Genomic DNA, 55,966 nt, shown 5'->3' on the forward strand with positions numbered 1-55,966 from the left:
GGACTACCGATATCGGTGGGTCAGCGCTCGAGGATCGCCGTGACGCCCTGGCCGCCGGCGGCGCAGATGGAGATCACGCCGCGGCCGGAGCCCTTCTCGGCGAGCAACTTCGCCAGCGTCGCCACGATCCGGCCCCCGGTGGCGGCGAACGGGTGCCCGGCGGCCAGCGACGAGCCGACCACGTTGAGCTTGGACCGGTCGATCGGACCCAGGGGCTGGTCGAGCCCGAGGCGCTCCTTGCAGAACACCGGGTCCTCCCACACCTTGAGCGTGGCCAGCACCTGCGAGGCGAACGCCTCGTGGATCTCGTAGAAGTCGAAGTCCTGCAGGCCGAGCCCGGCCCGCTCCAGCATCCGCGGCATCGCGTACGCCGGGGCCATCAGCAGTCCCTCGCCGCCGTGCACGTAGTCGACCGCGGCGGTCTCGTAGAAGGTGAGGAACGCCAGCGGCTCCCAGTCCCTGGCCGCGGCGTACTCCTCCGAGCACAGCAGCACCACGGACGCACCGTCGGTGAGCGGGGTGGAGTTCGCGGCGGTCATCGTCGCCGCCTCGCCCCGGCCGAAGACCGGCTTGAGCTTCGCCAGCTTCTCGACCGAGGAGTCCGGGCGCAGGTTCTGGTCGCGCTCGAGACCCTGGAACGGCGTGACCAGGTCGTCGAGGAAGCCGCGGTCGTACGCCGCGGCGAGGTGGTGGTGCGAGGCGACGGCGAGCTCGTCCTGCTCCTCGCGACCGATGTTCCACTCCAGCGCGGTCAGCGCGGCGGACTCCCCCATCGACAGACCGGTGCGGGGCTCGCTGTTCTGCGGGATCGACGGCGCCAGGTGACCCGGCCGCACCTTCGTCAGCGCGGCGAGCCGGCCCTGCAGCGTCTTGGCCCGGTTGGCCTCCAGCAGGATCTTGCGGAGCTTCTCGTTGACCGCGATCGGGGCGTCCGAGGTGGTGTCGGCGCCGCCCGCGATGCCGACGTCGATGACGCCGAGGGCGATCTTGTTGGCGACCTGGATGGCGGCCTGGATGCCGGTGTCGCACGCCTGCTGGATGTCGTACGCCGGAGTCTCCGGCGCCAGCCGGCTGCCGAGGACCGCCTCGCGGGTGAGGTTGAAGTCGCGGCTGTGCTTGAGGACGGCGCCCGCCACCACCTCGCCGACCCGCTCGCCCTGCAGGCCGAACCGGGCCACGAGCCCGTCGATCGCGGCCGTCAGCATGTCCTGGTTGGACGCGTGCGCGTAGGCGGTGTTGGAGCGGGCGAACGGGATCCGGTTGCCGCCGACGACGGCGACGCGACGGGTGCTGCTCTGCATCTCGGGCTCCTCCACGGTGCTGGACCACCGGCCTGTCTACATTGTGGCCGTCCGGTCCATACTGGCTGGTAACTGCGGGCAGTGGAACCCAGTGAGGGCCACGTCACGAAGTGTGGACTCCGAGTTGAACCGCCGGTTACAACTGAGCGTCCACGCACAACCCAGGAGGAACGCGTCCGATGAGCGACAGGTACCAGTCCCTGATCCACACCCCGGTCGGTCAGCTGCTGGCCAAGCACCTCGGGCTGCCCAACCCGGTGCGCCTCGAGCGCTACTCCGCGGGCGCACCGCTGGTCGACGGCACCGTCGCGCTCGGAGGCGACGGCCGCCTCGAGAAGTCGCTGGTCACCGCGCTCGACTCGCTCGGCGTCGCGCACGTCCGGGACGCAGCCCCGGTCGCGGAGGGCGAGCCGAGGTACAAGGGCCTCGTCTTCGACGCCACCGGCATCACCAGCAGCGAGGGCCTGGTCGAGCTGCAGCGGTTCTTCACGCCCCTGATGCGCAGCCTCGGCAGCTGCTCGCGCGTGGTCGTCCTCGGCACCCCGCCCGAGTCCGTGCACGGCGCCGAACGGGTCGCGCAGCGGGCACTCGAGGGCTTCACCCGCTCGCTCGGCAAGGAGATCGGCCGCGGCGGCACCGCCCAGCTGGTCTACGTCGCCCCGGAGTCCCAGGAGAAGCCCGCCGCGCTCGCGTCGACGCTCGGGTTCCTGCTCTCCCCCAAGTCCGCCTACGTCTCCGGCCAGGTGGTCCGCATCGGCCGCCACGGCGCGAGCGACGCCGCCGAGGAGGTCACCGACTGGACCCGCCCGCTCGACGGCAAGGTCGCCATCGTCACCGGTGCCAGCCGCGGCATCGGCGAGCAGATCGCCCGCGTGCTGCACCGCGACGGCGCAACTGTGCTTGGCATCGACGTACCGCAGGCCGCCAGCGAGCTGCACGCGGTGACCAACGAACTGGACGGCGACCACCTCACCCTCGACATCACCGGCAAGGACGCGCCGCAGCGGATCGCCCAGCACGTCAAGGAGAAGTTCGGCGGGGTGGACATCGTGGTGCACAACGCCGGCATCACCCGCGACAAGAAGCTCGCCAACATGAAGGCCGACGGGTTCGCCTCCACGATCGCGGTGAACCTGACCGCGCCGGAGCGGATCACCACGGAGCTGCTGAAGCAGAAGCTGGTCCGTCCCAACGGCCGGATCGTCGGCGTCGCCTCGATCGCGGGCATCGCCGGCAACCTCGGCCAGACCAACTACGCCGCGTCCAAGGCGGGTGTGATCGGGTTCGTCGACAGCCTCGCCGACGACCTCGACGACGGCATCACCGTGAACGCGGTGGCCCCCGGCTTCATCGAGACCAAGATGACGGCCGCGGTGCCGTTCGCCACCCGGGAGGTGGGCCGCCGGCTCAACTCCCTGTCCCAGGGCGGGCTCCCGGTCGACGTGGCGGAGACGATCGCCTGGTACGCCAACCCCGCCTCGACCGCCGTCAACGGCAACGTGGTCCGGGTCTGCGGCCAGATGATGCTGGGGGCCTGAGCCGGTGAGCGCGCCGCACCCCGAGCCCCGCGTCCTCGACAAGCCGCCGGCGACCCTGCCGATGATGCTGCGCGCCGCGCTGCCGGCCGTGCCGGTGCTGAACCAGGTGCCCGGCGTGCGGAGGTCGGGCTCGGAGCTGCCGGACCTGGTGCTGACCCGCCACGACGTGCCGGTCGACCGGTCCCACGTCGCGGCGTACGCCGAGGTGTGCGGCTTCCCGCTGAAGGAGACACTGCCGGTCACCTACCCGCACGTGCTGGCGTTCCCCCTGCATATGGCGATCATGACCGACCGGTCGTTCCCGTTCCCGGCGATCGGCATCGTGCACCTCGAGAACGCCATCACCCAACACCGGCCGATCTCCCCCGACGAGTCGCTGCAGATCACCGCGCGACCGGCCGGCCTGCGACCCCACGCGAAGGGCAGGGTCTTCGACATCACCGTCGACGTGCACAGCGGCGGTGAGCTGGTCTGGCAGTCCACGTCCACCCTGCTGCGGCTCGGGGGCGGCGACCGTGCCGCGGCCGCCGCGGACAGGACCTTCGAGGAGGTCCCGGCGGGCGGCGCCCAGTGGCGGCTGCCCGGCGACCTCGGCCGCCGGTACGCCTCTGTGTCGGGCGACCACAACCCGATCCACCTCTACGGTCTGACCGCGAAGGCGTTCGGGTTCCCGCGGCAGATCGCCCACGGAATGTGGAGCAAGGCCCGCTGTCTCGCCGCGCTCGACGGCCGGCTGCCGGACGCCGTGACGGTCGAGGCGGCGTTCAAGAAGCCGATCCTACTGCCCGGCACCGTCGCCCTCGGTACGACGAGGGTGGGCGACGGCTATGCGTTCTCGCTGACCAACCCGAAGAACGGCGCACCCCACCTGCTGGGCCGCGCCGCACCCGCGCGCTAACGAACCCGGGGGCGGCCGAACTTCGTCGCTGTCACCGTCGCGGTGCGCGCGGCCGCGGGTGTGGCACGCAGCTCGTAGGTCGCGGTGGACGGGCGCCAGATGCCGACGTCGGTGATGCCGTTGCCGTCCCAGTCCCCGGTCACCGGCAGGTCCGTGGACAGCCCGAAGAGCACCGGCGTCAGCACCGGGACGCCGTCCGGGCCCACGGTCCGCAGCGTGAAGGTCGCCGTGCCGGGGTCGAAGACGCCGAGGTCCGTGACCCGGTCGCCGTTCCAGTCGCCTGTCACCGGGAGGTCGTCGACGCTGCCGAGGACCACCTTCGACTTGCTGCCGTCGGCGTGCCTGAGCACGAACTTCGCGGCGGCCGGTTTCCACACCCCGAGCTCGGTGGTGCCGTTGCCGTCCCAGTCACCGGTCAGGGCCTGGTCGGGGCGGGAGCCGAACCGGACCACCTGCGTGGAGCCGTCGGCCATCCGCAGCCAGAACCGGTTGCCCTTCTGGCGTCGTACACCGACGTCGGAGACGCCGTTGCCGTCCCAGTCCCCGACCACGGGCTGGTCGGTGCCCAGGCCGAAGCCGACGACCACGGGCTCCTGGCCGGTCTGCGCGAGGCGGAACTTCGACGTCTTGGCGCGCCGGAAGACCGCGACCTCGTCGACGCCGTTGCCGTCCCAGTCACCGACGACCGGGGCGTCCGCGCAGTTGCGGGAGGCCTCCGTCCTCGGCATCACGAACTCCGCCTGGTGGAAGAACGGCCGCTGCACCCGGTTGCTCAGCCGCTCCTCGAAGTGCAGGTGCGGGCCTGACGAGCCACCCGACGTGCCGACGAGCCCGAGGACCGCGCCCTGGTCGACGCGCTGGCCGGGCTGCACCCAGGTGGCGTCCATGTGCGCGTAGAGCGTGGTGTCGCCGTTGCCGTGGTCGACGATGACGTACCTGCCGTAGCTGCGGCTGCCCAGGTCCTCGACCCGGCTCACCACGCCGGCGGCCGCGGCCAGCGCGGGCTCACCGAAGTCCGGCACCCGGTTGAAGTCGGCGGAGTAGACGCTGGGGCTGTGGCTCGCGCGGGTGCTGCCCTCCCAGACCTGCCCGCACGCGAACGGCATCTCGTAGTCGGGGACCGGGGCGGCGTACGACGGCGCCGCGGCCGTCACGACGACGCCGAACCCGCCGAGCACCGCTCCGGCCCAGCGTGCTGCGCGTGCTCCGGCACGGTTGGACGTGCGCATCCGGTCTCCTCCCAGGACGATCGGCCTGCGGGCCTGCCAGAGCGACGCCTCTTCCCAGGCGTCCCACTGCTTCCCCAGAACCACAGGAACGCTCAGATGTAACCACATTCTCGGCGTGTCAGTACCGCGAAGTTCGCGGATTCTGTGTTACACGCTTGTGGTTCAGGCGTGGGGCGACCAGAAACTTTCCCGTCAGCCGCGCGGCCGGATCAGACCTTCCTGGGCGACGCTGGCCACCAGCCGGCCGTCCTCGGTGAAGACACGGCCGATCCCGAGGCCCCGGGCGCCCGACGCGGAGGGCGAGACCTGGTCGTAGAGCAGCCACTCGTCGGCACGGAACGGCCGGTGGAACCAGATCGTGTGGTCCAGGGAGGCGGACTGGATCGTCGGGTGCCCGACATGGATCCCGTGCGGCACCAGGGTCGCCCCGAGGATGGTCAGGTCGCTGGCGTACGCGAACGCAGCCTGGTGGGTGACCGGGTCGTCGTCGAGGGTTCCGCGGACCCGGATCCACTGTCGCGACTGCGCCGGCCGTTCGTCCGCAGGCAGGTTGCCACCTCGCGGACCGGAGTCGCCGACGTAGCGCAGCTCGAGTGCCGACCACTCCTTGAGCCACTCGTCGGCTCCGTCGTGGGAGCGTGCCGCGAGCAGCTTCCCGAGGTCGGGAAGTTCGTCCGGCGGCGGCACGTCGGGCATGGCGTCCTGGTGCTCGAGGCCGTCCTCCGGCACCTGCAGCGACAGCGTCATGAAGAAGATCGGCCTGCCGTGCTGCCGTGCGACGACCCGGCGGGTCGAGAACGACTTCCCGTCCCGGATCCGCTCGACGTCGTACACGATCGGGACGGCGGGGTCGCCCGGCCGCAGGAAGTAGCTGTGCAGGGAGTGCACCGACCGCGTCGGCTCGACGGTGCGCACCCCGGCCACCAGCGCCTGCGCGGCGACCTGGCCGCCGAACACCCGCTGCAAGATGGTGTCGGGCTGGGTGCCGCGGAAGAGGTTGACGTCGATGGTCTCGAGGTCGAGCAGCTCGACGAGCTGCTCGGCGGAACTGGGCACGGGGGCGGGCTCCCTTGAGTCGGGTGTCTGTCAGTCGTCGTCGCGACGGTCGAGACCGGCGAGGAAGCGCTCGAACTCGGCGCCGAGCTCCTCGCCGGTGGGCAGGTTCCGCTCCTCGGCGAGCGGCAGCGCGGTGTCCTCGGACCCGGGGCCGGCCGGCCGGTGGAAGGCGTCGTACTGCTGCTCGAGCCCGCTGACCACGTCGAGCACCTCGGCGGAGTCCTCGATCTGCGCGGCGATCTCGGCCATCCGGGCCTCGCCCGCCGACTCCAGCGGGCTGAGGTCCCACTCGAGTCCGGTGACCACCTCGACCGACTCGAGCATCGTGGCGGCGGCGCTGGGGTAGTCGAACTGGGCGACGTAGTGCGGGATGTGCGCCACGAACCCCATCGCGGGGTGGCCCCACTCCCCCAGTCGCAGCTCGAGAAGTGACTGCGCGCTCGCCGGGATCCGGATCTGACCACGCCAGACGTTCTCCTGCACCAGCAGGTCGCGTGACGTGCCGTGGTTGGTCAGCATCACCGGACGGGTGTGCGGCACCGCCATCGGCACCGATCCGAGGGAGACGGTCAGCCGCACCCCGAAGTGCTCGACGACCTCGCGGACACCGGCGGCGAAGCCCTCCCAACGCGTGTCGGGCTCGGGCCCGTGCAGCAGGAGGTACGGCGTGCCGAGGGCGTCACGCATGACGCGGACGACCAGCCGCGGCGGGTCGTAGTCCTCGTAGTGGTCCTCGACGAACGTCATCGGCGGCCGGCGGGCGCGGTAGTCGAAGAACGAGTCGACGTCGAAGCTGGCGACCACCCGGCCGGGCTCGGTGGTCAGCAGGTGCTGCGCCGCGAGTGAGCCCGCGTTGCCGGCGTCGAGGAACCCGTCGAGCGTGTGCAGCAGCACCGGGCCGACTCCCGCCACGCGCAGCTCGGCCAGCTCGGGCACGTCGTCGACGATGTGCACCGTGCGCGCTCCGGACCTCTCCGCCATGCCACCTCCCTGGTCTCTGCCCGCCCCGTCGTCACCTCCAACGCACGTACGGTGCTCACTATGCCCGATCTGGTGGACGACCTCCGACGCAGGATCGCCGAGGCGGGCGACCCTTCCCGGGCGCCGCAGATGCAGGCGTACATGAAGTCCGCGTTGCCCTTCCGGGGCGTCCCGTCCGTCCCGCTGCGAGGGATCACCAGGCAGGTCGTCCCCGCCCACCCGTTGCCGGACCGGGACGCCTGGGAGCGGGCCGTCCGGCGGCTGTGGGACGAGGCGGAGTACCGCGAGGAGTGGTACGCCGCGCTGGCCGTGGCCGGTCATCGGCTCTACCGCGGCCACCAGGACGTCGAGACCCTCGACCTCTACCGGCACCTGGTCGTCACGGGCGCCTGGTGGGACGTCGTCGACCATGTCGCGAGTCGGCTCGTCGGCGACATCCTCGCCGCGGACCGGGCGCGGGTCACGCCCCGGATGCGGGCCTGGGCGGTCGACGACGACCTGTGGCTTCGACGTACGGCGGTGCTCTGCCAGCTCAACCACAAGGACCGCACCGACACCGACCTGCTCCGGCACGCGCTCACCGAGAACCTCGAGGGCTCACTCCACGGCCGGGAGTTCTTCATCCGCAAGGCCGTGGGCTGGGCGCTGCGCCAGCACGCGCGGACGGACCCCGGCTGGGTGCGGACCTTCGTGACCGACCACGACGCCAGGCTGTCGGGCCTCTCGAAGCGTGAGGCGCTCAAGCACCTCAAGGCCTAGCCGCCCGGGTCTATGCTGCCGGGCAATGAGACCCTCCCGAGAGCGTCGAGAGGCCGCATGAGCAGACCGACCATCCTCACGGTCGACGACGACCCGCAGGTCTCGGCGGCCATCACCCGGGACCTGCTCGCTCGCTACGGCACGGACTACCGCGTCGTGCGGACGACGAGCGGCGCGGAGGCACTCGGCGTGCTCGGGGAGCTGGCCCTGCGCGACGATCCCGTCGCGCTGATCGTCACCGACCAGCGGATGCCGCAGATGACGGGCACGGAGCTGCTCGAGCAGGCGCGGCCGCACGCACCGGACGCGAAGCAGCTTCTGCTCACCGCCTACGCCGACACCGAGGTGGCCATCACCGCCATCAACGCGATCGGCCTGGACTACTACCTGCTCAAGCCCTGGGACCCACCCGAGCAGCGCCTGTACCCCGTGGTCGACGAGCTCCTGGACGACTGGCGGCAGGGACACCCCGACCACACCTCCGACGTTCGGGTCGTCGGGCATCGCTGGTCCGAGCGCAGCCACGAGCTGAAGCTGTTCCTGGCCCGCAACCATGTGCCCTATCACTGGTACGAGGTCGAGCGCGACGCCGAGGGTGAACGGCTGCGCCGACTCGCGGGCGCGCAGCCCGGCGACCTCCCGCTGGTCCTGTTGCCGACGGGTGACGCGCTCCGCGCGCCCACCACCCTGAGCCTCGCCGGCTCGCTCGGCCTGAACACGGCTGCCCGCCAGCCGCTCTACGACGTGTGCATCGTCGGCGGCGGGCCGGCGGGGCTCGCCGCGGCGGTGTACGCCGCGTCCGAGGGGCTCAGCACCCTCGTCGTCGAGCGCGAGGGCCCGGGCGGGCAGGCCGGTCAGAGCGCCTCGATCGAGAACTACCTGGGGTTCCCGCGCGGCCTGAGCGGCTCCGACCTGGCCCAGCGCGCCCTCACCCAGGCCCGCCGGTTCGGGGCGGAGCTGGTGCTGGCCCGTGACGTGGTCGGCCTGGAGCAGCGCGGTCCGGTGCGGGCGGTGGAGCTCGCCGGCGGCGACGCGGTCGAGGCTCGGTCGGTGGTGGTGGCCACGGGCGTGTCCTACCGACGACTCGAGGCGGACGGGTTGGCCGAGCTGACCGGACGCGGCGTCTACTACGGCGCCGGTGCGTCCGAGGCGGCGCAGTGCGACGGCGAGGACGTGTACGTCGTGGGCGCCGCCAACTCCGCCGGGCAGGCGGTGCTGAACCTGGCGACGTACGCCAAGCGCGTCGTCCTGCTGGCTCGCGGTGACACCCTCGAGGCCACCATGTCCCGCTACCTCGTAGCGCGCATCGAGGCGGCCGCGAACGTCGAGGTCCGGCTGCGCACCGAGGTGACGGCCTGCCGTGGTGACGGGCACCTGCAGGGGCTGCTGCTCCGCGACCGGCGCTCGGGCGACAGCGAGGAGGTGGATGCGGACTGGCTGTTCGTCTTCATCGGCGCGGCCCCCAGGACCGACTGGATGGGTGCAGACGTCGCCCGCGACGCCCACGGGTTCGTGGTGACCGGACCGGACCTGCGGCCCGCCGCCGGCCTGGACCGATGGCCGCTGGCTCGCGCGCCCTTCGCCCTGGAGACGAGCCTGCCGGGCGTGTTCGCCGCCGGCGACGTCCGGCTCGACTCCATGAAGCGGGTGGCCTCGGCCGTCGGCGAGGGAGCGATGGCCGTGCACCTGGTGCACCGATACCTGACCACGATGTGATGGACCTCGTGGACCTGCGGCGGTTGCCGCTCTTCGAGAAGCTGGCCGACGACCAGCTCCGCGAGCTTCTCGCGGAGGGCGACCTCGTCGACATCACGCCGGGGGTCGATCTCTTCGTCGAGGGCGAGCCGGCCGCGCACTGGTGGGTCCTGGTCGACGGCGCCGTCGACCTCCTGCGACGGACCGGACCGCGGGAGGAGGTCGTCGCACAGATGAACGTCCCGGGCCGCTGGGCGGGCGGTTTCGTGGCCTGGGACGAGCACGGCGTCTACCTCGCGACGGGCCGCGGTGTCGCCCCCGGGCGCGCGCTTCGAATCCCCGCCGACCGGCTGCGCGCGCTGACCGACAGCTGGTTCCCCCTCGGGGGCCACCTCATCGCCGGCCTGTTCCACACCGCCCGCTCGATCGAGTCGACCGCCCGCCAGCACGGCTCACTGCTGACCCTGGGCACGCTCGCGGCCGGGCTCGCCCACGAGATCAACAACCCCGCCTCGGCCGCGAGCCGGTCCGTCGACGCGGTCCAGGACGCCGGCGCAGCAGTGCTCGCCTCGTTGCGCGCCCTGGCCGCCTCCGGCCTCGCCGCCGACCGGTTCGTCGCCCTCGACGAGCTGCGCGCCGAGCTCCACGCGCCGTCCGTCCCGCCGAGCCCCCTGGTGCAGGCCGACCGCGAGCAGGACGTCTCGTCCTGGCTCACCCAGCACGCCGTCCCCGACGCCTGGGTCCTCGCCGCCAAGCTCGTCGCGGCCGGGGCCGACGTCGTCTGGTGCGAGCGGGTGGCCGCCGAGGTGCCGGTGGCGGCGCTGGCTCCGGGGCTGGCCTGGGTCGCGCACACCCAGGAGGTCGGGTCCCTGCTGGCGGAGACGAAGGAGTCGGTGCACCGGATCTCCGAGCTGGTCGCCGCCGTGCGCTCCTACTCGCAGGTCGACCGTGCCACCACCCGCGACGTCGACGTTGAGGAAGGCATCGAGAGCACCCTCGTGGTCCTCGGCCACAAGCTGCGCGACGGGGTCACCGTGACCCGGGACTACGGGACGGCCGGGCAGCTCATCGAGGCCTATCCCGGAGAGCTCAACCAGGTGTGGACCAACCTGATCGACAACGCGGTGGACGCGATGGCGGGCTCGGGAGAGCTGCATATCGGCACCCGGGTCGAGGGCGACGACGTGGTGGTCGAGGTCGTCGACACCGGTCCGGGAATGTCAGAGGAGGTCCAGGCCCGCGCCTTCGAGGCGTTCTTCACGACCAAGGACGTCGGACAGGGCGCCGGGCTGGGCCTGGACATCGCCCGTCGGGTTGTCGTCGAGCGGCACGCCGGGTCGATCCAGGTCGACTCGGAGCCGGGCCGCACGGTCATGCGGGTGCGGCTCCCGATCCGTCGACCCGCCTCCTGAGGACCGACTCCACTAAGGTGCAGGCGAGTCGGACGACGACCGAAACCTGGACAGGAGCTCGATGGGCAAGAGGGACGCCAGCGCCTTCGCGGAGTTCGTCGCGGCACGGTCCGCGGCGCTGCACCGCACGGCGTACCTCATGGTCGGCGAGCACGCCCTCGCCCAGGACCTCCTCCAGGAGGCGCTGACCAAGACGTACCTCGCCTGGCCGCGGCTGCGCCAGGTCGCCAACGCCGAGGCCTACACGCGGCGGGCGATCACCACGACGGCGATCTCGTGGCGCCGACGCCGGTCCTGGCACGAGCAGCCGCAGGACGACCTCCCCGACCGCCCGCGCCCGGGTGCCACCGGCGAGGACGACGACGTGGCCCTCCGCGACTGGGTGTGGACCGCGCTCCAGCAGCTCCCCCCGCGACAGCGTGCCGCCGTCGTGCTTCGCTACTACGAGGACCTCACGGAGGCGCAGACGGCGGCCGCCATGGGTTGCGCCGTTGGCACCGTGAAGAGCCAGGTCGCCCAGGCGATCAAGAAGCTCCGGCAGGAGCTGGGTCGCGACGCCGACCTGCTCCCCCTCGAGGCGCTGGTGGTGACCAGATGACCGGCCTGCTCACCAGGGTGATGCACGACCACGCCGACGCGGCGGCCGCTGAGGTCGACGTCGACGAGATCATCAGCGAGGGCGACCGACGGGTGCGCAGGCAGCGCGTCCGCCACGGCCTGGTGGCCGCCGTGCTGGCCGGCGCCGTCGTCGCCGGCGCGTCGAGCGTGCCGCTGCTGGTCGGCGGCAGCCACGACCCGACGGCCGGGGGACTCTCCTTCCGGCACCGGGCCGCGACCTACGCGGTCGGATCGAGCGTCCACGTGGGTGGCCACACCTTCGACGTGGGTCGTCCGGTGGCTTCCCTGGTGCAGACCGACGGCGGCATCGTCTACACGACCCGCGACGGGCGGGTCTGGCACTACGACGGCGTCACCACCGTCGAGATCGGTCGCGCCGAGGGGCACCGGCTCCGCGCGGACGACCAGGGGTCCCTGGTCGCCTGGGTGGAGACGGCCGAGGACGGCCACCCGCAGTACGTCGTGCACAGCACGATGCGGCGCGCAGAGCTGGCCCGCCTCGACGACGACGCGGCGGGGCCCGCCCGCGCGGCCGGGGACCTGGGCACGGAAGTGTTCGCCGTCGACGACGGGTCGGTCTATCTGCGCCGAGACGGCGACCTGGTCCGCTACGACGTGCCCTCCGACACGGAGGCCGCGCTCGCCGGCGCGGAGCCCGGCACCGCGGCCGAGATCGTCGACGTGGCGTACGGCGCCCTCGCCTACACCGTCGACGGGACCCGCCCGGGCAACCGGCGTCCGGGCATCGCCGTCGGTCAGCGTCCCGACCCCGAGGGTGTCGCGCTGGCCGCCGCCGGCACCGGCGCCCTCTCGCCGGACGGCAGGCTGCTCGCCGCCGACGAGCACGGCACGATGGCGATTTACGCGGCGGACGACGGGCTGGACGTAACCCCCACCGTCGACGGCTACCGCGACGTGGTCGCCTATGACTGGGTGGGCGACGACATGGCGACGGTGCTCGCGGTGAGCGACCGCCGCGGCGCGCGCGTGACCGGCGACGTGCTGACCTGCGACGTGAGCGACGACGCCTGCTCGGTCGTCTCGTCGTTCCGGGACGTCGCAGCGACGGACATCGTGACCGCCGGCGGCGACCCGGCGCACTGACCCAGAGGGGGCCCTCAGGCCTTTGTCTCAGCCCGCTCCTTCCCGAGCCGGCTGTTGCGGTAGCCGTACGCGAAGTAGATGACCAGCCCGATTGCCATCCACACCACGAACCGGATCCACGTCTCGAGCGCCAGGTTGAGCATCAGGTAGAAGCAGATCAACGCGGCCACGATCGGCAGCACGGGCACGAACGGCACCCGGAACGCCCTGGGCAGGTCGGGTCGGCTCCGGCGCAGGAACACCACCCCGAGGCTGACCAGGATGAACGCGAACAGCGTGCCCACGTTGACCAGCTCGGCCAGCACGTCGATCGAGGTGAAGCTGGCCAGCACGGCCACCACAACACCGACCGTGATCGTGATGACGTGGGGGGTGCGGTACGTCGGGTGCACCTTCGCGAACACGCGGGGCAGCAACCCGTCGCGGGCCATCGCGAACGCGACGCGACTCTGCCCCAGCAGCAGGATCATGACCACGACGACGATGCCGATCGCGGCCCCGATCGCGATCACGTCGGCGATGCCGTCCTGGCCCACGTTGGTGAACGCGGTGGAGAGCGGGGCGGCGTCGTCGGGGCTGATGTCCCGGAAGTTCTGCATCCCGGTGAGCACCACGGAGACCGCGAAGTAGAGCAGGGTGCAGATCGCGAGTGAGCCGAAGATGCCGACCGGCACGTTCTTGGCCGGGTCGACGGTCTCCTCAGCGGTGGTCGCCACCACGTCGAAGCCGATGAACGCGAAGAACACGACGGCGGCGCCCGTGATGATGCCGCCCCAGCCGTAGGTGAGCGGCTCCAGGCCGAAGAGGATCTCGACGAGCGGCTGATTGAGGCCGCTGGTCCCGGCACCGGAGGGCTCGCTGGGCGGGATGAACGGCGAGAGGTTCGAGGCCTTGACGAAGAACAGGCCGGCCACGATGAACAGCAGGGAGACACCGACCTTGATCGCGACGGCCACCTGGTTGACCCGGCTGGAGAGCTTGATCCCCAGCACCAGCACCGCGGTGAGCGCGAGCACCAGCAGACCGGCCGGCAGGTTGATCACCCCGTCGGAGGCGCTGGCCAGCGAGGCCGGGATCTCCAGTGGGGTTCCCTCCAGGATGTTGGCGAGGTAGCCGGACCAGCCGCCGGCCACCGCCGCCGCGCCGACGATGAACTCGAGCATCAGGTCCCAGCCGATGATCCACGCCAGCAGCTCGCCCACGGTGGCGTAGGAGAACGTGTAGGCGCTTCCGGCCACCGGCACCGTCGAGGCGAACTCGGCGTAGCAGAGCGCAGCCAGTCCACAGGCCACCGCGGCGATCACGAACGAGATCGAGATCGCCGGTCCCGCGAACTGGTTGGCGGCCGTGCCGGTGAGCACGAACAGACCGCCGCCGATCGTGACACCCACACCGAAGACCACGAGGTCCAGGGATCCGAGGTTCTTCTTCAGCCGGTGCTCCGGCTCGTCGGTGTCGGCGATGGACTGCTCGACGGACTTCGTGCGGAACAGGTTCATGCTCGGCACCTTAGGGCCCCGGGGTGCGTTGGCAAACCCCCTCAGGAGTCGACGGACCGAGGGGTGTCCTCGCGCTCGACATCGCCGGGAAGGGCGTGCGCGCCGCTGCCCTCGGCGACCTCCTCGATGATCGTGCGGGCCAGGGACTGCGCGTCGAGGCCGATGCGCTCGAGGATGACGCCGCGCTTGGCGTGGTCGAGGAACTCCTGCGGGATGCCGTGCAGCCGCACCGGGGTCTGCACCCGGGCGGCGTTGAGCGTCTGGAGCAGCACCGACCCACAGCCGCCGACGATGCCGTTGTCCTCGACGCTGACGACCAGCCGGTGTTCGCGGGCGAGCTCGACGAGTGCGGGGTCGACCGGCTTGACCCAGCGCGGGTCGACGACGGTCACGCCGATGCCCTGCGCTGCGAGCCGCCCGGCCACGTCGACGGAGACCGACGCCATCGACCCGATGCCGACGATCAGCACGTCCTTCGCACCGTTGCGCACCAGCACGTCGCAACCGCCGGCCTTGCCGAGCGCGGGCACGTCGTCGTTGGGAGGACCCTTGGGGAACCGTACGACGGTCGGCGCGTCGTCGACCTGCACCGCCTCGCGGAGCAGCTCGCGCAGGGTCGCCGCGTCGCGCGGGGCGGCGATCCGGAGCCCAGGCACCACCTGCAGCACCGACATGTCCCACATGCCGTTGTGGCTGGCCCCGTCGTCGCCGGTGACGCCGGCCCGGTCAAGCACGAAGGTGACGCCGCACCTGTGCAGCGCCACGTCCATCAGCACCTGGTCGAAGGCCCGGTTGAGGAAGGTGGCGTAGACCGCGACGACCGGGTGCAGGCCGCCCATGGCGAGCCCGGCCGCGGACGTGGCGGCGTGCTGCTCCGCGATGCCGACGTCGAAGGTGCGCTCGGGGTACTTCGCCGCGAACAGGTGCAGGCCGACGGGGTGCAGCATCGCCGCGGTGATACCGACCAGGTCCTGGCGCTCGCCACCGAGGGACACCATCTCGTCGGCGAAGACATCGGTCCAGATCCGGCCCCTCGGGTTCTCCTCGCCGGTCTCCACGTTGAACGGACCGGGCGAGTGGAACTGGTCGGCCTCGTGTCGCTCGGCCGCGTCGTAGCCGAAGCCCTTGCGGGTCATGGCGTGCACGATCACCGGACCCTCGAACCGCTTCGCCTGGGCGAGAGCCTGCTCGACGGCGAGCCGGTCGTGGCCGTCGATGGGACCGACGTACTTCAGCCCGAGGTCCTCGAAGAGGCCCTGCGGCGCGAGTGCGTCCTTCATGCCCTTCTTGATGGCGTGCAGCGCGTCGTAAACGGCGGGGCCCACGCCGCGGACACCGTTGAGGCGCTTCTTGACCAGGTCGAGGACCTGCTCGTAGCGCGGGTTGGTGCGCAGCGCGGCGAGGTGCGTGGCCAGCCCCCCGACCGTCGGGGTGTAGGAGCGGCCGTTGTCGTTGACGACGATGACCAGCTTGCGGTCCTGACCCGCGGCGATGTTGTTGAGCGCCTCCCAGGCCATCCCGCCGGTAAGGGCGCCGTCGCCGATGAGGGCGACGACGAAGCGGTTGTCGCCGCGGATGGCATAGGCCTTGGCGAGCCCGTCGGCGTAGGACAGCGCGGTGGACGCGTGGGAGTTCTCGACGATGTCGTGCGACGACTCGGACTGGCTCGGGTAGCCGGAGAGACCGCCCTCCTGGCGGAGCGAGTCGAAGTCGCCCGCGCGCCCGGTGAGCATCTTGTGGACGTAGGCCTGGTGGCCGGTGTCGAAGATCACCCGGTCGTGCGGGGAGTCGAAGACCCGGTGGACGGCGATGGTGAGCTCGACCACCCCGAGGTTGGGTCCGAGGTGACCGCCCCGCGGGGAGCAGGTGGTGACGAGCCGGTCACGGATCTCGACCGCGAGCCCCTCCAGCTCCTCGTCGGCGAGGTCGCGCAGGTCGCGCGGGCCGGTGATCCGGTCCAGCAGTCCCATCCATGTCCTCCTGGTCTGGCCCCGTGCTGGGTCAGCGTTCGAGTCTACGGGTCCTTCGTGGCTCGTCACCCCCTCGGCGTACCCGTCACCGTCCGGGGCGTGCTGGAAGACACGTCCGCAAGATGGGCGAATCGCGCCCGAACCGACGCGCGACCCTTTACCTTGGCGGGGTGTGTCTTGCGACGCCCGGTCGATGGGCGTCCCGGTTCCTCGGGGTGGGTGGACTTGTTCAGAAAGCTGTTGGTCGTCGTCCTGGCGACGGTGGTGCTGCTCGGCGGCGGCACGGTCTCGGCCCAGGCCTGGGAGCCGGACACCGGACCCATGTTCAACAACCCGATGGGCAGCCGCGCGTCACAGGACCGCACGATGGTGCACGTCCGACGCGCGATCAACCACGCGCCGAGGCACTCGCTGATCCGGATCGCGACGTACTCGCTCGACCGCGAGGACGTCACCAAGGCCCTGCTGAAGGCCTGCAACCGCAAGGTCGCGATCCAGCTGGTGCTCAACGACAACTGGACGTCGGGCCAGACGCGCACCATGCGCAGCAAGTTCGGCACCAACATCGACCCGCACTTCGACGACGGTTGCCATCCGCGCGACCCGAAGAAGTTCGCGCAGCCGTGGCCCTACCCCAGCTTCGTGAAGATCTGCGGCGGCGCCTGTCGGCTCAACCGGCCGCTCGGCAACCAGCACATGAAGTTCTTCCTGTTCTCGCAGACCGGGACCGCCCGCGACGTCGTCATGGTCGGGTCGACGAACCTGACCGGGTACGCCGCGCGCACGCACTGGAACGACCTGTTCACGATGAACAACCGGCCGATCTCCTACCAGGCCTACAGCAACATCTTCCGTGAGCTGGCGTTGGACGTGCCGGTGGTCGAGCCGCACGTGCTCGTCGTCGACGGCGACATCACCTCGGAGTTCGGTGCGATCGTCCCGCGGATCAACAAGGAGAACGACCCGGTCTGGCTCCGGCTCAACCAGGTCGACTGCCGCGCGCCGGCCGGCTACGGCCAGCACGGACGCACCGTCATCCGGGTGATGATGTACGCCTGGGTGGGCGACCGCGGCCAGTACCTCGCCCAGAAGTCCGCGCAGCTCGACCGCGCCGGCTGTGTGGTCCGGGTGATCCTGAGCGGCGCGGGCTCCCGGGTGAAGAAGATCCTCCGCCGGGGCGGGGTGCAGATGCGCAGCGCCGACCTTGACACCGACCACAACAAGGAGACCGGCTTCGACGAGACGCCCTGGGAGCACTTCACCCACGAGAAGTGGATGTCGCTGAACGGGACGTACGCCGGCGCGCCGCTGCGGGTCGTCTGGACCGGCTCGGAGAACTGGTCCGACAAGTCCGAGGTCAACGACGAGGTGACCGTCACGATCCCGCGGCGGGGCGCGCACAAGGTCTACGCCAACCACTTCGAGAGGCTCTGGAAGCGGAACACCCGCCGCCTGTGAGCAAGGCCGCGGTGGTCAGGAATCGGCCCTTGGGGTGTGCGTGGGTTATCGTCTTGCGGTCCGTTTTGTACGACGTGGCTCCGGACCCGGGGCCGCACCAACACCCCCCGGGGGATCCATCTCGTGAGCAAGAAGACCGGCCTTGCGCTGCTCAGCCTGCTGATCATCTTCACCGGACTGGGGGCGGGCGCTGCCTACGCCTACACGCCCAACAGCGGGGCCCGGTTCAACGACCCGGCGGGCGACCGTGCCGCGGAGAACACGTCAATGATCCACATCCGGAAGTCGATCGAGAGCGCCAAGAAGGGCTCGGTCATCCGGATCGCGACGTACTCCCACAGCCGCAAGGACATCACCAACGCGCTCATCAAGGCCTGCAAGCAGCGCAACGTGTCCGTCCAGATGGTCATCAACGACAACTTCATCTCCCGGACGACCAAGCGGCTGCGCAACGTGCTGGGCTCCAACATCGAGCCGCACTTCAAGGACGCCTGCAACCCGCGCGACAAGGCCAAGGGCGAGACCAAGCACCCGGAGCCGAGCTATCTCAAGGTCTGCTTCCAGTCGTGTCGCAAGGGCGCCGGCAACCAGCACATGAAGTTCTACCTGTTCTCCGAGACCGGTGAGACGAAGAACGTCACCATGGTGGGCTCCACGAACATCTCGCGGTACGCCGCCCGGACGCACTTCAACGACCTGTTCACCCAGGCGGACCGGTCCGGGATGTTCCGTGACTACTCCTTCATCCACCACCAGCTCGCACAGGACCGGCGGGTCAAGAAGGTCTACCGCAAGTACAAGCACGGCGACCTGGTCTCCGAGTTCGGCGCGGTCGTGGCGCGCGGTGCGAAGGACCCCGTCGCCAGGAGGCTGCGCCAGGTGTCGTGTGCCGGCGGGACGCAGATCCGCGTGATCATGTACGCCTGGGTCGGCGACCGCGGCCTCTTCCTGGCCCGGCGGGTGGCCGACCTGCAGCGCAAGGGCTGCAACATCAAGGCCATCCTCAGCGGGGCCAGCCGCGACGTGAAGCAGGCCCTGAAGAGCGGGGGCGTGGCGATCCGCAGCGCCGACATCGACCTCGACAACAACCCGGCTACGGGGTTCGGCGACACCGCCTGGGACCGCTTCACCCACGAGAAGTGGATGTCGCTCAACGGCAAGTGGGCCGGGAAGCAGCAGAAGGTCGTGTGGACCGGGTCCGACAACTGGTCCGGGCTGTCTTTCCTCAACGACGAGGTCACCATCAAGATCCCGCGCGCGTCGGTGTGGGCGCAGTACAACTCGCACTTCGACTTCGTCTGGAACCACCGCAGCCGGGCGTTCTGACCGGCTGACACGTCGCCGGGCTACCCGGCGACGTACCAGTCGGACAGGGTGCGCACCAGCCGGGCCACCGCGTCCTCGTTGGGCGCGAACGGACCGGGCCGGAAGTGCGGGCTCGCCAGCCCGCGCTGCACCGACTCGCAGGCCGCCCAGTCCTGGCGGTTGGTGAGGTCCCAGAAGTCCACGGCGTACGCCGGGTCGGGGACGCTGCCGTCCGGGCCGGACTGGAACGACCACGTGCACTCCACCCAGGTGCGGCCCGGGGCGAGGGGCACGAGCCGGTGCGTCATGACGTAGTCGGGGTGGGCCGACCGTGGTAGCACTCGTGGTAGTTCTCGGCGACCACCTTCCAGTTGGCGGCGATCTCGTAGGTGTGCCGCGCCGCCGGGGCCAGCCGTTCCGGCTGGTACGGCTCGACCACGGCGCGGAGCCCACCGAGGTGCTCGTCGAACGACGGCACGCGAGCGTCGCCCAGCGGGTGTTTCCCGTGCCCGAAGACCCAGCCGGCCCAGACCTCGACCGGCAGCTCCACGAGGGCGTGGTCGGCCGGCTCGAAGCCGTCGACCTTCCCGAAGCCCGGTGCCGCCAGCAACGAGCCGTCCAGCCGGTAGGACCGGGCGTGGTAGGGGCAGACGACCGAGCGGTGCCCACTGGTCGCACCGGCGCCCGGGACGTCCCCGTCCACAGGCAGCAGCTCGTCCAGCCGGCCCAGGCAGGTCCAGGTGCCGGCGAACACGTGCCGCAGCTCCCAGCCGAGCACCTCCGGCGACGTGTACGCGAGCGCCGGCAGCATCGCCGGCGTGTCGGCCGTCCGCTCGGCCAGCGCGCCACGCAGAGCCTCGACGTCACCCACTTTGTTCCTCCGGCGACAGCCGGAACCACGCCAGTGCCGGCTCCTCGAGGCTGCCCACCCAGACGGTGCCGTGGTGCTCGCGGACCCCGGTGACCATGTGGAACCGGTCGGCGTCATGGCTGAGGTCGTGGACGACGGCACCGGTGTCGTCAAGCGCCATCACCCGGGCGGTACGCCGAACCGCCGGACGCAGCCGCTCCGGCAGCCGGGTGGCCGCGCGGCGGACCGGCATCGGCGAGCGCATCACCAGCTCCACGACCGGGTCCCTGGGTGACGCCACGGCCATCCAGATCAGCCCGTCGGTCCCGCGGGAGAGGTTGTCCGGGTAGCCGTCGAGGCCCCACACCAGGTGGTCGACCTGTCCGACGCGCGGTCCGGTCAGCCAGAAGCGCACCACCGAGCGGCCGGCCGACTCGGCGACCGCGGCGTAGGACTCGTCGGCGGCGAGCACGACACCGTTGGCGAACCGGAGACCGTCGACGAGGACGTCGAGGGTGCCGTCCGGGTCGCGCCGCAGCAGCCGGCCGGTCGCGGTGTTCTCCGCGATGTCGGCCTCCCACGAGTCGATGCCGTGCACGCGGGAGGAGTCCGAGAAGTAGATGCTGCCGTCGCTGTGCACGGCCGCGTTGTTGACGCAACGCATGCGCTGACCGTGCACGAAGGCGGCGAGCTCCTCGAACCGGCCGGTGCCGGTGTCGAGCGCGAGCAGGCCCCGGTCGGCGTCACAGACGAGCAGCCGTCCGTCGGCAAGCAGCTCGAGACCCATCGGCCGGCCGCCGGTCCGGGCCAGGCAGTCGATGCGCGCGCCTCCGGGTGCGACCCGGAACACCGAGCCGTCCGACGTACCGGTGTAGGCGGCGCCGTCCGCGTCGAGGACCACGTCCTCGGCCCCGTGGCCCGGGACCGGGACCAGGGTGAGTGCGCGCGCACGCGTGAGGGTCACGCCGTAGACGCTACCGGCGAGCGTTCAGAGCCGGGCCACGAACCGCTTGCCGCGCAGCGCCTCCTCGACCAGACCCACGGCACGGCGCTCGGCGAGCAGTCGCGCCGACTCCGCGTGCCAGGTCTCGACCGCGCGCTCCACCGTGTCGCGGTCGGCGACGTCGCGGAGCACCCCGCGCGCCTCGCTCAACCCGCGCTGCACGGCGGCCTGGCAGGCCTCGATGTGCAGCACCGCGAACCGGGCCAGCACGACGTCGTGGCGCCGCAGCACCGGGTAGCCCCGGAACTCGGGCGGACAGATGTCGAGCAGCCACGCGACCGCGGACCGCTCCCAGCCGGGCGCCCCGGGCGGGCGCACCCGGCGCGGCCAGCCCGGGGGCGCGACCAGTTCGACCATGCGACCAGGATACATCGTCATTCGAACATCTGTTCGAGAATGCCGAAAGAATGAATCCAGCGTGAGCTGTTGACCTCAAGTCCACTTGAAGTCGGATGCTCGAGGCATAGCACTCTGCAACGAAGGAGCAGCATCATGCCTCTCGCCGTCATCACCGGCGCGTCCCGCGGACTCGGGGCCGCCCTCGCCCACGCCCTCGACGTGCGGGGGTGGGACCTGGTCGTGGACGCCAGGGACGCCGTCGCGCTCGAGGCGGCCGTGGGCGACCGCACACTGGCCGTCCCGGGCGACGTCACCGACCCGGCACACCGGAGCTGGCTGGTCGCGACGGCCGCGGAGCACGGCGGCGCCGCGCTGCTCGTGAACAACGCCAGCACCCTCGGCGCCAGCCCGCAGCCCGGCCTCGCCGACCTCGACGACGCCGTGCTCGCCGACGTCCTCACGACCAACGTGCTGGCCGCGCACGCGCTGACCCGCGACCTCCTCCCCCAGCTGCTCACCAACAACGGCTGCGTAATCAACATCAGCTCCGACGCCGCCCTGGAGCCCTATGCCGGCTGGGGTGCGTACGGCGCCTCGAAGGCGGCGCTCGACCACCTCACGCGGGTGCTCGCCACCGAGCAGCCGACCCTGCGCGTGTACGCCGTCGACCCTGGGGACATGCGCACGCAGATGCAGCAGGACGCCTTCCCGGACGAGGACATCTCCGACCGGCCGGAGCCGGCGGCCGTGGTCCCCAGACTGCTGTCCCTCCTCGACGGCTCGCTGCCCAGCGGCCGTTACCGGGCGACGGACCTCAGCACGGACCGCCTCGAGGGGAGCCGGGTGTGACCGCCCAGCCGCTGACCGCCTTCGCCCTTCCACCGGACGCCGAGGCACGCGTCCCGCCCGAGGAGCGTGGCCTGGCCCGCGACCAGGTGCGGATGCTGGTGGCACGCCCCGACCGGGTCGAGCACCTCCGCGTCCGGAGCCTGCCGGAAACGCTGCATCCGGGCGACCTCCTCGTCGTGAACACCTCTGCCACGGTGCCGGCCGCGGTGCCGCTGCTCGGCGAGCGGTACGGCGAGACCGTGCACGTGTCCACCCAGCTCGACAGCGGAGAGTGGGTCGTGGAGGTCAGGGTGCGCGGAAACACCGGCCCCGCCCGGACCGGTCCCGGCGACGTGCTCGCGCTGCCCGGCGGCCTCCACCTCACCGTCGTCGACGCGCACCCGGCCGGCCAGACGAGGCTATGGCGCGCCGTGCCCGACGTGCCGACCGGGACCGTGCGCTACCTCTCCCGGCACGGCCGACCGGTCGGCTACCGCTACCTCGACCACCCGGTCCCGCTGTCGGCGCTGCAGACCGTCTACGCGCGCGAGCCCGGCAGCGCCGAGATGCCGAGCGCGGGTCGGCCGCTGTCCCTCCGGGTGCTGGTGGACCTGGTGTCGCGGGGCGTGGTCGTCGCCCCCGTGGTCCTGCACGCCGGTGTGTCGAGCCAGGAGAAGCTCGAGCCGCCGCAGCCCGAGCTGTTCACCGTGCCGGCGGTCACGGCCCGTCTGGTCGGGTCGACGCGGTCGGCCGGCCGGCGGGTGGTCGCGGTGGGCACCACCGTCGTACGCGCCCTCGAGTCCGCGGCCGGCCGGGACGGATCCGTCCACCCGACGACCGGCTGGACCGACCTCGTGCTCGGGCCGGGGCGCCCGGCGCGGGCCGTGGACGGGATCCTCACCGGTCTCCACGAGCCGCGGGCCAGCCACCTGCGTCTGCTCGAGGCGGTGGCCGGTCAGTCGCTGGTGCAGCGAGCCTACGACGCGGCGACCGCTGACCGGGTCGGCTACCTGTGGCACGAGCTCGGGGACACCATGCTGCTGCTGCCGCGTTGACCCGCGACGGCTTAGCCCGCGACGAAGGAGAGCCGGACCTCGCGGTCGGGGTTGTCCACGTTGAGGTCGACCAGGCAGATGCTCTGCCACGTGCCGAGGGCCAGCCGCCCGCCGATGACCGGGACGGTCGCGTACGGCGGCACCAGGGCCGGCATCACGTGGGAGCGGCCGTGCCCCGCGGTGCCGTGCCGGTGCCGCCACCGGTCGTCGGCCGGCAGCAGGTCGTCGAGGGCGGCCAGCAGGTCGTCGTCGCTGCCCGCCCCGGTCTCCAGGATCGCGATGCCGGCCGTCGCGTGCGGGACGAAGACGTGCAGCAGCCCGTCGCCGCCCTCGTCGGCCACGAACGCCGCGCAGTCGCGGGTCAGGTCGAGCACGACGTCGCTGTCACCGGTCCGGTAGCTCCTGGTCTCGCTGCGCATCCGACCAGCCTGCCAGGTGGACTCGAGAGGTCACAGCAGGCTGCGGACCAGCAACAAGACGGCGGACGCCGCGCACACGCCGAGGACCGCGAACCGGACCCGATCGCGCGGCAGCGCCCCGTGCAGCAGCCGTCCCAGCGCCAGCCCGAGGACCAGGCAGGGCGAGAGCAGCAGGGCCAGCAGCAGCGGCTGCACCTCCAGCCGACCGGCCAGCAGCAACCCGACCAGGCTGAAGGCCGCCCCGAGCAGGAAGTAGACCGCCAACGTGGTGCGGATCTGCCGAGGTGAGCGGTGCTGCAGGAGGATCGCCAGCGGCGGACCCCCGATCGACGTGGCCGTGCCGGTGATCCCGGAGGCGAACCCGGCCGCCAGCAGGGTCCCCCGGTTGACCGGGATGACGACGGCATGGGCGGTGAGCGCGACGCTGACCAGGACCATGAGCCCCACGGCGATGCCGAGCGCGCGCGTGGAGAACACCGCGACGAGGGCCACCCCGACCGCGGTCCCCGGCGCGCGTGCCCCCAGCGCCCAGCCGAGCCCACGCCAGTCGATGTCCTGGTGCTCCCGGGCCAGCGTCGCCATCGGCAGCAGCATCGCCAGCCAGAGCATCAGGTCCGGCATCAGGCTCGGCTCGAGCAGCATCGTCACCGGTGCGGCGACGAGACCGAGTCCGAGACCCACCAGTCCCTGCACGGCCGCACCGACGACGAGGGTGGCGGCCAGGACGGCCACCACCCTCGGGTCCACGTCGCCGAGCACGACCGGTGGTCGAGCCCCCTAGACCTTCAGTAGGTTGCGCAGCACGAACTGCATGATGCCGCCGTGCCGGTAGTAGTCGGCCTCGCCGGGGGTGTCGATCCGGACCACGGCGTCGAACTCGATGTCGTCGGCCTTCACCTTGACGGTGCGCGGCGTGGAGCCGTCGTTGAGCTCGGTGACGCCGGTGACGGAGAACGTCTCCTCTCCGGTGAGCCCGAGCGACTCGGCGGTCTCCCCCTCGGGGAACTGCAGCGGCAGCACGCCCATGCCGATCAGGTTGGACCGGTGGATCCGCTCGTAGGACTCCGCGACCACGGCCTTCACGCCGAGCAGCGCGGTGCCCTTGGCGGCCCAGTCGCGCGACGAGCCGGAGCCGTACTCCTTGCCGGCGAGCACCACGAGCGGCGTACCGGCCTCGATGTAGTGCTCCGAGGCCTCGAACACCGAGGTGACCTCGCCACCGTTGGTGAAGTCGCGGGTGACACCGCCCTCGGTGCCGGGCGCCAGCTGGTTGCGCAGCCGGATGTTGGCGAACGTGCCCCGGATCATCACCTCGTGGTTGCCGCGGCGCGAGCCGTAGGAGTTGAAGTCGCGCTGCTCGACGCCGTGCTCGGCGAGGTACCGGCCCGCGGGCGAGTCCTTCTTGATCGCACCGGCTGGAGAGATGTGGTCGGTGGTCACGGAGTCACCCAGCTTCAGCAGCACCCGGGCACCCTCGATGTCCTCGACAGGCGCGGGCGACTCGGGCATGCCGTCGAAGTACGGCGGCCGGCGAACGTAAGTCGAGTCGGGGTCCCAGTCGAAGGTGTTGCCCTCGGGGGTCGGCAGCGACCGCCACTGCTCGTCGCCGGCGAAGACATCCTCATAGCTCGAGCCGAACATGTCGGAGTTGATCGCCTGCGCGATCACGTCCTCGATCTCCTTGGCGGTGGGCCAGATGTCCTTCATGAACACGTCGTTGCCGTCTGCGTCCTTGCCGAGCGGGTCGTTCAGGAGGTCGACGTCCATCGAGCCGGCCAGCGCGTAGGCGACGACCAGCGGCGGCGACGCGAGGTAGTTCATCTTCACGTCGGGGTTGATCCGGCCCTCGAAGTTGCGGTTGCCCGACAGCACCGACACGACGGCGAGGTCGTTGGCCTGGACCGCCTCCGACACCTCCGGGATCAGCGGACCCGAGTTGCCGATGCACGTCGTGCAGCCGTAGCCGACGAGGTTGAAGCCGAGCTTGTCGAGGTACGGCGTGAGGCCGGCGCGCTCGTAGTAGTCGGACACGACCTTCGAGCCGGGGGCCAGCGTCGTCTTCACCCACGGCTTGCGCTGCAGTCCCTTCTCGACGGCCTTCTTGGCGAGCAGCGCCGCACCGATCATGACCGACGGGTTGGACGTGTTGGTGCAGGACGTGATCGCGGCGATGGAGACCGCCCCGTGGTCGACCTCGAACTTCGTGCCGTCCTCCAGGGTCACCTGGGCGGGGTTGGAGGGACGGCCCTGCGCCGCGGCGCGGTTGAGGTGCCAGTCGGAGGGCTCACCGCCGCCGTTGCCGTCCGCGGAGTACGCCGGGGCGTCGCTGGCCGGGAACGACTCCGCCGACGCCTCGTCGGCGGCCGACACGACACCGAAGGGCTTCTCCTGCCCCGGAACCCCGGACTTGCGGTCCTCGCCACCAGTCTCGTCCTCGCTCACGTAGTCGGCGAGCGCTGACCGGAAGGCCTCCTTGGCCTCGGACAACGACACCCGGTCCTGCGGTCGCTTCGGACCGGCCAGCGAGGGCACCACCGTGCCGAGGTCGAGCTCGAGCCTCTCGGAGTAGCGCGGCTCTGCGTCCGGGTCGTGCCAGAGCCCCTGCTCCTTGGCGTAGGCCTCGACGAGCTTGAGCTGCTCGTCGGTGCGGCCGGTCAGCTTGAGGTAGGTGATGGTCTCCTCGTCGATCGGGAAGACCGCGATCGTGGAGCCGAACTCCGGGGACATGTTGCCGATGGTCGCGCGGTTCGCGAGCGGCAGCACCGAGACACCCGGACCGTAGAACTCGACGAACTTGCCGACCACGCCGTGCTTGCGGAGCATCTCGGTAATGGTCAGCACGAGGTCGGTGGCAGTGGCGCCCTCGGGCAGGTCGCCGTTGAGCTTGAAACCGACGACGCGCGGGATCAGCATCGACACCGGCTGGCCGAGCATCGCGGCCTCGGCCTCGATGCCGCCGACGCCCCAGCCGACGACGCCGATGCCGTTGACCATCGTGGTGTGCGAGTCGGTGCCGACGCAGGTGTCCGGGTAGGCCTGGAGGACGCCGTCCACCTCGCGGGTGAAGGCGACCCGGGCCAGGTGCTCGATGTTGACCTGGTGCACGATCCCGGTCCCGGGCGGCACGACCTTGAAGTCGTCGAAGGCACCCTGGCCCCAGCGCAGGAACTGGTAGCGCTCGCGGTTGCGCTCGTATTCGATCTCGACGTTGCGCTCGAACGCCTCCGGCGTACCGAACACGTCGGCGATCACGGAGTGGTCGATGACCATCTCGGCCGGCGCGAGCGGGTTGATCTTCGTCGCGTCGCCGCCGAGCTCCTCGACGGCCTCGCGCATGGTGGCGAGGTCGACGACGCACGGCACGCCGGTGAAGTCCTGCATGATCACGCGGGCCGGCGTGAACTGGATCTCCTTGCTCGGCTCCGCGTCCGCCTCCCAGGCGCCAAGTGCCCGGATGTCGTCGGCGGTGATGTTGGCGCCGTCCTCGGTGCGCAGCAGGTTCTCGAGGAGCACCTTCAGGCTGAACGGGAGCGACGCGACGTCGACCCCGTCACCGGTGACCTTGTCGAGCCGGAAGATCTCGTAGGACTTCCCGTCCACGTCCAGCGTGCTCTTCGCACCAAAGCTGTCCTGACTCGGCATCAGCCACATCTCCTCGTGATGTCGTAGGCGTTCGTCCCGCCCATCTTGCCCACGTGCGCGTGACCCCCGGTAGTGAGGGGACCCTGGTTCTCGCAGACCGATCGGCGGCCAAGTTGTCTTGACGTCAAGATACACGACGTCGAGCGTTCCGGCCAGGAGCCCTGACAGATCCGGCTGCGGGCCTACACCCCGGTGCAGCTACGGACCTACGCAGGCAGGGCGAGGTCCCTGCGGCGCATGGCCGCGGCTCCCACAGCCGCGAGCACCGCGCACGCGGCGACCAGGCCGAGCACGGGCTCCGCACTGATGGCGACAGCGGGGGCGTTGGGCACGTGGCTGAACGGCGACAGGTCGAGCAGCCATGCCGGCAGGCCCAGCGAGGGTCCGAACATCGGGCCCACGAAGATGCCCGCGCCCACGAGCGTCCAGGACAGTCCCACCGACCACCGCGGCACCAGCATCACGAGCACGAGGACCGCGGCGCCCAGCACCGCGACTGCAGGGAGCTGCACCAGCGCGGCGCCGACCAGGTCGCGGGCCAGCGCAGCGGTGTTCCCCAGGACCAGTCCGCCGGTGACGACCATCCCTCCGGCCAAGAGCAGGATGAGCAACGTGGCACCGGCGGCGGCATTCACGGCGTAGGCAGCGAGCCAGCGCAGGCGCGACACGGCGGTGCCGAGCACCGGCTCCAGCGTGCCCCGCGCCTCGTCGTGGTGCAGACGGAGCGCCAGGGTGACGACGTAGGCGGCCACAGCCATGCCGGCGATCTGCATCATCGAGGCCCAATACGCCCCGAGCAGGTCCACATCGCCGCCGAAGGCGGCATACCACTCCGTTGCCGCACCCTCCATCCCCCCGATTTGCTCGCTCAGGGCGCCGAACACCAGGCCGAAGCCGACCATCCCGATCGCCCAGCCGAGCAGCACGCCGCGCTGTAGCCGCCAGATGAGTCCCGCTGGGCTGAGCAGGCCCGGACGCGCGTGGGCGTCACCCCGGCGCTCGGGCAGCATGCCCCTGCCGACGTCGCGCCTGCCGACCAGGACGACCGTCACCCCGGACAGCAACCCGAGGGCAAGCAGGGAGACTCCCGCGGGCCACCACAGGTCGTCCGCGAAGGGTCGCATCTGCTGGCCCCAGCCGATCGGCGAGAGCCAAGCCGGCCACGCGCTGGTCAGGCGCATCCCCGCAGCGTCGACCGTGCCGAGCACGTTGCCCAGCGCCGTGAGCAGGAACGAGCCTCCCAGTGCGGCGCCGGCGAGACCGGTCGCTCCGCGCGTGGTCGACGCGAGCTGCGAGGTCACAGCGGCGACGCCGGTGAACGCCACGCCCACCAGGGCGATCGACGTACCGGCCACGAGCGACCCGGCGCCGGGCTGGCCGGCGATGATCATGCCCATCCCCAGCATCCCCGCCAGTACGACGTTCGCCCCGAGCGCCACGATGACAGCCGCACCCAGGGAGGCGTAGCGCCCGACGACGCCGGCGCCGAGGATCTCCTCGCGGCCGAGCTCCTCGGCCTGACGGGTGTGTCGGACGACGGCGAAGACGCTCATGAGTGCTGCCAGCACCATCAGCGTGAGGGCATCGCGGTGAAGCGTGTAACCGCCGACGGTCGGGCCGGTCACCAGGCCCAGGACACGCATTCCGGGATTCTCGACGACCACCTGGGTGTCCGGGACCAGGAGCTCGGGATGCTTTGCGTAGTTGTCCTCGAACATCGCGGTCGTGGCGGACAGGAACGCGGCCATGCCGAGGATCCAGGCTGGCAGGGTGATTCGGTCCCGCCGCAGGGCGAGGCGGACCAGCCGCCTCGTGCCGGTGAAGCCGCTCATCGCGCACTCACCACCTCAGCTCCCGGGGTCGCTTCAGGCGCGTCGCGCTCGTCGTCGTAATGGCGCATGAACAGCTGCTCGAGCGTCGGCGGCGAGGTCACCATCGAGCGCACCTCGCGCTCGACCAGGTGCTCGAGCACCTGATTGAGCTCGCCCGGGTCGACGCTGAACTCCGCGTGACCGTCGTGCACCCGGGCGTCGTGGACGCCGGGCCAGCGGGTCACCCGTTCCAGCGGCTTCGCGGTGTCGACCACCACCGACGTGCGGGTGAGATGGCGCAGGTCGTCGAAGGTGCCGGTCTCGGCCGCGCGACCGGCCCGGATGATCGTGACCCGGTCGCACAGCGCCTCGACCTCGGACAGGATGTGGCTGGAGAGCAGGATGCTGCTTCCGGCGGCGCGAAGCTCCGAGACGACTTCCTGGAACACGGCCTCCATCAGCGGGTCGAGACCCGACGTCGGCTCGTCCAGGAGATAGAGCTCCACGTCGGAGGAGAACGCCGCGACGAGGGCAACCTTCTGCCGGTTTCCCTTGGAGTAGGCACGGATCTTCTTGGTCGGGTCGAGCTGGAAGCGCTCGACCAGCTCCTCCCGGCGGGACGCCACAAGGCCGCCGCGCAAGTCGCCCAGCAGGTCTATCACCTCACCGCCGGTGAGGTTGGGCCACAGGTTCACCTCCCCTGGCACGTAGGCGAGGCGTCGGTGCAACGCCACCGCGTCCCGCCACGGGTCACCACCGAGCAGGTCGACGCGACCCTCGTCGGCGCGCAGCAATCCGAGCAGGACACGGATGGTGGTCGTCTTCCCCGCGCCGTTCGGGCCGAGGAACCCGTGCACCTCACCCGCCTCCACACGCAGGTCGAGATGGTCGAGAGCCCGCGTCATGGGTCCGAAGTCCTTCACCAGTCCCGAAACCGCGATCGCGGCGTTCACCGTGGACCACTTCCTTCGATCTTCAGGTTTGCGGAGGCCAGGCGCCTCCGACTTGAGGAGACCACCACCCGGCATGGATGGAACAGAGTCGGAGGTCACATGCCGCGGACGCTGGTCTCGCCGGTCTCGAACAACGCGACGCACTCGATGTGGTGTGTCATCGGGAACAGGTCGAACGCGCGCAGGGCGTCGAGGTGGTAGCCGCCCCCGGCGAAGAGCGCGACGTCACGGGCCAGCGCCGCGGGGTCGCAGGCGACGTACGCCACCGCCCGGGGCGAGCGCGCGACCACCTGCTCCACCACCGCCCGCTTGGCGCCTTCGCGCGGCGGGTCGAGCACGACCAGGTCGACCGGCTCGGGCGACGACGACGCCAGCACGCGGTCGACGGGGCCGCGCCGCACCGAGGCGGCCGGGTACGCCGCCAGGTTCGACTCGGCGTGGGCGCAGGCGAGCCGGTCGCCCTCGACCGCCTGCACGGACCCGGTAGGTCCGACGGCCTCGGCGAGGTGGACGGTGAACAGCCCCACCCCGGCGTACAGGTCGAGGCACCGCTCCCCCGGCCGGGCTGACAGCATCGCCAGCACCGTCTCCACGAGCACACGCGGCGCACCGGGATGGACCTGCCAGAACCCGTGCTCGGCGACCTCGAAGGAGTGCGCGCCGACCTGCTCCACGACGGAGCCCGTGCCGGGCGGCTCCCCCTCCACCTCCACGCGGGCGTCCGTGCGTGTGATCAGGCAGTCGTCGACCGGCACCACCTGGTGGGAGCGATGCTTGCGGAGGCCGCGACGCCCGTCGCGCGTCACGGCGAGCTGCACGCGGGTCCGCCAGCGCAGACCGTCGACGTCGCCGGGGACCGGCTCGACGACGACGGGCCGATCCAGACCGGCCAGCCGTTGCAGCTGCTCCCGGACCACTGACGCCTTGAGCTCCCGCTGGGCCGGAAGGGCGACGTGCTGGAAGTCGCACCCGCCGCACAGCCCGGGGCCGGCCACCGGGCACGGCGGCGTGACCCGGTCCGGGGCGGCCGTCAGCACCTCGACGGCATCGGCCCGCAGGAACCGCGAGCCCTCGTCGCCCTCGGTCACGCTGACCGTGACCCGCTCCCCCGGCAGCGCGTGCCGCACGAAGATCACGCGGCCCTCGTGGCGGGCGACACAGTGCCCGCCGTGCGCGACCGGCCCGACGTCGACCTCGTAGGTCGCGCCGACGAGGGAGCGACCGTGCGACTGCTTCGGCCGGGGGTGACGGGAGCGGGAGGAGGTCACCGACCGACCTGGTTGTCGCCGGCGTGGCCGGTCGGCTTGTCGTGCAGGACGCCGCGGCGGACGTCACCGGGCCGCGTCTTCAGCAGCTCCCGCTCGGCCCGCTCCTTGGCGATCAGCGAGGACTTCAGCTGGTAGGGCACCGAGATCACCATCACGCCCTGGGTGAACAGCAGCCGACCCTTGAGCCGCAGCGCGGTCTGGTTGTGCAGCAGCTGCTCCCACCAGCGCCCGACTACGTACTCCGGGATGTACACCGCGACCACGCCGCGCGGGTTGGCGTCGCGGATGCTGCGGGTGTAGTCGACGATCGGGCGGATGATCTCGCGGTACGGCGAGTAGAGCACCTTGAGCGGCACGTCGATGCGGCGGGCGTCCCAGTCGTCGAGCACGCGCCCGGTCACCTTCGGGTCGGTGTCGACCATCACGGCCTCGAGCACGTTGGGCCGGGCCGCCTTGGCGTAGGCCACCGCGCGCATCGTCGGCTTGTGCACCTTCGACACCAGCACGATCGCGTGCACCCGGGTCGGCAGCACCTGGTCGTCCTCCTCGACGAGGAGCTCGCTGCTGACCTTGTCGTAGTGCCTGCCGATCCCGAGCATGATCGCGTAGAAGGCGCCCATCGCCAGGATCGTGATCCAGGCACCGGCCAGGAACTTGGTGACCAGCACGATCACGAGGACGACCGCGGTCAGCCCGAGGCCGAACGTGTTGATGGCACGCGACCGCATCATGCGCCGCCGTGCGGCCGGGTCGGTCTCGGTGCTCAGCAGCCGCGTCCAGTGCCGGATCATGCCGAGCTGGCTCAGGTTGAACGACACGAAGACGCCGACGATGTAGAGCTGGATCAGCCGGGTGGTCTGGGCGTCGAACGCCCAGATGAGGGTGATGGCCAGGACGGCCAGGAACACGATGCCGTTGCTGTAGGCCAGCCGGTCCCCGCGCGAGCCGAGCTGGCGGGGGGCGAGCCCGTCCTGGGCGAGGATCGAGCCGAGCACCGGGAAGCCGTTGAACGCGGTGTTGGCGGCGAGCACCAGGATCAGGCCGGTCATCGTGACCACGAAGTAGAAGCCCGGCGTGAAGTGGTCGAACACCGCGCGCGCGATCTGCGCGATCACCACGTCCTGGTCGAAGCCGGCCGGCATCGGTGTCCCGTCGGGCCGGATCAGCCGCTCCACGTGGTGCGGGTCGACGTACTTGATGCCCATCTGCCGGGCCAGCACGATGACGCTGATCATCATCGTGACCGCGATCATCCCCAGCAGCAGCAGCGTCGTGGCGGCGTTGCGCGACTTGGGCTTGCGGAACGCCGGCACCCCGTTGGAGATCGCCTCGACACCCGTCAGCGCCGCACAGCCCGACGAGAACGCGCGCGCGAGCAGGAAGATCAGGGCGACCGTCGTGAGCGGCTCCTCCCAGCCCGGTTGGGGAAGGATGGTGAGGTCCGCGCTCTCCACGTCCGGCAGGGTGCCGCTGAGCATCCGGAGGAACCCCCACGCGCACATCCCCAGGATCGCGGTCATGAACAGGTAGGTCGGGACGGCGAAGAACGTCCCGGACTCACGGACCCCGCGCAGGTTCAGCGCCGCCAGCACCGTGACGGCGATCGCGGCGACGAGCACCTCGTGTCCCTTCAACGAGGGGAACGCGGCCGAGGCGTACGCCGACGCGGACGACACCGACACGGCCACGGTGAGGATGTAGTCGACGAGCAGCGCGGCCGCGACCGTCATGCCCGCGCGGCGGCCGAGGTTGACGGTCGCCACCTCGTAGTCGCCGCCGCCCGAGGGGTAGGCGTGCACGGTCTGCCGGTACGACGCGACGACGGTGAGCATCACCACCGCCACGGCGAGGGCGATCTTCCACGACCAGACGTACATGCTGGCGCCCGCCACGGCGAGCATGATGAAGACCTCGTCGGGCGCGTAGGCGACCGACGACAGCGCGTCGGATGCGAACACCGGAAGCGCCACCCGCTTGGGAAGCAGCGTCTCGCCGAGCTGCGTGCTCCGCAGCTTGCGGCCGAGAATGATCCGCTTCGAGATATCGCCGACACCCACGATGAATCAGGCTAGGCCATGCGCCACGCCGCGGTGGTGCGACTCGGGTAGCGTCTGCCACGTGCATGTCGTGATCATGGGTTGTGGCCGCGTCGGGTCGACGTTGGCGCGCAGTCTCGAGGACCGCAACCACACCGTCTCCATCATCGACACCAACCCCGACGCGTTCCGTCGGCTCGGTCCGTCGTTCCGGGGGACGAAGGTGACCGGGGTCGGCTTCGACCAGGACGTCCTCGACAAGGCCGGCATCGACAAGGCCGACGCGTTCGCCGCGGTGTCGAGCGGTGACAACTCCAACATCATCGCGGCCCGGGTGGCGCGGGAGACGTTCGGCATCCAGCAGGTCGTGGCCCGCATCTACGACCCCGGCCGCGCCGAGGTCTACCAGCGGCTCGGGATCACCACGGTCGCCACCGTGAAGTGGACGGCCGACCAGGTGCTGCGCCGGATCCTGCCGGCCGGCGCGGAGCCCGACTTCCGCGATCCGTCGGGCACGATCCGCCTCGACCAGGTCCCGGTCAACGAGGTCTGGGTGGGCCAGCGCACCGTGAAGTTCCAGGACCAGTCCCGCAGCCGCATCGCCTGGATCGACCGGCTCGGCGAGGGCATGCTGCCGACCCGCGAGTCGGTCATCCAGGAGGGTGACCTCCTGCACCTCGTCATGCGCGAGGAGAACGCCGAGCACGTCTACAACGTCTTCAACGAGGGACCGGAGGCCGACTGATGCGCGTCGCCATCGCAGGTGCGGGGGCGGTCGGACGCTCGATCGCCCGCGAGCTCATCGTCAACGGGCACCAGGTCCTGCTGATCGACAAGGACCCCGACGCCCTCAAGCCTGAGCGTGTGCCCGACGCCGAGTGGCTGCTCGCCGACTCCTGCGAGCTCTCCTCGCTCGAGGAGTCGCGGATGGAGTCCTGCGACGTGGTGATCGCCGCGACCGGCGACGACAAGGTCAACCTGGTCACGTCGCTGCTGGCCAAGACCGAGTTCGCGGTGCCCCGCACCGTCGCCCGCGTCAACCACCCCAACAACGAGTGGCTGTTCACCGAGGCCTGGGGTGTCGACGTCAACGTGTCCACCCCGCGGATCATGTCGGCGCTCGTGGAGGAGGCCGTCACGGTCGGAGACCTGGTGCGGCTGTTCACGTTCCGCAAGGGCAACGCCAACCTGGTCGAGCTCACCCTGCCGGCCGACTCGCCGTACGTCGGGAAGCCCAGCGGACTGATCCCGTTCCCGGAGAACTGCTCGCTGGTCACGATCCTGCGCGACGGACAGGTCTACACGCCCAGCGAGGAGCAACCGATCGAGTCGGGCGACGAGCTGCTGTTCGTGGCGTCGGCGGAGTCGGAGCAGGAGCTCCAGTCACTCCTCGCGCCCGAGCAGCACCGGCGCTGACTCCTCGACCGGAGTGCGGTTGCGGGCCAGCAGCCAGACCATCCCGGCCAGGGCGGCGACCTGCAGCGGCCAGCCCATCGCGATCTTGCTGACGCCGAGGGCGGCGATCCACGATCCGGCATCGTCGGCACGGCGGCCCGCGACGTAGAGCGGGCCCTGCACGGCGACGCGGATCACGCACGGCAGCACCAGCATCAACGTGAGGTTCCGGCAGAGCCTGACGACCTGGGGGTCGTCGTGCCAGGCGGTCGGGTCGCCGGCCACGGAGCCGACCATGAAACCCACGACGGGCCAGCCGATCACCACCGTGAACAGCATGACCAGGGCGTAGCCGGAGTTGTAGAGGATGCCCGGCAGGAAGTAGGCCAGCGCGGTGTCGGAGGCGTCGCCGCCACCCTGGGCGCTGCGGTAGGCGAACAACGCCCCGATGCCGATGCCCACCAGGCTGTTGACCACGAACTGGGGAGTCGACCTCTGGACCAGGCGCACCGCCAGCAGCACCAGCGCGGTGCCGACGCTGAGGATCAGCGCGTTGCGCAGGTCGTGGGTGGTCAGGAACGTCACCGTGAACGCGATCGTGGGCACGGCCGCCTCGAGCATCCCGCGCTTGCCGCCGAGGGCCTTCGAGAGCTGCGCGCGCACCACCGACTCGACGGTGTCGGTGCCGACGTGTCCGGGACCGGCCGTCTCTTCGTGGGTCAAGGGGTTACCTCAGCTCGTAGCGCGGGTTGAACATCACCCTCTGGTGGTCCTGCGTTCCGATCCGGCCCAGCACCCGGATCTGCCGGCCGGGCTCGATCCCGGCGATGCGGCGGCGGCCCAGCCAGACCACCGTCATGGTGCCGGAGCCGTCGTACAGCTCGGCCTCGAGGGCGGGGACCCCGCCCCGGGGACGAAGCGTCACGGTGCGGAGACTGCCCTGGATGTCGACGCGCGAGCGCTCACCGGCGTCGCGGATCGGGCAGCAGCCTGCCTTCGCGGAGTCCTTCTGGAGCTCCTCGGCCTCCTGCTCCTCGCCGTTGGCCCACCGGTTCAGGCTTCGGCGCAGCCGACTCGTCACCTCTGACATGACTCAAGCGTAGACCGCGGATGGGCACCCCGAGACCGAAGTCCGAATGCTCAGCCGCGGGCCTGCATCTGCGCCGCGACGGCGGGCGGGACGGTGAGCGGGAGAGCCTCTCCCGGGGCGTGGGGTTCGCCGCCGCGGCGGACGATCACGTCGCGCAGCGCGGACTCGACCGGGCCGTCCTCGGTGGGCTCGAGCGCCGGCTGGCCGAACAGGGTGGCACGCAGCAGCCAGCGGGGGCCGGAGATGCCGAAGACCCGTGACGGCTGCTGGCCCGCGCGGCCGTCCTGACCGGTCACGGTGAGCACGACCCGGAGCTCGGGGCCGTAGGGCCCCTCGTGCTCCGTGGCGGTGCCACCGCGGCGGGTCACCTCGGCGGCGATCTGCTGGCGGACGTCGTCCCAGATGTCGCCGTGGCGCGGGGCGGCGAACGCCCGCAGCTCCACTGCGCCCTGTGCGCCCGCGAGGACGACCGCGACGACCTGGCCGCTCTGCTCGTCGACCTGGAGCTGCAGGTCGAGACCCTCGCGTGGGGTGACGATGAGGCTGCCGAGGTCGAGCTTGGACGTGTCGTCCTCGTCGTAGTCGGTCTCGGTGATGTCCCACGGCCCGTTGGCGCGGGGGCCCCCGGGGCTCGCTGGGCCCTCGGGGCTCGAGTCCGGGGCCTCCTCCTCGGCGGCCGCCTCGGGAGCGGCCTCCGATGCGTCCTGCTCGGGCTTGCGCCGGAACCTCACTGCGTCTCCTTCGACGAGTCGTGTGGTGCGTCGCCCGTGTCGGGGACGACGCTCAGGAACCCACCGGTGGAACCGTACCCGCCGTCGCCGCGCACCGACTCCGGGAGTCGGTCGACCTCGATGAACCGGGCGTGCTCGACCTGCTGGATCACCAGCTGGGCGATCCGGTCCCCGCGTCGGAGCTCCACCGGGCTCGTCGGGTCGAGGTTGATGAGCATCACCTTGACCTCGCCGCGGTAGCCCGCGTCGACGGTGCCCGGGGTGTTCACGATCGAGACCCCGAACCGGGCCGCCAACCCCGACCGCGGGTGCACGAGGGCGACGTACCCCTCGGGCAGCGCCACCGAGATCCCGGTCGGCACCATCGCGCGCTCCCCCGGCTCGAGCCGGACGTCGACGGTGGTGGTGAGGTCTGCGCCGGCGTCGCCGGGATGCGCGTACGACGGCAGGGGGACCTCGTCGTCGAGACGGCTGACCAGGATGTCGACCATGGGCGCGACCCTACCCACCTGGGGCGAGCGGCCCACTGGGAGGATGTGCCCTCGTGACGACCCCTGGCTACACGGAGCGGCTGCACGTGCCCCTGCGGTGGTGGGCGCTCGCCACCATGTTCCTGGCGACGGTGCTGCTCGCGTTCCTGGTCGCGACGCCCGGCTGGGTCGCGTTCACCACGACCGGCCTGCTCGTGGGACTCACGGCCGCACTCTTCCTGGGGTACGGCGGCGCGCGCGTCGAGGTCGCGGACGGCGAGACGGGTCCGGTTTTCCGCGCCGGCCGCGCGCACATCCCGGTCGACCAGCTCGGGGTCCCGGTGGCGCTGGACGCGCCGGCAAGCCGGCGGCTCGCGGGGGTCGACGCGGACGCGCGGGCGTACCTGCTGCTGCGCCCCTACGTGGCCCGGTCGGTGCAGGTGCCGGTGCAGGACCCCCAGGACCCGGCGCCGTACTGGTTGGTCTCCTCCCGGCACCCCGACCGCGTGGTCGCTGCGCTGGTAGCGGCCGGAGCGCCGTCCGGCAGCGCTGCGCAGGAGTAGCGGCCGCCCGGGCGGGCACAAGGGAGTCGAACGGTGCGCCGGGTGGCAGACTGGCGCCGGACGCACATTGACCAACGAAGGAGCCGTCTTGGCTGGATCGAAAGTGTGGAGCCTGATGGGGCTCGCCGCCACCGTGGGCGCGACGATCGCGGCGCGCAAGGCGCTCACCACGAGCTGGAAGGTCGCCACCGGCAAGGAGCCGCCGCAGAACCCGGCCCACCCCGACGTGTCGATCAAGGAGGCGGTGGCGTGGGCGACGGTCAGCGGCATCGCCGTCGGGCTGGCGCGGATGTTCGCCTCGCGCAAGGCGGCGGACTACTACCGGAAGTCGACGGGCCACCTGCCCGCCAACCTCGAGGACGTCGAGGTCTGAGGACGCGAGAAGGGCCGGATCCCAGCTGGGATCCGGCCCTTCTTTGTCGTCGTTTGGTGGTCGAGCCCGTCGAGACCTACGCGCAGTCGCGGCAGATCATCTTCTTCTCGTCCGCGAGCTGGCTGCGGTGGTGCACCAGGAAACAGCTCATGCAGGTGAACTCGTCCTCCTGCCGTGGCCGGACCTCGACCGCGAGCTCCTCGTGGGAGAGGTCGGCTCCTGGTAGCTCGAAGGACTCGGCCGCCTCGGCCTCGTCCTCGTCGACCTTGCCCGAGTTCTTGTCGTGACGCCGGGCCTTGAGCTCCTCGAGGCTCTCTTCGCTCTGGTCCTCCTCGTTCTTACGAGGTGCGTCGTAATCTGTAGCCATTCGTGCCTCTCTCGGCCCCGTGGGTGTCTGCCGTCCTCATGCAGGGGACCTGGCCGGGAACCCTGCGCAATGTCTCGTCGCGTGGCGGATTGTGCACCATCGGGAGCCTTCGTGCACGGTCATTCCGCATGATGTCAGCAGAGTCACAGGATCCCTGCCGGAATCCGCCGTTGCAGCGGACCCAACAGGCCCGGGAGTCCGGGTATTCCCGGGTCAGGAAGCCAGGAACCCGCAGTCCTCGACCGCGGTCATGAACTCGTCGAAACCACCGGCCGGTGCGGCCACGATGCAGCGCTTGCCGCCGGCACCGGTCGCCTCGCCGACCCGTCCGCCGGCCTCCTCGAGGATCAGCCCTCCGGCGGCGAGGTCCCAGTCGTGGAGCCCCTCCTCGACGTAGGCGTCGGCGCGGCCGCAGGCGAGGTAGCACAGATCGAGGGCGGCCGACCCGAGGCGGCGTACGTCGCGGACCCGGCCCAGCAGCTCGCGCACGGCCGCGGCCTGCGCCACCCGGGTGTCTCGCTCGTAGCTGAAGCCGGTGAACACCAGCCGCTGGGCGAGCGGGACGACCCCGCGCACCTGGACCGGGCGGCCGTCGAGGTGCGCCCCGCCGCCGCGGGTGGCCGTGAAGCACTCGCCCTTGACCACGTCGACGACCACGCCGGCGACGACCTCGTCGCCCCGGCGCGCGGCGATCGAGACGGCGTACTGCGGGATCCCGTAGACGAAGTTGACGGTGCCGTCGATCGGATCGACCACCCAGGTGATCCCGCTCGCCGAGGTGTCCGCCGCCCCCTCCTCGCCGACGAACCCGTCGCCGGGCCTGGCCTCCAGCAGCCGCTTGCGGATCAGCTCCTCCGCAGCGTGGTCGACCTCGGTGACGACGTCGGTCGGGCTGCTCTTCGTGTCCGCCACCTCGACGCCGTGCCGGCGGCGCTCGGTCACGAGGTCGGCCGCCTCCCGGGCTACGTCGCGGGCCAGGGCGAGCAGCTCGTCGGGCGACGCCACGTCAGTCCTGACCGCACAGCGCAGGCCGCGGACCGCGCAGGTTGGCGCAGCAGCCGGCGGGGCACACGTCGTGGGACGGCGGCTGGGAGCCGACCGAGGCCCGGTGCACGGCGACGCCGCGCTCGACCGCGGCCCTCTCGACGAGCAGGTCCCGGACCATCGCCACGAACCTGGGGTCCACGCCCGCGGTCGCCGCGCGTGCGAAACCGAGTCCGAGCTTCTCGGCTGTCGCCGCTGCCTCGGTGTCGAGGTCGTAGACGACCTCCATGTGGTCGGAGACGAAGCCGATCGGCACCACGACGACGGCCCGCACCCCCGCGGCCGCGAGCTCCCCCATGCGGTCGTTGACGTCGGGCTCCAGCCAGGGCACGTGCGGCGGGCCGGACCGGGAGCAGAAGACGAGCTCGGCGGCGTACCGGTGCCCGGTCTCCTGCCGCACGCGCTCGACGATCTCGTCCATGACGCTTCGGTGCTGGCGCACGTAGAGGTTGCCGCCGGCGACCGGCGGACCGCTGCGATCGTCCATCTCCGTCGGCACCGAGTGCGTCACGAACAGCACGTGCGCGTCATGGCGGACCGCGTCGGGCAGCTCCGCGAGTGCCGCGAGGCTCGCGTCGACCATCGGCTCCACGAAGCCGGGGTGGTTGAAGTAGTGCCGGAGCCGATCGAGACGGGGTGCACCCTCCCCCACCTCGGCGACGGCGTCCGCGAGGTCCTCGCGGTACTGCCGGCATCCGGAGTACGACGAGTAGGCGCTGGTGACCAGGCAGGCGGCGCGGCGTACGCCGTCGGCCTTCATCTCCCGCAGGGTGTCGGCGAGGTAGGGGTCCCAGTTGCGGTTGCCCCAGTAGACCGGCAGGCCGACCCCGGCCGACCGGAAGTCTTCCTCGATCGCGGCGATCAGCTCCCGGTTCTGGTCGTTGATCGGGCTGCGACCGCCGAACCGGAAGTAGTGCTCCCCCACCTCCTCGAGCCGCTCGCGCGGGATGCCCCGGCCGCGCGTCACGTTCTCCAGGAACGGCACGACGTCGTCGGGCTTCTCGGGACCGCCGAAGGAGACGAGCAGCAGCGCGTCGTACGGCGCGATCTCGGGTGGCATGGAGCCATCCTAGGATTCGGGGCGATGCTCACCACCTATCGCCGGGTGTTGTCCCTCCCCGGCGCACTCGCCTTCTCCGTCAGCGGCCTGATCGCCCGGCTGCCGATCTCGATGGTGAGCCTCGGCATCGTCCTGCTGGTGTCCACGCGGACCGGGTCGTACTCGCTGGCCGGCTCGGTCTCGGCGGCGTACATCCTGGCCAACGCGGCGATGGCGGTCGTGCAGGGCCGGCTGACCGACCGGTTCGGGCAGGGCCGGGTGCTACCGGCCGGGGCGATCGTGTCCGCCGTCGCGCTCGGACTGCTGATGTGGTCGGTCGAGACCGACCGGGGCGCCGCGTCCGCCGTGGTGTTCGCGTTCCTCACCGGCGCGGCGATGCCCGTGGTCGGCTCCGCGGTCCGGGCCCGGTGGACCCACCTCGTGCCGGACAAGTCCCAGCTGCAGACCGCGTTCGCCTACGAGGCGGTGATGGACGAGGTCGTGTTCATGCTCGGCCCGACGCTGGTCACGTTGCTCGCCACGGCCGTGCACCCTCTCGCCGGGCTCGGCACCGCCGTCGTCACCGGCCTCGCCGGCACCCTCGCCCTGGCCGCCCAGAAGGGCACCGAGCCGCCCCGGCACGAGCCGCACCCCGACCGGGCCGAGCGACCGCGGCTGCCCTGGCCGGCGCTGCTGCCGATGGTCGTGGCCTCGGCCGCGGTCGGCTCGCTGTTCGGGTCGGTGGAGGTCGCCACCGTCGCGTTCGCCGAGGCCCTCGACGCGAAGGCGACGAGCGGGGTGCTGCTGGCCACGTGGGCGTTCGGCAGCCTGGTCTCCGGGATCGCGACCGGGGCGATCACGTGGCGCGTCGACAACGCGACCCGGTTCCGCTGGGGCCTGCTCGCGCTGGCGTCGTCCGTCGTACCGCTGCCGTTCCTCGACGGGCTCGTGCCGATGGGCGCCGTGCTGTTCGTGGCGGGGTTCGCGATCTCTCCCACCCTCATCGCGCTGATGGCGCTGACCGAGGAGGTCGTCCCGACCGCGCGGCTCACCGAGGGGATGTCGATCATCCACACCGGGATGGCCGCGGGGATCGCTCCGGGCGCCGCGCTCGCCGGCCAGGTGGTGGACCGGGTGGGTGCCTCGGCGTCCTACTGGGTGCCCGTCGCGTCGGGCTTCGTCGGCGTGGGCGCCGCGTTCATCGCCGCCGCGGCGGCTCATCGGCGGGCTGCCGCTCGCGGCCGGGCGGGGGCGGCGTCATCGCCCACCGAATCGTCCTCGTAGCCAGGGTGCCGGCCGCGCGCACGGCGACCGCCTCGGTCCGCGGGAGGACCGGCAGCCGGAGCTCGCGCCTCGCCCAGCGCGGCAGCATGCTCACCGCGGTCGCGGCGAGCAGCCCGTACGGCGCACGGGCCGGCACCGGCAGCGGCGGGTGCAGCAGCAGGAACCGCGCGGTCTCGCGGGCCGCCGGCGTCGCGGCCAGCTCTGGGCGGTAGCGCTCCAGCCGCTCCGCGAGCTGCGCCTCCGTGCGCGGCGGGTCGAGGACGCCGAGCGCCGCGGCCACCCTGCCGGTCTCCGCGACGTAGGCGTCGCGGCCGGCCTGGTCGAGCGGCCGGGCGCCGTACAGCTGGTGGGCGGTGAGGAAGCTGTCGATCTCGGCGATGTGCACCCACTCGAGGAGGTGCGGGTCGGACGCGGCGTACGGGCGGCCGTCCGGCGCGGTCCCGACCACGGTCTCGTGGACCCTGCGGACCGCGGTGACCATCTTCTCGGCATGCGCGGCCGGGCCGAAGGTGGTGACGGCGAGGAAGTGGCTGGTGCGCTGCAGCCTGCCCCACGGGTCGCCCTGGAAGCCGGAGTGGTCGACCACGCCGGCCATCGCCAGCGGGTGAAGGGACTGCAGCAGCAGTGCGCGGATGCCGCCGGCGAACATGGAGGCGTCGCCGTGCACCCGGCGGATCGCGCTGTCCTCGCCGAACCAGCGCGGACCCGGGGTGCCGTGGATGCGCTCGCGACGGCGCGGCCCCTCGGGTCCGGCGACCCGCGCGAACAGCCGGTCGCCCATCCGGCGGCGGACGTCGCCGACCGCCTCGTCGAGCGTGCGCGCCACCATGCGTTCGAGTATGCCCGGATAGCCTCACCGCCATGACGAGCACCTCGTGGCAGAACTGGTCGGGGCTGGCCACCGCCGAGCCCCGTGAGGTGCGCTCCCCCGCCGACGTCGACGACGTCGTGCGCGCCGTGCACACCGCCCGCGAGCTCGAGGTCGGCGTCAAGATGGTCGGCACCGGCCACTCCTTCACCGACGTGGCCGTCGCGGACGGGCTGCTGCTGCGTCCGGACCGGCTCGTCGGCGTGCGCAGCGTCGACCGGGACGCGATGACCGTGACGGTGCTGGCCGGCACCCCGCTGCACATGCTCAACGCACGGCTCGACGCCCTCGGGCTCGCGCTGCACAACATGGGCGACATCGACCGGCAGACCGTCGCCGGGGCGATCTCGACCGGCACACACGGGTCGGGCGGTCAGTGGGCATCGCTGTCGGCCCAGGTCGTGGGGGTCGAGCTGGTCACGGCCGACGGGACGGTCGTGACCTCCACCCCCGACCGGGACCCTGACCTCTTCCACGTGGCGCGGCTGGGGCTGGGGGCCGTCGGGATCCTCACCGCCGTCACCCTTCTCGTCGAGCCGGCGTTCCTCGTCCAGGCCGTCGAGGAGCCGATGACGTGGGAGCAGATCGTGGGTGGGTTCGACGAGCTGGTCGAGCGGCACCACCACGTCGACATCCACTGGTTCCCGCACACCGAGCGCGCGCTCTGCAAGCGGGACGACCGGTCAGCCGACCCGGCGCAGCCGCTGCCCCGCATGCGTGCCTACCTCGACGACCACCTGCTCGCCAACCGGGTGTTCGGCCTCTCCAACCGGCTGGGCAACGCCGTGCCGAGGCTGGTGCCGGCGCTGAACCGGGTCGGCTCCCAGGCGCTGACCGCGCGCAGCTACGTCGACACCTCCCACCGGGTGTTCGTCTCCGAGCGCCTGGTCCGCTTCCGGGAGATGGAGTACGCCGTGCCGCGCGCGGCGGGCATGACGGCGCTCGCCGAGGCGCGCCGGGTGATGGAGCGCGGCGGCTGGCCGATCAGCTTCCCGGTCGAGATCCGCTACGCCCGGGGTGACGACGTGTGGCTGTCCACGGCGTACGAACGGGACTCGGTGTACCTCGCCTTCCACGTCAACGCGCAGACCGACCACACGGCGTACTTCCGCGAGGTGGAGCGCGTCATGCGCGCGCACGACGGCCGCCCGCACTGGGGCAAGCTGCACACGAGGACCGCCGCCGACCTCGCTCCGGCGTACCCGCGCTGGACCGACGTGCAGCGGGTCCGGGACCGGGTCGACCCCGACCGGCTGTTCTCCAACCGCTACCTCGACCGGGTGCTGGGCGCCTGAGGGGCGGTCAGGTGCTCGCCGAGCTGGTCGGGCGTGGCGCCTGCCAGCCGCGGCGCATCGCCAGCAGCCGCCACAGCAGGCAGACCAGCGCGGCCGGGACGGCCACCACGCCGACGCCCAGGCCCGCCTCCGTGCCCACCACCGCGATCGCGGCGCCGACCAGGGCCGGGGTCGCGTAGAGCTCGCCGCGCAGCACGATCGGGACCCGACCCGCGAGGATGTCCCGCAGGATGCCGCCGCCGATCCCGGTGAGCATCCCCATCAGCGCCGAGGGCACCGGACCCAGCCCGAACGAGAGCGCCTTCACCGCGCCGGTGACGCAGAAGAGCGCGAGCCCGGCGGCGTCGAAGACGTTGATCACCCGCTCCCGTCGACCGATCGCGGGGTGGAACCAGAACGTCACCAGCCCGGCGGTCACCGGCACGATCAGGTAGCGCCAGTCGGCCAGGGCGGCCGGCGGCAGCGCACCGATGAGCACGTCGCGCAGGAACCCGCCGCCGAGTCCGGTCGTCCCGGCGAGGACCAGGACGCCGAAGATGTCGAGATCCTTGCGGACCGCCACCAGCCCGCCGGAGATCGCGAACACGAAGATGCCGACCAGGTCGAGGACCGTGATCAGCACGCTCGGATCCGCGACGCCCGGTTGCATGCCCGGGAGGCTACTCGTCGTCGCGACCCCGACTTCACAGACACGCACCCGCGACACGGCGCGTGCCGCCGGCGGCGGACACCGCTGAAGTAGGCTCAGCGAAACGTCACGACGACATGCACAAGGGAGCACGCACAGGCAATGGACCAGCAGGACCTCACGCTCGTGGGGCTGACCGACGACGGGACCGCACTGGTCCTGGTCAGCGACTCGGGCGAGGAGTTCAGGCTGGCAGCCGACGCAAAGCTCCGGGCCGCCCTTCGAGGTGACCATGCCCGCCTCGGCCAGTTGGAGATCACCATGGAGAGCGCACTGCGACCCCGCGACATCCAGGCCCGGATCCGCGCCGGGGAGACACCCGAGAGCGTCGCCGCCGCCGCGTCCACCAGCATCGACAAGATCATGGGCTACGCCACGCCCGTGCTGGCCGAGCGTGCGCACATCGCCGACCGTGCCCAGCGGGCCTCCCTGCGCCGCAAGGGGGGCGAGGGCTCCACGCGACTGCTCGGGGACGCGGTCGCCGAGCGGCTGCGCTCGCGCAACGTCGACCCCGCGACCGTCGACTGGGACGCCTGGCGTCGGGAGGACGGCCGTTGGACGCTGGTCGCCGACTACCGCTCGGGTGAGAGCACGCGGCACGCCGAGTTCGTCTTCGACGCTCCCGGGCGCTACGTCGTGGCCGAGGACGACGAGGCCCGCTGGCTGGTCGGCGAGCAGTCCGCCAGCAAGGGCCCGCAGCCGCGCACGGCGGCACCCGCCGGCCGGCGGCTCTCCGCCGTACCGGCCGACGACGAGCTGCCACTGGGCGAGGACGCCATCGGGCTGGTGAGCGAGCCGGCCTCCTCGCGGCACGACGAGGAGCGGACCGCGGACCTGACCACAGCGGGTGACGCCGACTGGATCGCCACGCAGGCCAGCGACCGTCCCGAGCCGGCCCGGCCGGCTCCCGCCGACGACGAGCCCGAGGCGGAGCAGGAGGAGGAGCCGGCGCGCAAGCCCTCGAAGAAGCGCGGTCGTGCGTCGGTTCCGAGCTGGGACGAGATCATGTTCGGCGGCGGCAAGGGCGACTAGTCAGGGCATTCGCGCGAGCTCGGCCATCCGGGCCATCCCCGGGCCGACACTCGCGCGGAACCGCGCAACCGCGGCGCTCAGCTCCTCCGAGTCCGCCACGTCGGCGGGGATGCGGGCCGGGTTGAGCGGCACCGTGTCCGCCCACGCCTTGACGCCGGCGTCCGACCCGAACGAGATCGAGGCCTTGCCGCCGAGCACCTGCATGAGCGCCCAGTCGGGTGGGGTGTTGGAGAGCGGCGACGGCGGGCACAGCCGGTTCTTCTCCTGGTCGTCGTCGAAGACGGCCTCCACGTAGCCGGCCAGCGCCGCGCCGAAGCAGGGAAAGCCGGAGCGGATCGGTTGCAGCGTGATCGCCTCGCTGCCCCAGATCGGGACCAACGGCTCGTACCGCAGCCCCGAGGCGGCGCAGTGCACGACCACGGCATCCTCCGCGATGGAGACCTCGCCCTCGTCCAGCACCAGCCGTTTGGGCTCCACGTGCTTGACGTGCCCGAGCCGGACGACGTCCTCGATGGTGCGCAGCCGGTCGAGCTCCCACTGGGCGAGCGTCGGCGTCTTGGCCATCGTCGGCGTCACGGACCGGTCGATGCGCAGCACCACGCCGGCCTCCTCCATGCGGAGGAACAGGTCGTCCGGTGACGACGCCTGGATCGCGGCCTCCATGACGTCCGCCGCCATCCCGAGGAACACGGTCGGGTCCGGCTGGACGACCGCGCGGTTGAGCATCCACGGCTCACGTGGCCGGACCCAGCGGATGGCGTCGGGGTCGACCCCGTTGGCGAGCAGCCAGATGCAGGCGTCGGTGGCGGTCTTCCCCGATCCGACGACCACGAACTGCGACGGCGCGGCACCGAGCCGGACCAGGTCGTTCACGGCCACCACGTTCACCCCGTCGGCGACGCCGAACGGTGCGGGCGTCACCGCCGGGATGTGTGGCGACAGGTAGTGCGCGTTGACGACGCGCGGCCGGCCGCGGACCTCGTACTGCCGTCCGGACAGGCGCGACACGAACCGGCCCCCGCCGAGGTGGTCACAGCCCGGGTAGAAGGTCACCTTCCCGGAGGCCAGCATCCGCTCGCGCAGCACCCGGTCGTAGTAGGCGCAGACCTCCGGCGCGGTCGCGCGCTCGTGCAGGCCCGCCTCGGGACCGTCCTGCTGGATGCGCCCGTTCCCGAGCAGTGTCGAGGCGACCCCGTAGAACGCGGACGCCTGGTGAAGCCGGACGAACGGGTAGGCGTCGAGCCAGTGTCCGCCCGCGCCGTGACGGGAGTCGACCATGACGACGCTGACGTCGGCGTGGTCGATCAGCGCGTCCGTGAACGCCATGCCGGCCGCACCCGCACCCACGACCAGGTAGTCAGCCTCCAGCACCTCGACCACGGCCTCATGCTGACGGCGCCGAGGAAGCGGGTCAACCTCCCTCTGGGTCCGGCTCCCAGCGCAGGAGGTCACCGGGCTGGCAGTCGAGCACCTCGCACAGCGCGGCAAGCGTGGTGAAGCGCACCGCCTTGGCGCGTCCGTTCTTCAGCACGGCCAGGTTGGCAGGGGTGATGCCGACGCGTTCGGCGAGCGTGCCCACGGGCATCTTCCGCTTGGCCAGCATCACGTCGACGTCGACCACGATGGGCATCAGATCACCTCGTCGAGCTCGGCCTGCAGGTGCTGCGCCTCCGCATCCCGGGCGACCGCCTGGGCGAGCAGCATCCGGAGCACCAGGACGATCAGGGCGATGCCCGCGACCAGCACGCCGGCGCCTCCGACCAGCAGCACCACGCCCGGGGCGGCCGCCTCGCCCGGCGCGAGGATGAAGCCGAGTCCGAAGATGAGCAGGGACGCGGCCGAGATGGCGCCGATCACCACGTCGACGTACCGGAAGGCGGCGTGGGAGAACACGGTGCCGCGCCGCACCATCGTCAGCAGCCGCCAGACGCACACCAGCGTGACCTGGATGGTCGCGATGCCCAGCACGACGATGACCACCAGCGACGTGCGCAGGTAGGAGTACTCCGGGTCGAGCCCGTCCAGGTCCGACCAGAGCAGGGGCACCATCACCGTCTGCACGAACAGCGAGCCGGCGAGCACCATCGCGAGCACGATGCGCAGCGCGAGCAAGGCCAGGTTGCCCATGTGAACTCCCTCGTTATCGAATGACAGTTAGAATATATCGATAAACGATGCCTTCGCAAGCGCGATCCTATGATCCGTGCGTGTCGACGACGGTGCTCGCCACCAAGCTGTTCGCGCCCACCCCGCGGGCGCGGCTGGTTGCCCGCCCACGTCTCGCCGCGCGCCTCGACCGCACGTTCGACGACGGCAACCGCCTCACGCTCGTCTCCGCGCCCGCCGGCTTCGGCAAGACCACCCTGCTCACCGACTGGCTCGACGCCGCCTCGCGGCAGCGACCCGGCACCGGCACCGGATGGCTCTCACTGGACGACGGGGACAACGACCTGTCGCGGCTCCTGGCCCACCTGGCCGCCGCCCTCGAGCGCACCGGCCTGCCCCTCGACCGGGGGGTCGTCGCACCGATGGCCGCCGACGGGTCGGCCGCCCTGACCGCCCTGCTCAACGAGATCGTGCGTGCCGGTGAGCAGTCTCCGGGCACCCATCGTCTCCTTGTCCTCGACGACTACCACGTCCTCGAGGCAGCGGAGGTGCACGAGGCGATGGCGTTCCTCCTGGACCAGCTGCCGGACCGGCTGCACCTGCTGCTGGCGACCAGGTCCGACCCGGTCCTGCCCCTGGCCCGGCTCCGCAGCCGGGGACAGCTGACGGAGGTGCGCGCGGCCGACCTTCGCTTCACGCCGTCGGAGGCACTCGAGTTCCTCAACCGCGTGATGGGCCTGGACCTCGCCGCCGATGACGTGGCGGCGCTCGAGGATCGCACCGAGGGCTGGATCGCCGGCCTGCAGCTGGCTGGGCTGTCCCTGCGGGACCTGCCCGAACGCGAAGCCGTCGCCGGTTTCATCGACGCGTTCACCGGCAGCAACCGGTTCGTCATCGACTACCTCGCCGACGAGGTGCTCGCCCGCCAACCACCCGAGGTGCGCGAGTTCCTGCTCCGGACCTCCGTCCTGGACCGGCTCACCGGTGACCTGTGTGACGCGGTCACCGGCGGCAGCGAGGGTGCCCGAGTGCTGGAGCACCTCGAGCGGGGGAACCTGTTCCTGGTGCCGCTGGACACCGACCGGTCCTGGTACCGCTACCACCACCTCTTCGCCGACGTGCTGCTCGCGCGCCTGCTCGCCGAGCAACCCGACGCGGTGCCCGGACTGCACCTGAGCGCCAGCGCGTGGTACGCCGCACACGGCCTCGTCGAGGACGCGGTGCGGCACGCCCTGGCCGCCCCGGACCACGACCGGGCCGCCTACCTCATGGAAGAGGCTCTGCCGGAGGTGCGCCGCGCGCGACAGGACGGCCTGCTGCTGAGCTGGATGCGGTCCCTGCCGGACTCCGTGGTGCGCCGCAGCCCGGTCCTCAGCATCGTGTCCGGCTGGTCGCGGCTGATGTCCGGTGACCTCGACGCCATGGAGCGCCGACTCGACGACGCCGAGGCGGCGCTGGCCGCGGGCGCCGAGCACCCCGAGCTCGCCGGCACCTGGGCCGACACCGAGGACCTGCGCCTCGCGCCGGCGACGATCCCGGTCTACCGGGCGTCGCTGGCGCAGGCGCGTGGCGACGTCGCCGGCACGGTGCGTCACGCGCGGCAGGCAATGGACCTGTCCGGCCCCGAGGACCACTTCGTGCGCGGTGCCGGCGCCGGGTACCTCGGTCTGGCCGCCTGGGCGGCCGGTGACATCGAGGAGGCGCTGCCCACCTTCACCGAGGCGGTCCGCCACCTGCACGCCGCCGGCAACCTCGTCGACGAGCTGGACAGCACGATCCCGCTCGCCGACATGTGGGTCGCTGCCGGCCAACCCGGCCGCGCCCGCCGGCTGTACGACGTGGCCCTCGAGTCGGCGACCGGAGGTGGGCCGCCGTATCCGCGGGCCGCCGCGGACCTGCACGTCGGGCTGGCCGAGCTCGACCGCGAGCTCAACGACCTGGACAGCGCATCGGAGCACCTCGAGACCGCCCGGGAGCTCGGCGAGCGCGCGTCGATCACCGAGAACCGGCACCGCTGGTACGTCGCGATGGCCCAGGTGCGCGCAGCCCTCGGGGACCACGACACCGTGACGCAGCTGCTCGGTCAGGCCGCGGAGCTGTACCGGCACGGCTTCTACCCGGACGTTCGCCCGATCCCCGCGATGCAGGCCCGCATCCACATCGCGGCCGGCGACCTGGCCGCGGCCGAGGCGTGGGCGGACGACCACGGCGTCCCGTCCGCCGCGGCTGCGACGTACCTGCGTGAGTACGACCACCTCACCTTCGTGCGCCTCCTGCTCGCCCGCGGCGGCGGCGAGCGGCTCCGCGACGCGGCGATCCTTCTCGACCGGCTTCAGGCCGACGCAGAGCCGAACCGTGCCGGGAGCCTGCTCGAGATCGGGGTGCTGCGGGCGCTCGTCCGGCATGCCGACGGCGACCGGGCCGAGGCGTTCGCCGGGCTGGACCGGGCGCTGGCCCGGGCTCCGGAGCCGGAGGGCTACGTGCGGCTGTTCCTCGACGAGGGCACCCCGATGCTCACCCTGCTGCGGGACGCCGCCGGTGAGTCCGGCGACACCCACGACGTGCTGCACCGGCATGCGCGCCGGCTCCTCGAGGCAGTGGGCACCTCACGCCCGGCCCGGGACGTGTTGCCGGACCCGCTCAGCGACCGCGAGCTCGACGTCCTGCGGCTGCTCGACAGCGAGCTCACCGGCCCCGAGATCGCCCGCCGGCTGTTCGTCTCCCTCAACACGCTGCGGACCCACACCAAGCGCATCTTCACCAAGCTCGACGTCAACAACCGCGCCGCGGCCGTACGCCGGGCCCGCCGGCTCGGCCTGCTCTAGCAAGTCACATCGTCGGTCACCACATGTGGTGACGCCCGGTCACCCCAGCGCGCCGTACGTTCCGAGCATCTCCCGCGGCGACCGCCACGGACCACCGGAACAGGAGCCGGACATGACCATCACCCCCACCACCCTGACCCGACTCGCCGGTGTCGCGGCGGCCACCGCCGGCGTCCTGTTCATCGGCGTCAACATCGGCCACCCGCACATGGACGCCGACTCGATCACCGGCACCGAGGTCGTGGTCCGCAACTCCGTGAAGGTGCTGATGGCCGCCCTGGCCCTGGCCGGCATCACCGGCATGTACCTCAGCCAGGTCCGCCGCAACGGCCTGCTCGGCCTGATCGGCTACCTGGTCCTCGCCGCCGGCTACCTGCTGATCATGGTCCCGCCCTACGTGGCCGCCTTCGTGCTGCCGTCCCTGGCCGAGAGCAACCCGGGCTACGTCAACGACGTCCTCGCCGCCTCCACCAACGGCAGCCCCGAGGGCGACATCGGAGCGCTGGTCACCGTGTTCCAGGTCCAGGGCCTGGCCTACCTGGCCGGCGGCCTGCTCTTCGGCATCGCCCTGTTCCGCGCCCACGTCCTGACCCGGTGGGCGGCCGCGCTGCTCGCCGTCGGCGGCCTGGTCAGCGTCGCGCTCGCGGTGATGCCCGACGCCTTCTACCGGTTCCTCGCCTTCCCCAACGCCATCGCCATGATCGGCCTCGGATACTCGCTGTGGCGCACCACCCGCACCGAGACGTCCACCACGGCGGCGACGAGCGACGTCCCCCGCCCGCGCATGTCCTCGGCCGGTGCCGAATGACCACCCGCACGCCGATCCGGCCGGCACCGCCCGTCCGGCCGGGTCGGCCGGAAGGGTCGGCGTGGCGGGTCCCGGCCGCCCTCGTGCTGCTCAGCGTGATTCCGGTGGTCGCCGGGTCGCTCCGGCTGGTGGAGATCGTCGGCGGCCCGCAGCTGCTCCCGACCAACCCGCGCATCGACGCCTCCCCGGCGCCCGTGATCGCGCACATCGTCGCAGCGGCCGTCTACGCCGTCACCGGCGCGTTCCAGTTCTCCGCTCGGGTACGCCGCCGGTGGCGGGGCTGGCACCGCGGCGCCGGCCGCGTCCTGGTCGGAGCCGGGCTGGTGGTGGCCCTCTCGGGTCTCTGGATGACGCTCTTCTACCCCGGCGCACCCGGCGGTGACCTGCTCTGGGCCGTCCGGGTCGTGGTCAGCTCCACCATGGCGGCCTGCATCGTGCTCGGGTTCACCGCGATCCGGCGCCGCGACATCGCCGCACACCGGGCCTGGATGATCCGTGCCTACGCGCTCGGCGTCGCCGCCGGCACGCAGGCGCTCACCCAGGGTTTCGGAGAGTCCCTCCTCGGCACCGACGACCTGGGCACCGCCCTCTCGGTCAGCGCCGGCTGGGTCATCAACGCGGCGGTCGCCGAGTGGGTCATCCGCCGTGCCGGCAGGGCCGGGGCGAGGTCACGATGACGGGACGAGACGCACCCGATGCGGCCACCGGCTACGAGCTCCGGGTCGCCGGACACCTCGACGACCACTGGGCGGCCTGGTTCGAGGGTCTGACCCTCACCCTGGAGGCCGACGGCACCACCAGCATCCGCGGCGTGCTGACCGACCAGGCGGAGCTGCACGGCCTGCTGGCCAAGGTGCGCGACCTGGGCGCGACCCTGATCTCGGTCACCAGCGTCGACACCGCCTGACCGGACGGGCAGACTCGGCGCATGCCGATGCCCGCGGGTCTCGACCAGCCCGGCCCGACGTTCGCCCTGTGCAGTGACCTCCTCGCAGGCGGCGGAGAGCTCCGTCTCGCCCACGAGCCGATCGCCACGGATGTGCTCCGTGTCGAGTACCGCGACCTCCTCGCGACCGAGGCGGACCGGTCGGACCCCGCCCCGACGGTCGGGTTCACGGACGCGGTCGAGCGCCTGAGCATCGCTCCGCAGAACTCACTGCGGGTCGGTCACGTGACCCACCCGAAGGAACCGTGGCTGTTCGTGGTGTTCGTCGATCCCGACAGCGAGTCGGTCCTGACCTGCTTCGGGGTCAACCACCCCGACGCGACACCCGAGCAGCCGTTCCCGATAGGACGGGCGTGACCGGCCAGGTCACGCCGCGTCGCCTGGACAGCAAAGTTACTCACGGGTAATACTGTTGTCCATGGCGTACTTCGTGACCGGCGCGACCGGGTTCATCGGACGACACCTCGTCGCCGAGCTGCTCGACCACCGCGAGGGCGAGATCTTCGTGCTGGTGCGCAAGGGGTCCCGCGCCCGGATGGACGCACTGATGCGGCGTTGGGACGCCGGCTCCCGGGTGACACCGGTCGAGGGCGACCTCGGCAAGCCGCGGCTGGGACTCTCCCGCGCCTGGATCCGCGAGCACCACGGCGCCATCGACCACTTCTTCCACCTCGCCGCGGTCTACGACATGACCGCGTCCGACGAGCTCAACGAGAAGCTCAACGTCGGTGGCACCCGCGCCGCTCTGGAGCTGGCCACCGCGCTCGACGCCGGCGTGTTCCACCAGGTCTCCTCGGTGGCGGCCTCGGGCGACTACCACGGCACCTACGACGAGACCATGTTCGACGTCGGACAGTCGCTCCCGTCGCCGTACCACCGCACGAAGTTCGAGTCCGAGCGCATCGTCCGCGAGGAGTCCACGGTGCCGTGGCGCGTCTACCGGCCGGCCGTGGTCGTCGGCCACTCCGAGACCGGCGCCATGGACAAGATCGACGGGCCCTACTACTTCTTCCCCCTGTTCAAACGGCTGCGGGACAACCTGCCGTCGTGGCTGCCGATGGTCGGGGTCGACCTCGGCGACACCAACGTGGTGCCGGTCGACTACGTCGCGTCGGCGATGGACCACCTCGCGCACCTGCCCGGACACGACGGTGAGGCGTTCCACCTCGTGAACCCCGACCCGCAGCCGACGATCGACGTGGTCAACACGCTGGCCGCGGCCGCCAAGGCGCCCCGGTTCGCCGTGCCGGTCGACCGCCGCGTCACCGGGGTGCTGCCGACCGGGCTGCTCCCCCGCGCCCTGCGGCCGGGCAACATCGTCAGCAACGTCCTCGGCAGCGCGCCCGCACAGCTGGTGCTCCGGGAGACGGTCGGCCGGCTCGGCGTGCCGCCCGAGGTGCTCGAGCACGTGTCGTTCCCGACGAGGTACGCCGCCCGGGCCACCGAGCGGCTGCTCGCCGGCTCCGGCATCGCGGTGCCCGACCTCGACAGCTACGCGCTCGCGCTGTGGAACTACTGGGAGGAGCACCTCGACACCGACACCGCCCGGGACGCCGACCTCGTCGAGGCCCTCTCCGGTCGGACCGTGGTCATCACCGGCGCGTCGTCGGGCATCGGCAAGGTGGCCGCGCTCAAGGTCGCGCAGGCCGGCGGGGTGCCGCTGCTCGTCGCCCGGGGGAAGGACAAGCTCGAGGAGACGAGGGCGGAGATCGAGGCGGCCGGCGGTACGGCGTACGTCTACGGATGCGACCTCTCCGACCTCGAGGCCATCGACAGGCTGTGCGAGCAGATCCTCGCCGAGCACGACCGCGTCGACTTCATCGTGAACAACGCCGGCCGTTCGATCCGGAGGTCGCTCGCGCTGAGCCACGACCGGTTCCACGACTTCGAGCGCACCATGCAGCTCAACTACTTCGGTGCCGTCCGGCTGGTGATGGGCCTGCTGCCGGCCATGCGAGCCCAGGGTGCCGGTCACATCGTCAACGTGAGCTCGATCGGCGTGCAGACCAACCCGCCGCGGTTCTCGGCGTACGTCGCGTCGAAGGCCGCGCTCGACTCGTGGTCCAACGTGGTCAGCTCGGAGCTGGTCGGCGACGGGGTCTCGTTCACGACGATCCACATGCCGCTGGTGAGGACCCCGATGATCGCCCCCACCAAGATCTACGACCGGTTCCCGACGATCACCCCGGCGCAGGCCGCGGACCTGGTGCTGCACGCGCTCGCCGACCGCCCGCACGAGGTCAACACCGCCCTCGGCTCGCTCGGCGCCGTCGCGCACACCCTGGCCCCGAAGACCTCGTTCCGGGTGCTGCACATGGCCTACCAGGTGTTCCCGGACTCGGCCGCCGCCCGCGCGGCCGCCGAGGAGGACCACGGTGACCAGCCGAGCCCCCAGCAGCTGCTGCTGGCCCGGCTGCTCAAGGGCGTGCACTGGTGACGTCGCCCGGATCGTGAGACACGGCTGACAAACCCGCGCCGCTCGGTCACCCTGGTCGGACCATGCATCACCTGTGTTGTCGCTGCCGCTGACACCAGCCCCGGCTGGTGCCACTTCGCTGCCCGGCCGACACCAGCACACACAGGACCTCGCATGACGACCATCTCGCACACGCCCCTCACCTTCGCCGCCTGGGTCGGCGCCCTCTCGGCGCGTGGCTACTCGGTGCTCGCCGCGTCCCACGCGGTGCCCATCCAGCTGTGGCTGCGCCGCGACGACGGCACGGCGCTGCACTTCCTGGCCCGCGGCACCAGGGTCAGCCTCCGTCGGTACGACGCGAGCGACCTCACCAGCCTGGTGCTGCGGTCGGAGTGCGACTGCGAGGAGCATCGCACCGCGGGCGCCGGCTCACGCACCGTGCTGAACCCGGGTGCCGTCCCTTCCGGCGAGGTGGTCTTCGACGGCGCCGAGGCTCTGGGGTGGACCGGCTACGAGGCCGGGCTGCTCGACGTGGCGACGGCGGCGAGCATGTTCGACGAGATGTCGGCCCAGCTCGCCGGGCCGGCCGAGGCGTGGCAGGCAACAGCCTGACCGCCGCGGCCGGAGAGGCCGAGACCGGGCGTCGTCCGTCGGGACGGCGACATGGACGACGACCCGGGCCCGGGTCCTGGCAGACCCCACCCCTGTGGGGGTCGGTCCTGCCAGGCTCAACGAGCGACCGGCGTCGAGGTCACGGCGTACGTCCCCAGCGCTCCAGCGCGGGCGGCGTCGCACCGCCGGTCTCGACGGGCCGGTCCGGGTCGGAGACCCACTCGCTCCACGAGCCGGGGTACAGGGCAGCCGTCTTGCCGAGCCGGTGCAGCGCGAACACGATGTGCGTCGCGGTGACCCCCGACCCGCAGTACACCGCGACCTCGTCCTCGACGCGGACGCCCCCCAGGTGGAGGTGGGTGCCGAGGTCGTCGAAGATCCGGAAGTCCCGGTGCTCCTCCCGCGGCGGGCCGAGGTTGACCTGGTAGGGGATGTTCACCGCCCCGGGGATGTGCCCGGCGACCGGGTCGATCGGCTCCACCTCGCCGCGATAGCGCCGCGGCTCACGGACGTCGATGAGGACTCCCTCGCGCGCCACCCGGGCGGCCCCCTCGGCGTCGACGACCGGCAGGTGTCCGGGGTCGGCGGTGAAGTCGCCCGGCCCTGGCACGACGTCGCCGGTCTCGGTGGCGCCGCCGGCGTCGAGGTGACCCCGCCAGCCGCCGTCGAGCACCTTCACGTCGCGGTGCCCGTGATAGGTGAGCAGCCACCACGCGCGGGTGGCAGCGCTGCCGTCCCAGTCGTCGTACACCACCACGCCGCGGTCGTTGCGCACGCCCGCGCGGCCCATCGCGGACTCGAACCGGTCGACGCTCGGCAGCGGGTGCCGGCCCCTCGTGCCGTCGCCGACGGGGTCACAGAGATCGGCCTCGAGGTCGACGAACACCGCGCCCGGGACGTGGCCGTCGAGGTACCGCTCCCGCCCGTCGGTCCGGCCGGTCGCGTAGCGGACGTCGAGGACGGTGACGTCCGGTGCCAGCGCGGGGA

Annotated in this window: 55 protein-coding genes (1 of these 55 cut by a window edge); 25 read left to right on the forward strand and 30 right to left on the reverse strand. The window is 71.7% G+C overall.

Going from position 1 to position 55,966, the window contains the following annotated elements:
• Nucleotides 1–20 precede the first annotated feature (20 nt).
• Nucleotides 21–1,301 carry an acetyl-CoA C-acetyltransferase gene (locus VFH10_RS02800; RefSeq protein WP_325125716.1) on the reverse strand — a complete coding sequence of 427 codons (1,281 nt, stop codon included), beginning with the start codon at nt 1,299–1,301 and terminating at the stop codon, nt 21–23.
• A 179-nt stretch (nt 1,302–1,480) separates the two neighbouring features.
• Between VFH10_RS02800 and VFH10_RS02805 the strand changes: the two genes are divergently transcribed.
• Both VFH10_RS02805 and VFH10_RS02810 read left to right on the forward strand, forming a co-directional pair.
• Nucleotides 1,481–2,839: a 3-oxoacyl-ACP reductase gene (locus VFH10_RS02805; protein ID WP_325125717.1), complete on the forward strand. Its 1,359-nt coding sequence runs from the start codon at nt 1,481–1,483 to the stop codon at nt 2,837–2,839.
• Nucleotides 2,840–2,843: 4 nt separating this feature from the next.
• Nucleotides 2,844–3,737, forward strand: coding sequence for a MaoC family dehydratase (locus VFH10_RS02810; RefSeq protein ID WP_325125719.1), 894 nt, complete (start codon nt 2,844–2,846; stop codon nt 3,735–3,737).
• On the opposite strand, the gene VFH10_RS02815 is transcribed toward VFH10_RS02810, so the two are convergent.
• The 3 genes from VFH10_RS02815 to VFH10_RS02825 form a co-directional block, all read right to left on the reverse strand.
• Nucleotides 3,734–4,966 (reverse strand): M23 family metallopeptidase, encoded by a 1,233-nt coding sequence (locus VFH10_RS02815; RefSeq protein WP_325125721.1) that lies wholly within the window; start codon nt 4,964–4,966, stop codon nt 3,734–3,736. The genes VFH10_RS02810 and VFH10_RS02815 overlap by 4 nt on opposite strands.
• A 192-nt stretch (nt 4,967–5,158) precedes the next feature.
• On the reverse strand, nt 5,159–6,022 hold the full coding sequence (locus VFH10_RS02820) for an acyl-CoA thioesterase II (protein ID WP_325125723.1): 864 nt from the start codon (nt 6,020–6,022) through the stop codon (nt 5,159–5,161).
• Between the two features lie 30 nt (nt 6,023–6,052).
• Entirely contained in the window at nt 6,053–7,003 is a 951-nt protein-coding gene (locus tag VFH10_RS02825) for a PAC2 family protein (protein WP_325125725.1), read from the reverse strand.
• 60 nt (nt 7,004–7,063) lie between these two features.
• On the opposite strand from VFH10_RS02825, the gene VFH10_RS02830 reads away from it, so the two are divergent.
• The 5 genes from VFH10_RS02830 (at nt 7,064) to VFH10_RS02850 (ending at nt 12,591) form a co-directional block, all read left to right on the forward strand.
• Complete coding sequence (locus VFH10_RS02830; protein WP_325125726.1) at nt 7,064–7,762, forward strand: DNA alkylation repair protein; 699 nt, start codon at nt 7,064–7,066, stop codon at nt 7,760–7,762.
• Nucleotides 7,763–7,819: 57 nt separating this feature from the next.
• Complete coding sequence (locus tag VFH10_RS02835; protein WP_325125728.1) at nt 7,820–9,478, forward strand: FAD-dependent oxidoreductase; 1,659 nt, start codon at nt 7,820–7,822, stop codon at nt 9,476–9,478.
• The gene (locus VFH10_RS02840; RefSeq protein WP_325125730.1) at nt 9,478–10,869 is read left to right on the forward strand and encodes an ATP-binding protein; all 1,392 of its coding nucleotides are present in this window, start codon (nt 9,478–9,480) and stop codon (nt 10,867–10,869) included. The genes VFH10_RS02835 and VFH10_RS02840 overlap by 1 nt, the downstream gene beginning before the upstream one ends.
• Nucleotides 10,870–10,930: 61 nt before the next feature.
• On the forward strand, nt 10,931–11,467 hold the full coding sequence (locus tag VFH10_RS02845) for a SigE family RNA polymerase sigma factor (RefSeq protein ID WP_325125732.1): 537 nt from the start codon (nt 10,931–10,933) through the stop codon (nt 11,465–11,467).
• Nucleotides 11,464–12,591 carry a hypothetical protein gene (locus VFH10_RS02850; RefSeq protein ID WP_325125734.1) on the forward strand — a complete coding sequence of 376 codons (1,128 nt, stop codon included), beginning with the start codon at nt 11,464–11,466 and terminating at the stop codon, nt 12,589–12,591. The genes VFH10_RS02845 and VFH10_RS02850 overlap by 4 nt, the downstream gene beginning before the upstream one ends.
• 14 nt (nt 12,592–12,605) lie before the next feature.
• Here the strand turns inward: VFH10_RS02850 and VFH10_RS02855 are convergent, their stop codons facing one another.
• Both VFH10_RS02855 and dxs read right to left on the reverse strand, forming a co-directional pair.
• Complete coding sequence (locus tag VFH10_RS02855; protein WP_325125737.1) at nt 12,606–14,090, reverse strand: amino acid permease; 1,485 nt, start codon at nt 14,088–14,090, stop codon at nt 12,606–12,608.
• 41 nt (nt 14,091–14,131) lie between these two features.
• A complete protein-coding gene (dxs, locus tag VFH10_RS02860) occupies nt 14,132–16,060 on the reverse strand; it encodes a 1-deoxy-D-xylulose-5-phosphate synthase (RefSeq protein ID WP_325125738.1) in 1,929 nt (642 codons plus the stop codon).
• A gap of 225 nt (nt 16,061–16,285) precedes the next feature.
• On the opposite strand from dxs, the gene VFH10_RS02865 reads away from it, so the two are divergent.
• Nucleotides 16,286–17,518, forward strand: coding sequence for a phospholipase D-like domain-containing protein (locus tag VFH10_RS02865; RefSeq protein ID WP_325125739.1), 1,233 nt, complete (start codon nt 16,286–16,288; stop codon nt 17,516–17,518).
• Nucleotides 17,519–17,641: 123 nt separating this feature from the next.
• Nucleotides 17,642–18,844 (forward strand): phospholipase D-like domain-containing protein, encoded by a 1,203-nt coding sequence (locus VFH10_RS02870; RefSeq protein WP_325125740.1) that lies wholly within the window; start codon nt 17,642–17,644, stop codon nt 18,842–18,844.
• Nucleotides 18,845–18,864: 20 nt separating this feature from the next.
• On the opposite strand, the gene VFH10_RS02875 is transcribed toward VFH10_RS02870, so the two are convergent.
• Genes VFH10_RS02875 through VFH10_RS02890 form a run of 4 tightly spaced genes read right to left on the reverse strand, consistent with a single transcriptional unit; the run spans nt 18,865 to nt 21,033 of the window.
• On the reverse strand, nt 18,865–19,131 hold the full coding sequence (locus tag VFH10_RS02875; RefSeq protein ID WP_325125741.1) for an SRPBCC family protein: 267 nt from the start codon (nt 19,129–19,131) through the stop codon (nt 18,865–18,867).
• On the reverse strand, nt 19,128–19,694 hold the full coding sequence (locus VFH10_RS02880; RefSeq protein WP_325125743.1) for an aromatic ring-hydroxylating oxygenase subunit alpha: 567 nt from the start codon (nt 19,692–19,694) through the stop codon (nt 19,128–19,130). The genes VFH10_RS02875 and VFH10_RS02880 overlap by 4 nt, the downstream gene beginning before the upstream one ends.
• Nucleotides 19,687–20,637, reverse strand: coding sequence for an SMP-30/gluconolactonase/LRE family protein (locus tag VFH10_RS02885; RefSeq protein ID WP_325125745.1), 951 nt, complete (start codon nt 20,635–20,637; stop codon nt 19,687–19,689). Before VFH10_RS02885 ends, VFH10_RS02880 begins: the two co-directional genes overlap by 8 nt.
• 24 nt (nt 20,638–20,661) lie before the next feature.
• Nucleotides 20,662–21,033, reverse strand: coding sequence for a hypothetical protein (locus VFH10_RS02890; RefSeq protein ID WP_325125747.1), 372 nt, complete (start codon nt 21,031–21,033; stop codon nt 20,662–20,664).
• A 135-nt stretch (nt 21,034–21,168) separates the two neighbouring features.
• Between VFH10_RS02890 and VFH10_RS02895 the strand changes: the two genes are divergently transcribed.
• Both VFH10_RS02895 and VFH10_RS02900 read left to right on the forward strand, forming a co-directional pair.
• The gene (locus VFH10_RS02895) at nt 21,169–21,864 is read left to right on the forward strand and encodes an SDR family oxidoreductase (protein ID WP_325125749.1); all 696 of its coding nucleotides are present in this window, start codon (nt 21,169–21,171) and stop codon (nt 21,862–21,864) included.
• The gene (locus VFH10_RS02900) at nt 21,861–22,898 is read left to right on the forward strand and encodes an S-adenosylmethionine:tRNA ribosyltransferase-isomerase (protein ID WP_325125751.1); all 1,038 of its coding nucleotides are present in this window, start codon (nt 21,861–21,863) and stop codon (nt 22,896–22,898) included. The genes VFH10_RS02895 and VFH10_RS02900 overlap by 4 nt, the downstream gene beginning before the upstream one ends.
• Nucleotides 22,899–22,909: 11 nt before the next feature.
• Here VFH10_RS02900 and VFH10_RS02905 read toward each other — a convergent pair whose 3' ends face one another.
• From VFH10_RS02905 to VFH10_RS02935, 7 genes are all read right to left on the reverse strand, one after another.
• Complete coding sequence (locus VFH10_RS02905) at nt 22,910–23,317, reverse strand: secondary thiamine-phosphate synthase enzyme YjbQ (RefSeq protein WP_325125753.1); 408 nt, start codon at nt 23,315–23,317, stop codon at nt 22,910–22,912.
• Between the two features lie 30 nt (nt 23,318–23,347).
• Nucleotides 23,348–24,076: a sulfite exporter TauE/SafE family protein gene (locus VFH10_RS02910; protein ID WP_325125755.1), complete on the reverse strand. Its 729-nt coding sequence runs from the start codon at nt 24,074–24,076 to the stop codon at nt 23,348–23,350.
• A gap of 18 nt (nt 24,077–24,094) precedes the next feature.
• Nucleotides 24,095–26,959 carry an aconitate hydratase gene (locus tag VFH10_RS02915; RefSeq protein WP_325125757.1) on the reverse strand — a complete coding sequence of 955 codons (2,865 nt, stop codon included), beginning with the start codon at nt 26,957–26,959 and terminating at the stop codon, nt 24,095–24,097.
• Nucleotides 26,960–27,165: 206 nt separating this feature from the next.
• Complete coding sequence (locus VFH10_RS02920) at nt 27,166–28,791, reverse strand: ABC antibiotics transporter (RefSeq protein WP_325125758.1); 1,626 nt, start codon at nt 28,789–28,791, stop codon at nt 27,166–27,168.
• On the reverse strand, nt 28,788–29,723 hold the full coding sequence (locus VFH10_RS02925) for an ABC transporter ATP-binding protein (RefSeq protein WP_325125760.1): 936 nt from the start codon (nt 29,721–29,723) through the stop codon (nt 28,788–28,790). The genes VFH10_RS02920 and VFH10_RS02925 overlap by 4 nt, the downstream gene beginning before the upstream one ends.
• A gap of 95 nt (nt 29,724–29,818) precedes the next feature.
• Nucleotides 29,819–30,991 (reverse strand): class I SAM-dependent RNA methyltransferase, encoded by a 1,173-nt coding sequence (locus VFH10_RS02930; protein ID WP_325125762.1) that lies wholly within the window; start codon nt 30,989–30,991, stop codon nt 29,819–29,821.
• A complete protein-coding gene (locus tag VFH10_RS02935) occupies nt 30,988–33,048 on the reverse strand; it encodes an APC family permease (protein WP_325125764.1) in 2,061 nt (686 codons plus the stop codon). The genes VFH10_RS02930 and VFH10_RS02935 overlap by 4 nt, the downstream gene beginning before the upstream one ends.
• A 1-nt stretch (nt 33,049) precedes the next feature.
• Here VFH10_RS02935 and VFH10_RS02940 point away from each other — a divergent pair, with 1 nt between their 5' ends.
• The gene (locus VFH10_RS02940; RefSeq protein ID WP_414689825.1) at nt 33,050–33,772 is read left to right on the forward strand and encodes a potassium channel family protein; all 723 of its coding nucleotides are present in this window, start codon (nt 33,050–33,052) and stop codon (nt 33,770–33,772) included.
• Nucleotides 33,772–34,443, forward strand: coding sequence for a TrkA family potassium uptake protein (locus tag VFH10_RS02945; RefSeq protein ID WP_325125768.1), 672 nt, complete (start codon nt 33,772–33,774; stop codon nt 34,441–34,443). Before VFH10_RS02940 ends, VFH10_RS02945 begins: the two co-directional genes overlap by 1 nt.
• On the opposite strand, the gene VFH10_RS02950 is transcribed toward VFH10_RS02945, so the two are convergent.
• From VFH10_RS02950 to dut, 4 genes are read right to left on the reverse strand one after another with little or no spacing between them, the layout of a single operon-like run.
• Nucleotides 34,411–35,145, reverse strand: a complete 735-nt coding sequence (locus tag VFH10_RS02950; protein WP_325125770.1) for a DUF3159 domain-containing protein — start codon at nt 35,143–35,145, stop codon at nt 34,411–34,413. The two genes, VFH10_RS02945 and VFH10_RS02950, sit on opposite strands and share 33 nt — an antisense overlap.
• Nucleotides 35,146–35,149: 4 nt before the next feature.
• The gene (locus VFH10_RS02955) at nt 35,150–35,512 is read right to left on the reverse strand and encodes an OB-fold nucleic acid binding domain-containing protein (RefSeq protein WP_325125772.1); all 363 of its coding nucleotides are present in this window, start codon (nt 35,510–35,512) and stop codon (nt 35,150–35,152) included.
• Nucleotides 35,513–35,562: 50 nt separating this feature from the next.
• Complete coding sequence (locus VFH10_RS02960; RefSeq protein ID WP_325125774.1) at nt 35,563–36,243, reverse strand: DUF3710 domain-containing protein; 681 nt, start codon at nt 36,241–36,243, stop codon at nt 35,563–35,565.
• Nucleotides 36,240–36,734, reverse strand: coding sequence for a dUTP diphosphatase (gene dut / locus VFH10_RS02965; protein ID WP_325125776.1), 495 nt, complete (start codon nt 36,732–36,734; stop codon nt 36,240–36,242). The genes VFH10_RS02960 and dut overlap by 4 nt, the downstream gene beginning before the upstream one ends.
• A gap of 53 nt (nt 36,735–36,787) precedes the next feature.
• Here dut and VFH10_RS02970 point away from each other — a divergent pair, with 53 nt between their 5' ends.
• Both VFH10_RS02970 and VFH10_RS02975 read left to right on the forward strand, forming a co-directional pair.
• Nucleotides 36,788–37,276 (forward strand): DUF3093 domain-containing protein, encoded by a 489-nt coding sequence (locus tag VFH10_RS02970; RefSeq protein WP_325125777.1) that lies wholly within the window; start codon nt 36,788–36,790, stop codon nt 37,274–37,276.
• Between the two features lie 88 nt (nt 37,277–37,364).
• Complete coding sequence (locus VFH10_RS02975; RefSeq protein ID WP_325125778.1) at nt 37,365–37,649, forward strand: DUF4235 domain-containing protein; 285 nt, start codon at nt 37,365–37,367, stop codon at nt 37,647–37,649.
• 76 nt (nt 37,650–37,725) lie between these two features.
• Here VFH10_RS02975 and VFH10_RS02980 read toward each other — a convergent pair whose 3' ends face one another.
• The 3 genes from VFH10_RS02980 to VFH10_RS02990 all read right to left on the reverse strand — a co-directional run bounded on the left by VFH10_RS02980 (nt 37,726) and on the right by VFH10_RS02990 (nt 40,120).
• The gene (locus VFH10_RS02980; RefSeq protein ID WP_325125780.1) at nt 37,726–38,016 is read right to left on the reverse strand and encodes a DUF4193 domain-containing protein; all 291 of its coding nucleotides are present in this window, start codon (nt 38,014–38,016) and stop codon (nt 37,726–37,728) included.
• A 213-nt stretch (nt 38,017–38,229) separates the two neighbouring features.
• Nucleotides 38,230–39,021, reverse strand: coding sequence for an inositol monophosphatase family protein (locus VFH10_RS02985; protein ID WP_325125782.1), 792 nt, complete (start codon nt 39,019–39,021; stop codon nt 38,230–38,232).
• Nucleotide 39,022: 1 nt separating this feature from the next.
• Complete coding sequence (locus tag VFH10_RS02990; RefSeq protein WP_325125784.1) at nt 39,023–40,120, reverse strand: ferrochelatase; 1,098 nt, start codon at nt 40,118–40,120, stop codon at nt 39,023–39,025.
• Between the two features lie 24 nt (nt 40,121–40,144).
• Between VFH10_RS02990 and VFH10_RS02995 the strand changes: the two genes are divergently transcribed.
• Entirely contained in the window at nt 40,145–41,383 is a 1,239-nt protein-coding gene (locus tag VFH10_RS02995; RefSeq protein ID WP_325125785.1) for an MFS transporter, read from the forward strand.
• Here VFH10_RS02995 and VFH10_RS03000 read toward each other — a convergent pair.
• Nucleotides 41,298–42,212, reverse strand: coding sequence for an oxygenase MpaB family protein (locus VFH10_RS03000; RefSeq protein ID WP_325125787.1), 915 nt, complete (start codon nt 42,210–42,212; stop codon nt 41,298–41,300). The genes VFH10_RS02995 and VFH10_RS03000 overlap by 86 nt on opposite strands.
• A 32-nt stretch (nt 42,213–42,244) precedes the next feature.
• Between VFH10_RS03000 and VFH10_RS03005 the strand changes: the two genes are divergently transcribed.
• Complete coding sequence (locus VFH10_RS03005; RefSeq protein WP_325125789.1) at nt 42,245–43,546, forward strand: D-arabinono-1,4-lactone oxidase; 1,302 nt, start codon at nt 42,245–42,247, stop codon at nt 43,544–43,546.
• A gap of 7 nt (nt 43,547–43,553) precedes the next feature.
• Here VFH10_RS03005 and VFH10_RS03010 read toward each other — a convergent pair whose 3' ends face one another.
• Nucleotides 43,554–44,195, reverse strand: a complete 642-nt coding sequence (locus tag VFH10_RS03010) for a trimeric intracellular cation channel family protein (protein WP_325125791.1) — start codon at nt 44,193–44,195, stop codon at nt 43,554–43,556.
• Nucleotides 44,196–44,336: 141 nt separating this feature from the next.
• Between VFH10_RS03010 and sepH the strand changes: the two genes are divergently transcribed.
• The gene (gene sepH, locus VFH10_RS03015) at nt 44,337–45,266 is read left to right on the forward strand and encodes a septation protein SepH (protein WP_325125793.1); all 930 of its coding nucleotides are present in this window, start codon (nt 44,337–44,339) and stop codon (nt 45,264–45,266) included.
• Here sepH and VFH10_RS03020 read toward each other — a convergent pair whose 3' ends face one another.
• From VFH10_RS03020 to VFH10_RS03030, 3 genes are read right to left on the reverse strand one after another with little or no spacing between them, the layout of a single operon-like run.
• Nucleotides 45,267–46,646, reverse strand: a complete 1,380-nt coding sequence (locus VFH10_RS03020; RefSeq protein ID WP_325125795.1) for an FAD/NAD(P)-binding protein — start codon at nt 46,644–46,646, stop codon at nt 45,267–45,269.
• A 31-nt stretch (nt 46,647–46,677) separates the two neighbouring features.
• Nucleotides 46,678–46,896, reverse strand: coding sequence for a helix-turn-helix transcriptional regulator (locus VFH10_RS03025; RefSeq protein ID WP_325125797.1), 219 nt, complete (start codon nt 46,894–46,896; stop codon nt 46,678–46,680).
• Complete coding sequence (locus VFH10_RS03030; protein ID WP_325125798.1) at nt 46,896–47,393, reverse strand: DUF2975 domain-containing protein; 498 nt, start codon at nt 47,391–47,393, stop codon at nt 46,896–46,898. Before VFH10_RS03030 ends, VFH10_RS03025 begins: the two co-directional genes overlap by 1 nt.
• Before the next feature lie 80 nt (nt 47,394–47,473).
• Between VFH10_RS03030 and VFH10_RS03035 the strand changes: the two genes are divergently transcribed.
• The 7 genes from VFH10_RS03035 (at nt 47,474) to VFH10_RS03065 (ending at nt 54,979) form a co-directional block, all read left to right on the forward strand.
• Nucleotides 47,474–50,197, forward strand: a complete 2,724-nt coding sequence (locus VFH10_RS03035) for a LuxR C-terminal-related transcriptional regulator (RefSeq protein ID WP_325125800.1) — start codon at nt 47,474–47,476, stop codon at nt 50,195–50,197.
• A 112-nt stretch (nt 50,198–50,309) separates the two neighbouring features.
• Nucleotides 50,310–51,005, forward strand: a complete 696-nt coding sequence (locus tag VFH10_RS03040; RefSeq protein ID WP_325125802.1) for a hypothetical protein — start codon at nt 50,310–50,312, stop codon at nt 51,003–51,005.
• Nucleotides 51,002–51,682 carry a DUF2306 domain-containing protein gene (locus VFH10_RS03045; RefSeq protein ID WP_325125804.1) on the forward strand — a complete coding sequence of 227 codons (681 nt, stop codon included), beginning with the start codon at nt 51,002–51,004 and terminating at the stop codon, nt 51,680–51,682. The genes VFH10_RS03040 and VFH10_RS03045 overlap by 4 nt, the downstream gene beginning before the upstream one ends.
• Nucleotides 51,679–51,912 (forward strand): hypothetical protein, encoded by a 234-nt coding sequence (locus VFH10_RS03050; protein ID WP_325125807.1) that lies wholly within the window; start codon nt 51,679–51,681, stop codon nt 51,910–51,912. The genes VFH10_RS03045 and VFH10_RS03050 overlap by 4 nt, the downstream gene beginning before the upstream one ends.
• Before the next feature lie 21 nt (nt 51,913–51,933).
• On the forward strand, nt 51,934–52,308 hold the full coding sequence (locus VFH10_RS03055; RefSeq protein WP_325125809.1) for a hypothetical protein: 375 nt from the start codon (nt 51,934–51,936) through the stop codon (nt 52,306–52,308).
• Nucleotides 52,309–52,369: 61 nt separating this feature from the next.
• Nucleotides 52,370–54,388, forward strand: a complete 2,019-nt coding sequence (locus VFH10_RS03060; RefSeq protein WP_325125811.1) for an SDR family oxidoreductase — start codon at nt 52,370–52,372, stop codon at nt 54,386–54,388.
• A 153-nt stretch (nt 54,389–54,541) separates the two neighbouring features.
• On the forward strand, nt 54,542–54,979 hold the full coding sequence (locus tag VFH10_RS03065; RefSeq protein WP_325125813.1) for a hypothetical protein: 438 nt from the start codon (nt 54,542–54,544) through the stop codon (nt 54,977–54,979).
• Between the two features lie 139 nt (nt 54,980–55,118).
• Here the strand turns inward: VFH10_RS03065 and VFH10_RS03070 are convergent, their stop codons facing one another.
• A protein-coding gene (locus tag VFH10_RS03070) for a sulfurtransferase (protein ID WP_325125815.1) crosses the window boundary here: on the reverse strand, nt 55,119–55,966 show its 3' portion. The gene runs 49 nt beyond the window's last position; the window shows 848 of its 897 coding nt (coding positions 50–897); its start codon lies off the right edge, out of view; it ends in the stop codon at nt 55,119–55,121.

Source organism: Nocardioides sp., from assembly GCF_035697785.1.
GTDB lineage: Bacteria > Actinomycetota > Actinomycetes > Propionibacteriales > Nocardioidaceae > Nocardioides_B.

What these genes read in the sequence shown, in the direction of transcription:
- VFH10_RS02920 (WP_325125758.1), bottom strand. Translation starts at nt 28,791, where the DNA reads ATGAGCGGCTTCACCGGCACGAGGCGGCTGGTCCGCCTCGCCCTGCGG.
- VFH10_RS02915 (WP_325125757.1), bottom strand. Translation starts at nt 26,959, where the DNA reads ATGCCGAGTCAGGACAGCTTTGGTGCGAAGAGCACGCTGGACGTGGAC.
- VFH10_RS03045 (WP_325125804.1), top strand. Translation starts at nt 51,002, where the DNA reads ATGACCACCCGCACGCCGATCCGGCCGGCACCGCCCGTCCGGCCGGGT.
- VFH10_RS02855 (WP_325125737.1), bottom strand. Translation starts at nt 14,090, where the DNA reads ATGAACCTGTTCCGCACGAAGTCCGTCGAGCAGTCCATCGCCGACACC.
- sepH (WP_325125793.1), top strand. Translation starts at nt 44,337, where the DNA reads ATGGACCAGCAGGACCTCACGCTCGTGGGGCTGACCGACGACGGGACC.
- VFH10_RS02995 (WP_325125785.1), top strand. Translation starts at nt 40,145, where the DNA reads ATGCTCACCACCTATCGCCGGGTGTTGTCCCTCCCCGGCGCACTCGCC.
- VFH10_RS03030 (WP_325125798.1), bottom strand. Translation starts at nt 47,393, where the DNA reads ATGGGCAACCTGGCCTTGCTCGCGCTGCGCATCGTGCTCGCGATGGTG.
- VFH10_RS02980 (WP_325125780.1), bottom strand. Translation starts at nt 38,016, where the DNA reads ATGGCTACAGATTACGACGCACCTCGTAAGAACGAGGAGGACCAGAGC.
- VFH10_RS03065 (WP_325125813.1), top strand. Translation starts at nt 54,542, where the DNA reads ATGACGACCATCTCGCACACGCCCCTCACCTTCGCCGCCTGGGTCGGC.
- VFH10_RS02805 (WP_325125717.1), top strand. Translation starts at nt 1,481, where the DNA reads ATGAGCGACAGGTACCAGTCCCTGATCCACACCCCGGTCGGTCAGCTG.
- VFH10_RS02890 (WP_325125747.1), bottom strand. Translation starts at nt 21,033, where the DNA reads ATGGTCGAACTGGTCGCGCCCCCGGGCTGGCCGCGCCGGGTGCGCCCG.
- dxs (WP_325125738.1), bottom strand. Translation starts at nt 16,060, where the DNA reads ATGGGACTGCTGGACCGGATCACCGGCCCGCGCGACCTGCGCGACCTC.
- VFH10_RS03060 (WP_325125811.1), top strand. Translation starts at nt 52,370, where the DNA reads ATGGCGTACTTCGTGACCGGCGCGACCGGGTTCATCGGACGACACCTC.
- VFH10_RS02825 (WP_325125725.1), bottom strand. Translation starts at nt 7,003, where the DNA reads ATGGCGGAGAGGTCCGGAGCGCGCACGGTGCACATCGTCGACGACGTG.
- VFH10_RS02830 (WP_325125726.1), top strand. Translation starts at nt 7,064, where the DNA reads ATGCCCGATCTGGTGGACGACCTCCGACGCAGGATCGCCGAGGCGGGC.
- VFH10_RS03010 (WP_325125791.1), bottom strand. Translation starts at nt 44,195, where the DNA reads ATGCAACCGGGCGTCGCGGATCCGAGCGTGCTGATCACGGTCCTCGAC.
- VFH10_RS03000 (WP_325125787.1), bottom strand. Translation starts at nt 42,212, where the DNA reads ATGGTGGCGCGCACGCTCGACGAGGCGGTCGGCGACGTCCGCCGCCGG.
- VFH10_RS03025 (WP_325125797.1), bottom strand. Translation starts at nt 46,896, where the DNA reads ATGCCCATCGTGGTCGACGTCGACGTGATGCTGGCCAAGCGGAAGATG.
- VFH10_RS03040 (WP_325125802.1), top strand. Translation starts at nt 50,310, where the DNA reads ATGACCATCACCCCCACCACCCTGACCCGACTCGCCGGTGTCGCGGCG.
- VFH10_RS02895 (WP_325125749.1), top strand. Translation starts at nt 21,169, where the DNA reads ATGCCTCTCGCCGTCATCACCGGCGCGTCCCGCGGACTCGGGGCCGCC.
- VFH10_RS02945 (WP_325125768.1), top strand. Translation starts at nt 33,772, where the DNA reads ATGCGCGTCGCCATCGCAGGTGCGGGGGCGGTCGGACGCTCGATCGCC.
- VFH10_RS03050 (WP_325125807.1), top strand. Translation starts at nt 51,679, where the DNA reads ATGACGGGACGAGACGCACCCGATGCGGCCACCGGCTACGAGCTCCGG.
- VFH10_RS02840 (WP_325125730.1), top strand. Translation starts at nt 9,478, where the DNA reads ATGGACCTCGTGGACCTGCGGCGGTTGCCGCTCTTCGAGAAGCTGGCC.
- VFH10_RS02845 (WP_325125732.1), top strand. Translation starts at nt 10,931, where the DNA reads ATGGGCAAGAGGGACGCCAGCGCCTTCGCGGAGTTCGTCGCGGCACGG.
- VFH10_RS03005 (WP_325125789.1), top strand. Translation starts at nt 42,245, where the DNA reads ATGACGAGCACCTCGTGGCAGAACTGGTCGGGGCTGGCCACCGCCGAG.
- VFH10_RS02990 (WP_325125784.1), bottom strand. Translation starts at nt 40,120, where the DNA reads ATGCCACCCGAGATCGCGCCGTACGACGCGCTGCTGCTCGTCTCCTTC.
- VFH10_RS02955 (WP_325125772.1), bottom strand. Translation starts at nt 35,512, where the DNA reads ATGTCAGAGGTGACGAGTCGGCTGCGCCGAAGCCTGAACCGGTGGGCC.
- dut (WP_325125776.1), bottom strand. Translation starts at nt 36,734, where the DNA reads ATGGTCGACATCCTGGTCAGCCGTCTCGACGACGAGGTCCCCCTGCCG.
- VFH10_RS03055 (WP_325125809.1), top strand. Translation starts at nt 51,934, where the DNA reads ATGCCGATGCCCGCGGGTCTCGACCAGCCCGGCCCGACGTTCGCCCTG.
- VFH10_RS02850 (WP_325125734.1), top strand. Translation starts at nt 11,464, where the DNA reads ATGACCGGCCTGCTCACCAGGGTGATGCACGACCACGCCGACGCGGCG.
- VFH10_RS02800 (WP_325125716.1), bottom strand. Translation starts at nt 1,301, where the DNA reads ATGCAGAGCAGCACCCGTCGCGTCGCCGTCGTCGGCGGCAACCGGATC.
- VFH10_RS02875 (WP_325125741.1), bottom strand. Translation starts at nt 19,131, where the DNA reads ATGACGCACCGGCTCGTGCCCCTCGCCCCGGGCCGCACCTGGGTGGAG.
- VFH10_RS02940 (WP_414689825.1), top strand. Translation starts at nt 33,050, where the DNA reads ATGAATCAGGCTAGGCCATGCGCCACGCCGCGGTGGTGCGACTCGGGT.
- VFH10_RS02835 (WP_325125728.1), top strand. Translation starts at nt 7,820, where the DNA reads ATGAGCAGACCGACCATCCTCACGGTCGACGACGACCCGCAGGTCTCG.
- VFH10_RS02905 (WP_325125753.1), bottom strand. Translation starts at nt 23,317, where the DNA reads ATGCGCAGCGAGACCAGGAGCTACCGGACCGGTGACAGCGACGTCGTG.
- VFH10_RS02815 (WP_325125721.1), bottom strand. Translation starts at nt 4,966, where the DNA reads ATGCGCACGTCCAACCGTGCCGGAGCACGCGCAGCACGCTGGGCCGGA.